This window comes from Azospirillum sp. NS33, from assembly GCF_059703765.1.
In genome coordinates this window covers 110,840-166,243 of sequence record NZ_BAAKJB010000005.1, presented here as the reverse complement: position 1 = coordinate 166,243, position 55,404 = coordinate 110,840, and the positions used below count along the sequence as shown (strand labels likewise).

The window sequence follows — 55,404 nt, the reverse complement described above, 5'->3', positions numbered from 1 at the left end:
GACGTGGGCGACTGCCTGATCCAGGTCGCGCGTCCGGTCGACGACGCGGTTTTCGCCGCGGCGTGAGCAGGGGGAAGCGAGTGGCATGAGCGGTCGAGACGTGATGCGGCGCCCGCCGAGCATCGACGAGGTCGTCCGCGTCACCGCGCCGGGGGCTCCCGGAGCCGCGCCGCCGCGCCCCGGTCGTCCGCCGCGCATCGACGAGGTGGCGCGTCTGGCCGGGGTGTCGCCCATCACCGTGTCGCGCGCCCTGCGCCAGCCGGAAAAGGTGGCGGAGGAGAAGCGCCGGCGCATCCTGGAGGTGGTGGAGCGGACCGGCTACGCCTCAAACCCCCACGCCCGCGCCCTGCGTTCCGGCCATTCGACCATCGTCGCGGCCTTCGTATCCAACATTCTCAGCCAGCCGTTCTGCCGTGCGGTCCAGGGCTGCGCGGAGATCCTGGAGCCGCAGGGCTACCAGCTCATGATCGGCCAGACCTCGTACTCCTACGCCAAGGAGACGAGCATGATCGACAGCCTGCGGGCGCTGCGCCCGGCCGCTGTGATGTTCACGGGCGTCATCGAGATCGAGGAGAACCGGCAGGCTCTGAAGGACCTCGGCATTCCGGTGATGGAGACCTGGGCTTATCCGCGGGACCCCATTGACCTGCTGGTGGGATTTTCGAACATGGACTGCGGACGTGGTGCCGCGGAGCATTTCGCCGCCCGGGGCCATCGGCGGGTCGCGTTCATCGGCCGCCGCAGCGGCCGCGGGGCACTGCGTCTCGCCGGCTTCCGGGAGGGCGCGCGGGCGGGCGGCCTGGAGGTCGTGGCGGAACGGTCGGTCGACCGGGTCGACGGCGTGGCCGACGGGCGCGCCGCCCTGGCCGACCTGCTGGGAGAGGCGCCGGACGTCGAGGCGGTGTTCTGCGCCAACGACCTTCTGGCCATCGGCGCGCTCGTGGAGGCGCGCCACCGCTGCCTACGCGTGCCCGAGGACCTGGCCATTCTGGGCTTTGGTGACGCCGACGTGGCCGAGGAGGTGGCTCCGGGGTTGTCCACCATCGGCATCGACAGCCGTGATCTCGGTCGTCGGGCCGGCGCCCTGCTGCTGGCACGTCTGCGGGGCGAGGCGCCGGCGGCCACCACCGACGTCCTCGACCTCACCCTGGTCGAGTGCGGCAGCGTGTGAGACTCACACGCGGTGGCCCACCTCAGTGGCTGATCATCCAGGGCCGCTTGGTGGGGAAGGCCTTGGAGCCGTCCTTGCCCGTCACCACGGCGGAGCGCAGGGCCGTGGTGCCGGAGCAGCAGGAGCAGCCGGCGCCGTGCGTGCGCGCCCGGCTCTCCTTGTACTCCGCGTGTCCCACCGGGGCGTGGGCGCTGCGTTCGTTGGTCTCCACCGCGCGGCGGGTGGCGCCGTCGAGCAGGCTGAACCGCGGCGCGGTCAGGATGACGCGCGGCGCCGCGTCGCCGCACTCCGGGCAGCACGCCGGCTCGGCCGAGCGGGCCATCGGCTGGAGATCGGTGAAGGGGCCGCACTGGTCGCACAGGTACTCGTACATCGGCATCGCCGGACTCCGGTGTGGCGGGGACTGCGGGAAAAGGCCCCCTCTCCCCGCAGGGGGAGAGGGGAAGGTCTGGCACTGGCAGGGCGGGGCGTTGGACCTCAGAGGTCCGGCGCCAGCGGCACGTCGACGCTGCCGTCGACGAACTTGGTCGGCCCGTCGGCGTTGGGGCGGATGTCGAAGTCGAAGATCTCGGTCGGCAGGAACAGGGTGGCGCAGGCGTTGGGGATGTCGACCACGCCGCTGATGTGCCCCTGCACCGGTGCCGTGCCGAGGATGGCGTAGGCCTGGGCCCCGCTGTAGCCGAACTTCTTCAGGTACTCGATGGCGTTGAGGCACGCCTGGCGGTAGGCGACGTGGACGTCCAGGTAGTGCTGGGTCCCGGCCTCGTCCACCGAGATGCCCTCGAAGATGAGATAGTCGTTGTAGGTCGGGGTGATCGGGCTGGGCTTGAAGATCGGGTTCTTGATGCCGTACTTGGCGACGCCGTCCTTGATCAGGCTCACCTTCATGTGCACCCAGCCGGCCATCTCGATGGCGCCGCAGAAGGTGATCTCGCCGTCGCCCTGGCTGAAGTGCAGGTCGCCCAGCGACAGCCCGCCACCGTCGACGTAGACCGGGAAATAGACCTTGGAGCCGCGCGACAGGTCCTTGATGTCGCAGTTGCCGCCGTGCTCGCGCGGCGGCACGGTGCGCGCACCGGCGGCGGCGGCGAGGTCGCGGGCGTCGCCCTTGAGCCGGCCCATGTGGGCGGTCGGCGCGTAGGGCGGGTTGGCCAGTGGCGGCACCCGGGTGGGCGCCGTCTCCATCAGCGCCATCTCGCGGGTGTTCCACTTGGCCAGCAGGTCGGCCGAGGGCAGGCAGCCGATCAGGCCGGGGTGGACCAACCCGGCGAAGCGGACACCCGGCACGTGGCGGGAGTGGGTGTAGACGCCGGAGATGTCCCAGATCGACTTCTGCGCCTGGGGGAAATGGTCGGTGAGGAAGCCGCCGCCGTTCTGCTTGGAGAAGAAGCCGTTGAAGCCCCAGGTCTGGCTGGGGAAGGCGCCGATGTCGAGCAGGTCGACCACCAGCAGGTCGCCCGGCTCCGCCCCCTTGACGCCGATCGGGCCGGAGAGGAAGTGGACCTGGCTCAGGTCGACGTCGCGCACGTCGGCGGCGTTGTCGTCGTTGCTGATCTGCCCGCCGGTCCAGTCGAAGCACTCGACGATGAAGTCGTCGCCGGGATTGACCCACGCCACCATCGGGATGTCGGGGTGCCAGCGGTTGTGGATCATGTCGTTGTCGTAGGGCGAGCTCGACAGATCGACCTTGATGAGCGTGTCGGCCATGGTTGTTGATCTCCCTGAATCGTCTCTGGTGTGGCGGCGCCCAGGTCCGGACCGGGGGCGCCCGCCGGGGGGTCAGACCGCCAGGTAGCCGGCGATCGTCGCTTCATCCACGCGGTCGCGGCGGTCGGCATGGACGATCCGGCCGTTCTCGATCACGAGGATGCGGTCGGCGACATCGAGCACGAAGCTCAGCACCTGCTCGCACACGACGATGCACAGGTTGCGGGAGTCGCGGATGTCGCGCAGCTTGCGGGCGATTTCCTTGATGATGGAGGGCTGGATGCCTTCGGTCGGCTCGTCCAGCAGCAGCACCGAGGGGTCGCTGGCCAGCGCCCGGGCGATCGCCAGCTGCTGCTGCTGGCCGCCCGACAGGTTGCCGCCGCGCCGCCCGGAGAACTCCTGGAGGATGGGGAACAGCTCGTAGAGCTCGCCGGGCACGGCGGAGCGGCCGGTCACCACCAGCCCGGTCTCGATGTTCTCCTTCACCGTCATGGTGCCGAAGATCTGGCGGCCCTGGGGCACGTAGCCCAGGCCACTCTTGACGCGCATGTGGCTGGGCTGGGCCGTCACGTCGGTGCCGCCGACGCGGATGGCGCCGCGGCCGGCGGGCAGCACGCCGATCAGCGACTTCATCAGCGTCGACTTGCCCATGCCGTTGCGGCCGACCACCGCGACGATCTCGCCCGGTGCCACCGTGAGGTCGATGCCGTGGAGCACCTCGCTCTGGCCGTAGCTGACGTGCAGGTCCTGGATGTCGAGCATGGAGGGTCTCCCCGAGGGCTTGGTGGCGATGGCTCAGTGGCCGAGATAGACTTCGCGGACCCGCGGATTCGCCTGCACCGTCTCCATGCTGCCTTCGGCCAGGGTCTTGCCCTGGTGCAGCACGGTCACGCGGTGGGCGATCTTCTCCACGAATCCCATGTCGTGCTCGATCACCACCACGGCGCGACCCGTCGTGATGCGGTTGAGCAGTTCCGCGGTGCGCGCGCGCTCCGCCACGCTCATGCCGGCGACCGGCTCGTCGAGCATCAGCAGTTCGGGGTCCTGGATCAGCAGCATGCCGATCTCCAGCCACTGCTTCTGGCCGTGGCTCAGGGTCTCCGCGCGCTGGTCGAGGTGGGACTCCAGGAAGATGGTCTCCGCCACCTCGCGCACCCGCGCCACCACCTCGGCGCTGCGGCGGAAGCCGAGCGCGCCGAACACGCCGCGGCCGCGGGGGTAGGAGATCTCCAGGTTCTCGAACACCGTCAGGTCCTCGTAGATCGACGGGGTCTGGAACTTCCGCCCGATGCCCAGGCGCACGATCTCGTGCTCGCGCAAGGTGGTGACCTCGGTGCCCTTGAAGCGGACGGAGCCGGAGGTCGCCTTGGTGCGCCCGCAGATGAGGTCGAGCACGGTGGTCTTGCCGGCCCCGTTGGGGCCGATGATGACGCGCAGCTCGCCGCGGTCGATGTAGAGGCTGAGGTCGTTGACCGCCTTGAAGCCGTCGAACGACACGGTGAGCCCCTCCACCGCCAGCAGGAAGTCGTTGGCGGTGGCGGTGGCCGGGGTGGTGACGGTGGTGCCGTCAGAGGCAGCGGCAGCGGCGGTGGCGGGGTGAGCCGACATGATGGTCCGTCCTCCCTATTCGGCGGGGTGGGTCTGGGCGGGGGGCAGCGGGGTGCGGGTGAGGCGCGCCCGGAGCACCGGCGTCCAGTCGTTGACCAGGCCGGCGACGCCGCGCGGGAAGAACAGCACCACGGCGATGAACAGGCCGCCCAGGCCGAACAGCCACAGCTCGGGGAACTGCTCGGAGAAGGTGGTCTTGGCGGCGTTGACCAGCAGCGCCCCGAACACCGCGCCGACGATGGAGAGCCGGCCGCCGACGGCGCAGAAGATGACCATCTCGATCGACGGCACGATGCCGATGATCGACGGCGACATGAAGCCGACCTGGAGGGTGAACATCGCCCCGCCCAGCGCCGAGATCACCGCCGCGGCGCAGAAGGCGAAGATCTTGAAGTTGGCCACGTCGTAGCCGGAGAAGCGCACCCGCTCCTCCTTGTCGCGGATGGCGACGAGGATGCGGCCGAGCTTGCTGGCCAGCATGGCCCGGGCCGCCAGCATGCAGGCGAACAGCAGCGCGCCGTTGACGAAGTAGAGGACCACGCGCGCGTCGTCGGTGCGGATGTCCCAGCCCATCAGCGTGCGCAGGTCGGTGATGCCGTTGACCCCGCCGGTGTAGCCCTGCTGGCCGATGATCAGGATGGTGGCGACCGCCGCCAGGGCCTGGGTGATGATGGCGAAGTAGACGCCGCCCACCCGCCGCTTGAACATGGCGGCGCCGATCAGGTACGCCGCCGCCGCCGGCACCACGAACAGCGCCACCACGGTCAGCGGGAAGGAATGGAACGGCTCCCAGAACCACGGCAACTCGGTGATCTGGTTCCAGTCCATGAAGTCGGGGATGCCGGGGGTCGACTGGATGGCCGTGTTCTCGGGGGTCGAGGCCTCCAGCTTCAGGAACATCGCCATGCCGTAGCCGCCGATGCCGAAGAACAGGCCCTGGCCCAGGCTCAGCACCCCGGTGTAGCCCCAGCACAGCACCAGCCCCACCGCGACGAAGGCGAAGGTCAGGTACTTGCCGATCAGGTTGAGGCGGAAGTTGTCGAACAGCAGGGGGAACAGCACGAGGATGACGGCGGCGGCGGCGGCGTAGGCCAGCAGCTCGCCGGTGCGGGCGCCGAGGAGGGATTTCGACATGGCTCTACCTCCGGACCTTGAGGACGAAGAGGCCTTGCGGGCGCACCATGAGGAGTCCGATGACGAACAGCAGGGTGATCACCTTGGCGGTCGAGCCGCTGAGGAAGAACTCGAGCGTCGACTGGGACTGGGAGATGGTCAGCGCCGAGGCGATCGTGCCGATCAGGCTCTGGGCGCCGCCGAACACGACCACCAGGAAGGTGTCGACGATGTAGAGCTGCCCGGCCGTCGGCCCGGTGGAGCCGATCATGGTGAAGGCGCTGCCGGCCACCCCGGCGACCCCGCAGCCCAGGCCGAAGGTCAGGCGGTCGATGCGCCGCGTGTCGATTCCGACGGCGCCGCTCATGGTGCGGTTGACGGTGACGGCGCGCACCTGCAGGCCCCAGCGCGAGCGGAACAGCAGCAGGAAGACGCCGACGGTGATGAGGGCCGTCAGCCCCATCACGAAGAGGCCGTTGATCTGGACCTCGATGATGTCGGTGACCGGCAGCGAGCCCATCAGCCACTCCGGCAGTTCCACGCCGACCTCGCGCGCCCCGAAGATCGAGCGGTAGAGCTGCTGCAGCACCAGGCTCAGCCCCCAGGTGGCCAGCAGGGTGTCGAGCGGCCGGGCGTAGAGGTGGCGGATCAGCAGCCATTCCACCAGCAGTCCCAGCGCCCCCGACGCCAGGAAGGCCAGCACGATGGCGACGAAGAAATAGGCGGGGTAGGCCCAGGGCAGGGCGGTCTGGAAAAGGTTGCCGCAGAGATAGGTGACGTAGGCCCCGAGGATCATGAACTCGCCGTGGGCCATGTTGATGACGCCCATCTGGCCGAAGATGATCGCCAGCCCGAGCGCCATGAGGACGAAGACGGAGAAGAGGATCAATCCGGCGAAGGCCTGCATCGCGAGGATGGAGCCGAATTCGCCGAGCGAGTATCCCATCATGGGCAGGACTCCCCCTGGAGGTGCGGCGGTGCCGCCCCCACCCGCCCGGGGGCGGGTGGGGACGAAGGGTCCGGCTTACTGGTAGCCCTTGGGGAAGGGATCCGGCTCCACCAGGTCGGCGGTCTCGTAGATGACGTCGAACTGGCCGTCGCCCTGCACCCGCCCGACCCGGGTCTTGCTCCACAGGTGATGGTTGTCGTGGATGCGCACGTAGCCTTCCGGCGCCCCGGTGAACTCGATCCCCGGCGAGGCCGCGGCGATCTTGTCGATGTCGAAGCTGCCCGCCTTCTCCACCGTCAGCTTCCACAGCCAGGGCCCGAGATAGGCCGCCTGGGTGACGTCGCCGATCACCATGTCCTGGCCCCACATGTCCTTGAAGGCCTTGACGAACGCCTTGTTGTTCTCGTTCTCCAGGGACTGGAAGTATTTCATGCAGGCGTAGGCGCCGACGATGTTCTCGCCGCCGATGCCGCGGATCTCGTCCTCGGTCACCGAGATGGTCAGCAGGGTTTGCCCCTTCTCCAGGTCGAAGCCGGCCGCCTTGAGCTGCTTGTAGAAGGCGACGTTCGAGCCGCCGACGATGATGGCGTAGATCACGTCGGGCTTGCGCAGCTTGATCTTGTTGATGGCGCTGTTGAACTGGGTGTGCCCGAGCGGGAAGTACTCCTCGCCGGCGACCTTCAGACCCAGCACGTTCTCGATGTGCTTGCGCGCGATCTTGTTGGAGGTGCGCGGCCAGATGTAGTCGGAACCGAGGAGGTAGAAGCTCTTGGCGCCCTTCTCCTTGACCACCCAGTCGAGCCCGGCGATGATCTGCTGCGTCGCCTCCTGCCCGGTGTAGATGACGTTCTTCGACTGCTCCAGGCCCTCGTAGAAGGTGGGATAGTAGAGCATGCCGTTGTACTGCTCGAACACCGGCAGCACCGCCTTGCGCGAGGCGGAGGTCCAGCAGCCGAACACCGACGCCACCTTGTCCTGGACCAGCAGCTTCTTGGCCTTCTCGGCGAAGGTCGGCCAGTCGCTGGCGCCATCCTCCTGGATGAACTCGATCTTGCGGCCGAGCACGCCGCCCATGGCGTTGATCTGCTCGATCGCCAGCTTCTCCGCCTGCACCGAACCTGTCTCGGAGATCGACATGGTGCCGGTGACCGAATGCAGGATGCCGACCTTCACCGTGCTGTCGGTGACGGCCAGGCCGGTGGTGTTGATGGCGGCGGTGGCCGGCGTCTGCGCCCGCGCCACCGCCGGCAGCATCGCGGCGGCCGGCAGGGCCGCCATGCCCATCAGGAGCTTGCGGCGCAGCGGCGACGCGAGACCCATCTTCATGCCGTTGTGAGACATGATCCCTCTCCTGTTCATTGTGTGCGGGTGTTCCGGGTGTGCGGGTGTTCCGGGCAGCGGACCGTCGAGGGTCCGTGCGGTGGTGCCAACGTTCCGCCCGATGCCGCAGCGCAGCAATACGTTAAATGACGTATGGTCGCGACGAGCCCCTTGCATTACCCTCCAATGTGAAATGGAAAATCCTGCCTATCGCTTGGGCTTTGTAGAAATAAGTGATATGTCCAAGTGAACCGTCAGACGTTCCCTCAATCGATGCGACGCAATATGCTTGAAGAGACTTGGTGAACGATCTATCGTTCGCGGGGGCGCCACCGGCATCTTTTGGTTCTGCTGCTTCAGTCCGGCGCCGCAGGGGGGCAGGTTGATAGCGCGTCAGAAAATCGTCCGGGTGCGCAGGCGCTACAATCAGTGGGTGGCGAACCAGACGCTCGAGGACTACGCGCTGCGCTTCACGGCGGAGAGCGCGCGGCGATGGTCGCCGATGCGGGTGGCCAACACCGCGCTGGGGGCCATCTCCTTCCTGGCGCTGGAGGCGATCGGCGGCACGGTGACGCTGGCCTACGGGTTCGACAACGCGGTGCCGGCGATCCTGGTGGCCGGTCTGGTGATCTTCCTCACCAGCGTCCCGATCGCCCACCACGCCGTCCGCTACGGCGTCGACATCGACCTGCTGACGCGCGGCGCGGGCTTCGGCTACATCGGCTCGACCATCACCTCGCTGATCTACGCCTCCTTCACCTTCCTGTTCTTCGCCCTGGAGGGGGTGATCCTGGCCCAGGCGCTGGAGCTCTGCTTCGGCATCCCGCGGCTGCTGGGCTATCTGCTCGGGGCGGCGGTGGTGATCCCGCTGGTGACCCACGGCATCACCTTCATCAGCCGCTTCCAGGTGTGGACCCAGCCGCTGTGGGTGGCGCTGCAGGTCCTGCCCTTCGGCTGGCTGATGGTCGAGCGGCCGGAGCTGGTGGCGCAATGGACCGGCTTCGACGCGCCGGCCCCGGACGGCTTCGACCTACTCAAGTTCGGCGCCGCGACCACCATCCTCTGCTCCCTGGTGGCGCAGATCGGCGAGCAGGTGGACTTCCTGCGCTTCCTGCCGCGGCGCGAGGGCAAGCCCATGTGGTGGGTGGCGCTGCTGGCGGCCGGGCCGGGCTGGGCCGTCGTCGGCACCCTGAAGCTGCTGGCCGGCTCCTTCCTGGTGGTGCTGACCCTGGGCAACGGCCTCGAACCGGAGCTGGCGGCCGAGCCGACGCAGATGTACCTCGCCGCCTTCGGCGCCATGCTGGGTCCCGGCGGCACCGCGGCGGTGGCGGTGACCGGCGTGTTCGTCATCGTCTGCCAGCTCAAGATCAACGTCACCAACGCCTATGCGGGGTCGCTGGCGTGGTCGAACTTCTTTTCCCGGCTGACCCACAGCCATCCCGGCCGGGTCGTCTGGCTGGTGTTCAACGTGGTCATCGCCACGCTGCTGATGGTGTTCGGCGTCTACTCCTCGCTGGAGCAGATCCTCGCCCTCTACTCCGTGGTCGCCATCGCCTGGGTCGGCGCCATGGTGGCCGACCTGACGGTGAGCAAGCCGCTGGGGCTGAGCCCGCGCCACATCGAGTTCAAGCGCGCCCACCTCTACGACATCAACCCCGTGGGCCCGGGCGCCATGGCGCTGGCGGTGCTGGTGGCGGGGTGCGCCCACAGCGGGCTGTTCGGGGCCGTGCCCCAGGCCTTCACCGCGTTCGTGGCGCTGGGCACCGCCTTCGTCGCCGCGCCGGCGCTGGCCGCCCTCACGGGGGGGCGCTACTACCTCGCCCGCCCCTCCACGGAACCGCCGGCGGGGGTGGGGGCCATGGTGCGCTGCTGCATCTGCCGCCACCGCTTCGAGCCGGCCGACATGGCCTTCTGCCCGGCGTACGACGGGGCGATCTGCTCGCTCTGCTGCACCCTCGACGCGCGCTGCCAGGACGGCTGCAAGCCGCGGGCGCGGCTGTCGGACCAGATCCAGGACCTGGTGCGGGCGGTCCTGCCGGCGCGCCTGGCGGCCCGCCTCAACTCCCGCTTCGGCCACTACCTGGCGCTGCTGGCCGTCTCCTACACCGTGCTGGGCGCGGTGCTGCTGCTGATCCACGCCAATCTGGCGCTGACGGGGGGCGACGCCGATCTCTCCATGCTGCGCCGCGGCTTCTGGATGGTCTTCGTCATCCTCGCCATCGTCGCCGGGGTGGCGGCCTGGCTGTTCGTCCTGGCCCAGGAGAGCCGCAGCGTCGCCGAGGAGGAATCGCGCCGCCAGACCGGGCTGCTGCTGCAGGAGATCGCCGCCCACGAGCGCACCGACGCGGCGTTGCAGAAGGCCAAGGAGGCGGCGGAATCGGCCAACCTCGCCAAGACCCGCTACGTCGTCGGCATCAGCCACGAGCTGCGCGCGCCGCTGAACGCCATCCTCGGCTACGCCCAGCTCCTCGACGCCGACGACAGCATCCCGCCGCACCGCCGTGACGCGGTGCGGGTGATGCGGCGGTCGTCGGAGCACCTGTCCGGCCTCATCGAGGGGCTGCTGGACATCTCGCGCATCGAGGCGGGCCACGTGAAGCTGTACCGCGACGAGGTGCGCATCGGCGAGTTCCTGGAGCAGTTCGCCGGGATGTTCCGCATGCAGGCGGAAGCCAAGGGCCTGCAGTTCCGCTACGAGCGTCCCGACAGCCTGCCGGTCGCCGTGCGCACCGACGAGCGGCGGCTGCGCCAGATCCTGTTCAACCTGCTGTCCAACGCGGTGAAGTTCACCCGCGGCGGCCACGTGGCGCTGCGCCTGCGCTACCGCAGCCAGGTGGCGGAATTCGAGGTCGCGGACAGCGGCCCCGGCATTCCGCCCGAGGACAGCGAGCGCATCTTCGAGCCGTTCGAGCGGGGCAGCGACGCCGGCGTGCGGCGGCTGCCCGGCATCGGCCTGGGGCTGACCATCACCAAGCTGCTGGCCGAGGTGCTGGGCGGCCAGATCTCGGTGTCCAGCACGGTGGGGCAGGGCAGCGTCTTCCGCGTCAAGCTGCACCTGCCGGAGGTGACCGAGCCGCGCCGCGACGGGCGGCCGACCCGCGCGGTGGGCTACCACGGGCGGCGCATCGTCGTGCTGGTGGCCGACGACGACGTCGACCACCGCGACCTGCTGCGCGACCTGCTGGTGCCGCTGGGGTTCCTGGTGCAGACCGCGCCCGACGGGGCGACCTGCCTGGACATGGCCGAGTCGGGGCGGCCCGACCTGGTGCTGCTGGACATCTCCATGCCCGACATCGACGGCTGGGAGGTGGCCCGGGCGCTGCGCGAGCGCGGGCCGCAGCGCACCGCCATCGTCATGATCTCGGCCAACGGCCACGAATACCGCCGCGGCGACGGCGACCCCCACGACGACTTCCTGCTGAAGCCGGTCGACCTCGACCTGCTGGTCGACACCATCGGCACCCTGCTGGGCGTGGAGTGGGTGCGCCGCGACGCGCCGGAGCCCGGCGGGCCGGAGCGGCGGCCGGCGGTGCCGCTGCCGCCGCGCCACCTCGACGAGCTGCAGAGCCTGGGCGCCATCGGCTACGTCCGCGGCATCCTCGCCAAGCTGGACGCCATCGACGCCGAGGAGGCGGAGCACGCCGAGGCGACGGCGTCCTTGCGCGCCCTGGTGCGCGACTTCGATCTCAAACGCTTCATGGCAACGCTGGAGGGTATGCGTGTCCGGGTCGAATGACGTCGCCTCGCGCGACATCGTCCTCGTCGTCGACGACGCTCCGGATTCCCTGAGCCTGCTGACCGACGCGCTGGAGGAGGCGGGGCTGACCGTGCTGGTCGCCCTCGACGGGCCGGCGGCGCTGGAGCTCCTCGACCGCATCACGCCGGACATCGTGCTGCTCGACGCGGTGATGCCGGGCATGGACGGCTTCGAGACCTGCCGGCGGCTGAAGAGCCGGGGCCACCTCGCCGACCTGCCCGTCATCTTCATGACCGGGCTGAGCGAGACCGAGCATGTGGTGCGCGGCTTCGAGGCCGGCGGCACCGACTACGTCACCAAGCCGATCATCCCGCGCGAGCTGATCGCCCGCACCCGCGTCCACCTGGCCAACGCGCGGATGACGCGCAGCGCCCGCGTCGCCCTGGACGCCACCGGGCGGTTCCTGTTCGCCGCCGACACCGCGGGCCGCGTGCGCTGGTGCACGCCCCAGGCGGCCCAGCTGCTGGCCGAGGTGCTGGGCGCCCCGGACGCGGCCCTGCCGCCCGATGTCGGCGTCTGGCTGGCGGCCAGCGCCGCCCACGGCCCCGCCGACGGCCCGCTGCTGGCCGGCGACGGCAGCCGCGCCGTGCGCGTCGCCTATGTCGGCCGGATCGGGCCGGACGAGCACCTGCTGCGACTCGCCGAGGCGACGGCGGGCGGTCCCGAGGGCATGCTGAAGGAGCGGCTGGCGCTGACCGCGCGCGAGGCGGAGGTGCTGCTGTGGCTGGCCCGCGGCAAGCCGAACCGGGACATCGCCGAGATCCTCGGGCTCAGCCCGCGCACGGTCAACAAGCACCTCGAGACGATCTTCGCCAAGCTCGGCGTCGAGAACCGCACCGCCGCCGCCACCCTGGCGATCCGCACCATGGGCGAGGCGGCGTAGGGGCCCGGGCGCGGCGGCGGCTCCGACCGCGGGTCAGAGTCCCAGGCGCAGGCGCTGCAGCAGGTCGACCAGCCCCTCCTCCGACACCAGCAGGGCGGCCTGGGACGGCCGCATCCAGCGTCGCTCGCGCTGCGCCTTTTCCGGCCAGTCGTCGAGTTCCTCGTCGACGTGCAGGGGGTAGACGTCGACGACGCACGGCACCGAGCGTCGGGACGTCAGGCGCTTGTCGTAGCGGTAGGTGCCGATCGGCTGCTCGCCCACCGTGCCGCGCAGCCCGGCCTCCTCGAACGCCTCCTGCGCCGCCATGTCGTGGGGATCGACGCCCTTTTCCAGCCAGCCCTTCGGGATGATCCAGCGACGGGTCTCGCGCGAGGTGATCAGCATGACCCGCAACCCGTCGTCGACCGTGTACGGCAGCGCGGCGCACTGCCGGTGCGTTTTCTGTCGTGCCATGGAACACCGAACGTGCGGGCCGGCCGATGGATCCCCCCGGACCCCCGGATCGGCCGGAAGACATAGGGTGCCGACCCGGATCCGTTGTGTGGGACGGAACCCGAAAAGACCAGAAAAAAGACCGCCGGGGAATCCCCGGCGGCCCGAGTCTTGGGAGGAAACGCAGGAATGCGTCTGAACCAACACTATTGCAGTGCAGCACCGTTGGACAACCAACCTCTTCTTATGGGAGCCATGCACATTCCGCATGCACATTGGCGAACGCGCAAAACTTAGGCAGATCGACCGCGCCCGTGGCGCCGTCCCGGAGGCGCGGGGGTGCGGCACGATTTCAATTGTGCAAAATAGAATTGTGCGTCATATGTATCCCCGTGAACGCAACCGGGCGGGCGGGACCCGCACCGCCCCCGTGTCAGGAAGGGATTGCCATGAAGATCGTCTACACGACCAAGGCGACCGCGGCCGGTGGCCGCGACGGCCGGGCCGAGACCGACGACGGCCTGCTGTCGGTCAACCTCGCCGTGCCCAAGGAGATGGGCGGCAAGGGCGGGGCCACCAACCCCGAGCAGCTGTTCGCCGCGGGCTATTCCGCCTGCTTCCTCGGCGCCATGAAGTTCGTCGGCCAGCGCGACAAGCTCGCGGTGCCGGCGGACGTGGCGGTCACCGCCCAGGTGGGCATCGGCCCGCGCGACGACGGGCAGGGCTTCGGCATCGCCGTCGACCTCACGGTGTCCCTGCCGGGCCTGGACCGTGCCGCGGCGGAGGACCTGGTCGCCCGCGCCCATGTGGTCTGCCCCTACAGCCACGCGACCAAGGGCAACATCGCCGTGACCACCGCGATTGCCTGATCGGGGTTGCCTGATCGGGGTCGCCTGATCGGTGGCGCGGGGGGCCGACCGGTTCCCCGCCCACGCCGTTCCCTGGTAGAAGGGGAACGGCGCGCGCCGCCTTCCCTCCGGACGGGTCCATGAACGCGAACGACGGCCTGCTTCTGTCCAACCAGCTCTGCTTCGCGCTCTACGCGGCGCAGCACGCGATGATGCGGGTCTACCGTCCCATCCTGGACGCGCTGGGCCTGACCTATCCCCAGTATCTGGTCCTGCTCCTGCTGTGGGAGCGCGACGGCCCAGCGGTGAAGGAGCTGGGCGAACGGCTGGGTCTCGACAGCGGCACCCTCACCCCCTTGCTCAAGCGCCTCGAGGGGCAGGCGATGGTGCGGCGCGTGCGGGACACCGCCGACGAGCGGATCGTGCGCATCCACCTCACCGACGCCGGCCGCGCCCTGCGGGAGCGGGCCGCCTGCGTTCCCGGCGCGATCGCCGCCGCCAGCGGCCTTTCGCTGGACCAGGTCACCGCGTTGCGCCGCGACCTCGAGGGGCTGCGCGCCGCCCTCGCCGAGAGCGGGGCGTTCGGCGACCGGTAGCCCAGCGGTCGCCCGCCGGTCGCCCGGCGATCGCCCCGGCCGCCGGTCCCCGTCAGCCGGTGCCGCGCCCCGCCGGATGGAGGCGCGCCCGGGCGACCCGCAGCACCGCCGCGGTGAGACGGCCCAGGGTGGCGCTGGCGATCCGGCTCGCCTGCCAGACCAGCGGGACGTCGAGGGGCCGTCCCGGGAGCAGCGCCACCAGGCGGCCGTCGCGCAGGTGACCGGCCACCAGCGGCTCCGGGTTCATGCCCCACCCCAGCCCGGCCAGGGCGGCGTCGACGAAGGCGTGGGTCGAGGGCAGCCAATGGCTGGGCGGCGACGCGGTGGTTCCCGCAACCCGTTGCAGCCACTGCGCCTGCAGCCGGTCCTTGCGGTTGAAGGTGAGGCACGGCGCCATTGCCAGGGCGGGTTCCGTCACGCCGTCCGCGAAATGGCGGGCGACGAAGGCCGGGCTGGCGGTGGCCACGTAGCGCAGGGCGCCCAGGGCATGGGTGTCGCAGCCGGCAACCGTGCGGTCGCTGGCGGTCACCGCGGCCAGCACCTCGCCCTGGCGCAACCAGTCGGCGCTGTGGTCCTGGTCGTCCAGCACCAGGTCGAAGAGGCCGTCGCCGGCCGCCGCCATGGCGGGGACGAACCAGGTGGCCAGGCTGTCGGCGTTGACCGCGACCCGCAGCGTCACCGGCCCGCCGCCGGTGAGGCCGTCGACCCCGGGCAGGGACTCGCCCAGCTCCGCCTCCAGCAGCGCCACCCGCTCCACGTGCTGGCACAGGCGCCGCCCCGCCGGCGTGGCGGTGCAGGGCTGGCCGCGCACGACCAGCACCCCGCCCACCCGCTCCTCCAGCAGCTTGACCCGTTGCGACACCGCCGACGGCGTGACGTGGAGCTGCCGCGCCGCCCGCTCGAAGCTGCCGGTGCGCACCACCGCGGCGACCGCGGCGAGGAGGGCGTAGTCCAGCATGGATTAGACCTGCTAAGTCCGCGACAGGAGCATTAACGTTCCTAATGACCTGGGGGGTGATACCACGGTCCCGCATCGCACGCGAAGGGGAACCGTCATGCTCATCGCCGCCACGTCGGGGTTCGGCCTCGGGCTCAGCCTGATCGTCGCCATCGGCGCCCAGAACGCCTTCGTCCTGCGCCAGGGCCTGCGCGGCCACCACGTGACGGCCGTCTGCCTCGTCTGCGCGCTGTCCGACGCCGTCCTGATCCTGGCCGGCGTCTCCGGATTCGCCGGGGCCGCGGCGTGGCTGCCCTGGCTCGACCCGGCCGCACGCTGGGGCGGTGCGGCCTTCCTGGTCGCCTACGGGCTGCGCAGCGCCTGGGCGGCGGTGCGCGGGGACGGTGCCCTGAACGCCGCCGGCGGCGATGCCGGCCCGCTGGCGCCGACCCTGGCGACCGCCCTCGCCCTGACCTGGCTCAACCCGCACGTCTACCTCGACACGGTGGTTCTGGTCGGCGGTGTCTCGACCCGGTTCGCCGAGGCGCGGTGGGCCTTCGCGGCCGGTGCCGTGGCCGCCTCCTTCGCGTTCTTCTTCGCGCTGGGCCACGGCGCCCGCCGGCTGCGCCCGCTGTTCGCGCGGCCCGCCGCGTGGCGCGCGCTGGAAGGGGGCGTCGCCCTGGTCATGTGGACGATCGCCGCCGGGCTGCTGGCGTGAGGGAGCCGCGGCGTTGCGCCGCGGGGCTTGCCTTTCGTTGCGGTTGAAACAATCTGTCCTCCCAACCCCTGCGGGGCCAAGGGAGGGCCGCGATGAAGCACTACATCTCGTTCCCGCGGATCGAGGGCACGGCGTCGCGCCAGGCCCACGCCGACCTGCCGCCGGGCACCTACGAGCGCGAGCTGGGGAAGGAGGGGTTCTTCGGCCCGGCCACCCACATGTACCACCGCCATCCGCCCACGGGGTGGACCGCCTGGGAAGGGCCGCTGCGGCCCCGCGCCTTCGACCTCGCCCGGCTGGAGGGGCCGCAGCCCTCGCCGTGGGACGCCGCCCCGGTGCTGCACAACGCCGCCGTCAGCATCCGCCTGTGGCGGGCACCCGGCGCCATGGACCACCTCGCCCGCAACGCCGACGGCGACGAGCTGCTGTTCGTCCACGCCGGGCGCGGCGACCTCTACTGCGACTTCGGCCACCTGGCGATCCGGGCCGGCGACTACGTGGTGCTGCCGCGCTCCACCATGTGGCGGCTGGACTGCGCCGAGCCGGTGACGGCGCTGCTGGTGGAGGCCACCGGCGCCACCTACCGTCTGCCCGACAAGGGCATGCTGGGGCCGCACGCCCTCTTCGATCCGGCGCTGCTGGACGTGCCGGCGCTGGACGAGGCCTTCCGGGCGCAGCAGGACGAGCGGGAGTGGCGGGTGCGCGTCAAGCGGCGCGGCGCGGTCACCACCGTCACCTTCCCCTTCAACCCGCTCGACGCGGTGGGCTGGAAGGGCGATCTCGCGGCCGTGCGCATCAACATCGCCGACATCCGGCCGCTGATGAGCCACCGCTACCACCTGCCGCCCAGCGCCCACACCACCTTCGTCGCCGACCGCTTCGTCGTCTGCACCTTCGCGCCGCGCCCCTTCGAGAGCGATCCCGGCGCCCTGAAGGTGCCGTTCTTCCACAACAACGACGACTACGACGAGGTGCTGTTCTACCACGCCGGAACCTTCTTCTCGCGCGACAACATCCACCCGGGGATGATGACCTTCCACCCCTGCGGCTTCACCCACGGGCCGCACCCCAAGGCGCTGGGCAACGCCTTCACGCCGAAGGCACCGGCGACCGACGAATACGCCGTGATGATCGACAGCCGCGACGCGCTGGAGGTGGGCAACGCCGCCCGCACGGTGGAATGGGATGGGTACGTGGACAGCTGGAAGACGCCGGCGCCGCCCCGGGCGGCCGAGTGACCGGCGCGCGACCGAGGGAGGACCGGCCATGAAGCTCGCGACCCTGAAGGAGGGCGGCCGGGACGGCACGCTGGTGGTCGTCGCGCGCGACCTGACCCGCGCCGTGGCGGTGCCCCAGGTGGCGCCGACCCTGCAGGCGGCGCTCGATTCCTGGGCGGCCAGCGAGCCGCACCTGCGCGCCGTCGCCATCGCCTTGGAGAGCGGCGAGGTCGGCGAGACCATGCCCTTCGACCCGCGGGCGTGCGCCGCGCCGCTGCCGCGCGCCTACCAGTGGTGCGACGGCTCGGCCTACGTGAACCACGTGGAGCTGGTGCGCCGGGCCCGCGGCGCCGAGATGCCGCCCGCCTTCTGGACCGACCCGCTGATGTACCAGGGCGGCTCCGATCGCCTCCTCGGCCCCTGCGACCCCATCGAGGCGCTGTCGGAGGCCCACGGCGTCGACCTGGAGGCGGAGATCGCGGTGATCACCGACGACGTGCCGATGGCGGTGACCCCGGCGGCGGCGGCGGCGCACATCAAGCTGCTGGCCCTGGTCAACGACGTGTCCCTGCGGGCCTTGATCCCGGCGGAGCTGGGCAAGGGATTCGGGTTCTTCCACGCCAAGCCGGCATCCGCCTTCTCCCCGGTGGCGGTGACGCCGGACGAGCTGGGCGACGCGTGGCACGACGGCCGGGTGCACCTGCCGCTCCTGTCCTTCATCAACGGCGTGCCGTTCGGCCGGCCCGACGCCGGGGTCGACATGACCTTCGCCTTCCCGCGCCTGGTGAGCCATGCCGCGGCGACCCGGCACCTGGCGGCCGGGACCATCGTCGGCTCCGGCACCGTGTCCAACCGGCGGGACGGGGGACCCGGCCAACCGATCGCCGACGGCGGGGTGGGCTATTCCTGCATCGCCGAGCAGCGGACCGTGGAAACCATCCTTTCCGGCGCGCCGGCGACCGGCTTCCTGCGCTTCGGCGACCGCGTGCGCATCGAGATGCGCGATGCCGCCGGGCGCAGCGTCTTCGGCGCCATCGACCAGGAGGTCGTCCGGTACCTCGACCAGGAGGCCGTCCGGCACCGCGACCAGGAGATCGGCCGGTACCTCGACCAGGAGGTCGCCCGGTACCGCGACCAGGAGGTCGGCCGGCACCGCGACCAGGAGGTCGGCGGTCGCGCCGGGGCGTGAGCGCCCGGGCTCACGCCGCCAGCGGCTCCTCGTCCAGCACCAGCACCGGGTAGCCGTCGCGCTGCTCGGCCAGGGAGCCCAGCATCTCCAGCAGGCTGTCGCGGGTGAAGGCGTCGGTGGTCGCCCCCAGGCGGGTGCGGACGCGGTCCATGAAGCGGTCCAGCAGCTCGTGGTGGACCGCGGCGGCGGCCTGGACGGAGCGGGCGGCGGCGAACGGGGCGGCGGCGAACGGGATGGCGGAACCGGTGGCGACGATGCGGGTGGCGGTCATGGCGGCGGTCTCCGGGTGGCGGTGGGCGGTGCGGGCGGACGGGGTCAGGCGCGGCGCGGCGCGTCGGGGGCGGTGATGTAGCCGTCGTGCTGCTCGGTCAGGGTGACGAGCAGATCGCGAAGGCTCTCCTCGATGAACGGGTCGTGGTTGTCGTCCATGCGGGCCTTGACGATGCCGATGAACTCCTCCAGCAGTTCGCGGTGGGCCTGCGAGGCGGTGCCGACCGACGGCGACGGGGCGGCGGCGGCGGCGATGGCGGCGGCGAGGGTGGTCATGGCGTCCAGATCTCCTGTCCGGGGGTGGTCTTCGTTGCCCCCATGAAGCCATCCCGCCGGTTAACGAGAGATTAACATACCCGTCCGGGACTTGGTGGCGTGCAGGCTAATACTTCCATTCATGACAGCATCGGCGGGGTTCTCTTTTGGAAAACTCGCGCCGACGAACTAATACCAAGGGGGTAAGCGGACGTGTCGAGCCTGCGTCGCTATCTGCTGTTGCTGCTGGTCGCGGTCGGCGCGGCCTTCCTGGTGTTCGGGGACGACCCGCCGGACGGGGCGGCGGCGCCCGACGCCGGCGCGTTCGTGGCCGCCTGCGAGGCCGGCCCCTTCGCGGCCGCCCACGCGCCGCAGCCGGTGGAGGCGGCGCGGCTGTGCTCGTGCCTGCTGGCACGCCACCTGCGCAGCGGCGGGCGGTTGCCGGTCGACGCCTACCGCGATGCCGCGGCCCCGGCCGGCCCGGCCGATGCGGCGGCGCGCGCCGCCTGCCGCACCCGCCCGGCGGGCGGCTGACGGGGCCGCGGCGGCCGCCGAAGCGTCGGCAACGCAGACATTATGCCGCACCGGGGGTGGCGATCGGCGGCGTCGGGCGTACCGGCGATTGGGGTATCATGGCGCGTGACAACCGGGTCCGCCGCGCAACCCGAGGCGGCGGATCCGCAGTCGCGCCCGCCCGGGGCCGCCCGCCCCGGCGATCCCCATCGTCTCAACCGTGTGCTGGATGTGGTCGCCCGGTGTCGGAACCGGTTGATCCGGAGCCCGCATCGGGATATGTTCGAGGGGCTAACTAAATAGTCCGCCGCCCGCACCGGGCAGGCGGCGGGCACCCCTCGGGACCGTCCGGTGGTGCAGGGAGGAAAAACATCATGAAGACTCTGTCCGTGGCCCTTTCCGGGGCCGTGCTTTCCGCGGCACTGCTGGCCGGCACCGCGCCGGCGGCGGCCCAGGCGTGCGTCGTCGGCGTCAGCTGGTCGAACTTCCAGGAGGAGCGCTGGAAGACCGACGAGGCGGCGATCAAGGCGCGCCTCGACGAGGCCGGCTGCCAGTACGTCAGCGCCGACGCCCAGAGCTCCGCGGCCAAGCAGCTCTCCGACGTCGAGGCCCTGATGGCGCGCGGCGCCACCGCGCTGATCATCCTCGCCCAGGACGCCGAGGCGATCCGCCCGGCGGTCGAGCAGGCCAAGGCCGCCGGCGTGCCGGTGGTCGGCTACGACCGGCTGATCGAGGTGCCGGGCGTGTTCTACCTGACCTTCGACAACAAGGAGGTCGGGCGCCTGCAGGCCCGCGAGGTGCAGAAGGCGCAGCCCAAGGGCGCCTACGTCTTCATCAAGGGCTCGCCCCAGGACCCCAACGCCGACTTCCTGTTCTCCGGCCAGATGGAAGTGCTGGAGCCGGCCATCAAGGCGGGTGACATCACGGTGGCGGGCGAGCAGTACACCGACGGCTGGCTGCCCGCCAACGCCCAGCGCAACATGGAGCAGATCCTGACCGCGACCAACAACAAGGTCGACGCGGTGGTGGCCTCCAACGACGGCACCGCCGGCGGCGCGGTCGCCGCCCTGTCGGCCCAGGGCATGGCCGGCATCCCGGTGTCGGGCCAGGACGCCGACCACGCGGCGCTCAACCGCATCGCCCGCGGCCTGCAGACGGTCAGCGTCTGGAAGGACTCCCGCGACCTCGGCCGCAACGCCGCGGACATCGCCATCCAGCTCGCCAAGGGCACGGAGATGTCGAAGATCGAGGGGGCGGGCACCTTCGCCAACGGCCCCAACAAGGTGGAGCTGGACGCCATCCTGCTGAAGCCGGTGCCGATCACCCGCGACAACCTGGGCGTCATCATCGACGCGGGCTGGGTGGCCAAGGACGTGGTCTGCCAGGGCGTCGACGCCGCCAAGGCGCCGCCGGCCTGCAAGTAAGGTGCGTCCGGCCCGGCGCCCGCGGCGGCGCCGGGCCGGTTCCCTTCTCCGGTCAAGCGCAAGGGAGCGGCCATGGCCGTCGTCACCAACCGGGCGGAGGCCAGCGGCCCCTCCCGCAACCTTTTCGGCACGCTGGAACTCGACACCCGGATGCTGGCGATGGTGGGGGCCCTCGCCGCCATCTGGGTGGTCTTCGACATCGTCACCGGCGGCCTGTTCCTGACCCCGCGCAACCTGTGGAACCTGGCGGTGCAGACCTCCTCGGTCGCCACCATGGCGACGGGCATGGTGCTGGTCATCGTCACCCGCAACATCGACCTGTCGGTGGGCTCGCTGCTGGGCCTGATCGGCATGGTCATGGCGGTGATGCAGGCCCGCGTGCTGGGCATCGACACCCAGATGGGGTGGATCCTGGCGGTGCTGCTGGCGGCGGCGCTGGCCGCCGCCCTCGGCGCCTTCCAGGGCTGGTGGGTGGCCTACCGCGGCGTGCCCGCCTTCATCGTCACCCTGGCCGGGCTGCTGATCTACCGCGGGCTGGCGTGGTGGATGACCAGCGGCCAGACCGTCGCCCCCCTGAACCCCACCTTCGAGCTGATCGGCGGCGGCTTCCAGGGCTCGATCGGCGCCCTCTGGTCGTGGGCGCTGGGCGCGATCGCGGTGGTGTTGCTGTGCTGGCGCACGCTGCACATGCGCGGGCGCCGTCACCGCTTCGGCTTCGCCGTGCGCCCGGTGTGGGCCGAGGCGCTGGTGCTGCTGGCCCAGGTGGGACCGGTGCTGGGCTTCGTGCTGGTGATGAACGCCTATCTGCAGCCGCGCACCGGCCTGCCGATGGGCATTCCCGTGCCGGTGCTGATCGTCATCGCCGTCACCGTGCTGATGACCTTCGTCGCCAACCGCACCCGCTTCGGGCGCTACGTCTTCGCCATCGGCGGCAACCCCGAGGCGGCGGCACTCTCGGGCATCGACGTGCGGCGCACCACGGTGTGGGTGTTCGTGGTGATGGGCGTGCTGGTGGCGGTCGGCGCCGCCATCGCCACCGCCCGCCTCAAGGCCGGCCTCAACGCCACCGGCGAGCTGGACGAGCTGCGGGTCATCGCCGCGGCGGTGATCGGCGGGACCTCCCTGGCCGGCGGCGTCGGCACGGTGTTCGGGGCGGTGCTGGGCGCGCTGACGATGCAGAGCCTGCAGTCGGGCATGGTCCTGCTGGGCCTGCCCAGCCCCATGCAGAACGTGGTCATCGGCGCGGTGCTGATCCTCGCCGTGTGGCTCGACCAGTCCTACCGCCGCAAGAGGTTCTGACATGAGCGCCGCCACCCAAACCGCCGAGGCCGGCACCGAGGACCGCGGCACGCCGCTCGTCGCCATGCGCCACATGTCGATCCGCTTCGGCGGGGTGCGCGCCGTCGACGATGTCTCGGTCGACCTCTACCCCGGCGAGGTCGTCGGTCTGCTGGGCCACAACGGGGCCGGCAAGTCGACGCTGATCAAGATGCTGTCGGGCGCCTACCAGGGGGAATCCGGCGAGATCTTCATCGCCGGCGAGCGGGTCACCATCGACAACCCGCGCGACGCCAAGCGCCACGGCATCGAGACCATCTACCAGACCCTGGCCCTGGCCGAGAACATCGACGCCGCGGGCAACCTGTTCCTCGGCCGCGAGCTGATGACCTCGTGGGGCACCCTGGACGACGAGCGCATGGCGGCGGAGACCCGCCAGGTCATGCAGCGCCTCAATCCCAATTTCCGCAACCTGACGACGCCGGTTCAGTCCCTGTCGGGCGGGCAGCGCCAGTCCGTGGCGATCGCCCGCGCCATCCACTTCAACGCCCGCATCCTCATAATGGACGAACCGACGGCGGCGCTCGGCCCGGCCGAGACGCGCATGGTGGCCGACCTGATCAAGCAGCTGAAGGCCGAGGGCATCGGCATCTTCCTGATCAGCCACGACCTCCACGACGTCTACGACCTGGCCGACCGCTGCGCGGTGATGAAGAACGGCAAGCTGGTGGGGGTGGTGCGCACCCAGGACGTCACCAAGGACGACCTGCTGGGGATGATCATCCTCGGCCGCCATCCCATCACCGGGGAGACGGTGGTGTGAGCGTCGCGGTCGCCGCCGACGGCCGGGTGCGCCTGGAGGCCGGCGGCCGCACCGCGGTCCTGCTTCCCTTCGGCGCCCGGCTGGCGGAGTTCCATGTTCCCGACGCCGCCGGCCGCATGGCCGACGTGGTGCTCGGCTTCGACGGTCCGGACGGCTACGCCCGCTCCGGCGCCTACATGGGCGCCACCTGCGGGCGCTGCGCGAACCGCATCGCCGGCGGCGCCTTCACCCTGGACGGCCGGCGCCACGCGCTGGCCCGCAACGACCCGCCCAACCACCTGCACGGCGGCACCGTCGGATTCGACCGGGCGACCTGGACGGTGGAGCCGGAGCCGGACGGGCAGGCCGACGCGGTGCGCTTCCGCCACCGCTCCCCCGATGGCGACGAAGGCTACCCCGGCACGGTCGCGGTCGCGGTGACCTACGCGCTGGACGGCGACGGCACCCTGCGCATCGCCATGTCCGGCACCACCGACCGGCCGACGGTGCTGAACCTGGCCCATCATTCTTACTGGAATCTCGCCGGCCACGGCTGCGGCGACGTGCTGGGGCACGTGGTGTGGGTGGACGCCGACCGTTACACGCCGGTCGACGCCACGCAGATCCCCACGGGCGCGATGGCCGCGGTGGCGGGGACGGCGTTCGATCTGCGCACCCCGGTCGCCCTGGGTGCGGCGATGGCCGGGGTGCCCGGCGGGTTCGATCACAACTGGGTGCTGAACGGCGGGGCGGCGGACGGAGCCGCCCTGGCCCGGCCGCGGGTCCGGGTGGTCGACCCGGTGTCGGGGCGCGGGCTGGAGATCGCCACCTCGGCGCCGGGGCTCCAGCTCTACGCCGGCGGCAAGCTCGACGCCACGGTGCCGGGCAAGGGCGGCGCCCGCTACCGCCCCTTCGCCGGGCTGGCGCTGGAGACCCAGGGCTTTCCGGACAGTCCCAACCACCCCGGCTTCCCGTCGGTGCGGCTGGCCCCCGGGGAGGTCTACCGCCATCACATGGTGGTCCGCACCTTCGCTGTGGCGCCGGCGGCACCGGCCTGAGCCGGACCCCGGCGCCGGGCCGGTCAGGCCGTTTCGGCGGCCGCCTTGGCGGTCTTGGCGGCTTTGGCGGTCTTGGTGGCGGCGGTCTTGGCAGCGGCGGTCTTGGTGGCGGGGGCTTTGGCGGCCTTGGTCGCCTTGCTGGCGGGAACGCGGCGCGGCGGCGCGGCCGCGGCCTTGCGGGCCTGGCGGACGGCGAGCTCGGCCTCGATCGCCGGCAGCGCCTCCTGCGCCTCCTTCATCCGCTTGGGTGGGCCCGACGCGGCGAGGCGGGCGGCGTTGGCACCCAGCGTCTGGAGGGCGTCGTCGTCCATCTCGGGGAGCTTGTCCAACAGCCTCATCTCGGCCTCCGTCGTTTGGCGGGTGGGGATCGGTGGCGCCGGCCTGCGGGCGGGCGCCGGCGTGCGGGCGCGCCATCCGGCGGTCCAGCTCCGCGCCGGCGGCGTGCCGGCGGGGTGCGGGTTGGCCGAGCGCGGGGAGCCGCCCAGGGCGGCCAGTTCGCCGCTGCGGAAGGCGACCTGCATCCAGCGGTCGGTGGTGGCGGGCGGTGTCGTCACCGGCGGCGCCTCACCCGAGAATGTCGAGGACGATGCGGCGCAGTTCGCTGCGGCTGAGGCGCGGCCATTCCGGCGCGCCGGGGGTGGTTGCCGGGGTGGCGAGCGACGGGTGGCGGTGCGCCGGGCCGGACGGCCCGGCGGCCGGGTGCTTGGAGTCGGTCATGGGAATCCCGTTCCTGGTCGCGGCAGCAGGCAGAAAGACAAAGGGGCGGCCGAGGCCGCCCCTTTGCCCACCGAATTGTGCAGCGCTCAGACGGCGCGCAGGTTTTCGGCGGCCACCTTGCCCTTGCGCGGATCGCGCACGGGCTCATAGGAGAGCTTCTGGCCCTCGCTGAGGGTGCCGATGCCGGCGCGGTCAACCGCGGAGATGTGCACGAACACGTCGGCCGTGCCATCCTCCGGCTGGATGAAACCGAAGCCCTTGGTGCTGTTGAACCACTTGACGGTACCGATGGCCATGGGTCGTTCCCCCTGTCTGGCGTGGCCCCTCACGATATGTGGGGGGCATCAAATTCACTTGGGGAAGGACGACCGGACCATGGGTATGGACACCGGAAATCGAATGGCCCAGAGCAACTTCGACCCCCCATAAATGGGGCCTGGCCGATCCGGATGCAAGCCGTTCGACGGTTCGCGGGGCCGGCCGCCGCAGTCGGGGCTTGCGCGGCGGCCCCGGGCCGGTCAGAAATTCGCCATGCCTGCTGACACTCCGGACCCCGTTCGGGCCCACCAGCCGCTGGGTGCCCTGCGCCTCGCCGCGTTCCGCGTCGCCTTCGTGGCGGCTTCGAGTCTCGTGTGCCTGGCCTGCGCGCCGGCCCTGCTGCTGCCCCGCGTCTGGGCGGCGCGCGCGGTGCGTGTGTTCTGCCGGATGACGGTGTGGCTGGAGGCGGCCATCCTCGGCCTGCGCGCCGAGGTGCGCGGGCTGGAGAACCTGCCGCCCGGCGCCTGCGTCATCGCCTCGCGCCACGAGGCGGCGTGGGAAACCTTCCGCTTTCCCCTGCTGCTCGACGACCCGGCCATCGTCGTCAAGCGCGAGCTGCTCAAGGTGCCGCTGTGGGGCCGTTTCCTGGTGCACTCCGGAATGATCCCGGTGGACCGCGGCAACGGCGCCAGCGCGCTCAAGGGCCTGCTGCGCGGCGCCAAGGCGGCGGCGGCCGAGAACCGGCCCATCCTGATCTTCCCCGAGGGCACGCGGGTGGCCCCCGGCTCGTCGGCACCGCACCGGCCGGGCGCGGCGGCGCTGTACAAGTCGCTGAAGCTGCCGGTCGTGCCGGTCGCCCTGAACTCCGGGAGCCACTGGCCGCGCCGGGCGCGGGCGGTCCGGCCGGGCGCCGTGCTGATCCAGTTCCTGCCGCCGATCCCGCCCGGCCTGTCCGGCGACGACTTCGCGGCGCTCCTGCAGCAGCGCCTCGACGAGGGATCGATGGCGCTGCGACGCGAGAGCGAGGCGCAGCCCTGAACTGCGCCCCGCGCAGGCTCGGCCGGTTTTGGCAATTTACAATCTTACGTTTCCGGAGTAGATGCCATTCCATCTATTGGGGATGGTGTCTGTCCGCGGTGCCGCCAGAAGGCCGATCCGCGATCCAAGTTCCTCGGATTTCGGCAGAATGCCAGAGATCGATGACGCCGCCGTCCTGGATGTGGAAGGGGCATGGGCATGGCGTCGGCAACATCGGTTTCTGTGGACCTTTCCGGCAACTCCACCGTCGATGCGATCCTCTACGGCACGAAGTGGAACACGACGGCGGTCAGCTACGGTTTTCCGGCGTCGGTGGACGATGTCTCGGATTACACCAGCGGAGCGTTGGAGCCGGCGCACTTCACGGCGCTCACGACGGCGCAGCAGGCCGCCGTCGAGACCATTCTCGCCCAATGGAGCGCGGTGTCCGGCCTCACCTTCACCCAGGCGTCGGCCGCCGCGGACGGTGACCTGCGGGTCTACTGGTACCTCGACGGCGGCAACCTGTCGGCACGCGTCGTCGATTTTCCCTCCGACCGGCCCGAAGGCGGCGACGTCCAGCTCGGCAGCGCCCTCGGGTCGGACGACTGGTCCGTCGGCTCCTACGCCCACCTGACCCTCGTCCACGAACTCGGGCACGCCCTCGGGTTGAAGCACCCGCACGAATCCATCAACGGGTTTCCCGCGGCCGATGCCGCCGCCGATTCGATCGAAGTGTCGGTGATGAGCTATCGCAGCCACTTCGGCGGGCCGCTCAGCGGCTATTCGGTCCAGAGCGGCAGCTACCCGCCCGGCCCGATGCTCAACGACATCGCCGCCATCCAGCACCTGTACGGACCGAACTGGACGACCAACGCCGGTGACACGACCTACACCTTCGATCCGGGCGCCGGCGTCGTCCTGAGGGCCATCTGGGACGGCGGCGGCAACGACACGTACACCTTCGCGAGCTACGCCACCGACCTGGCCATCAGCCTGGAGCCGGGGAGCTGGAGCGACTTCGGAACCCAGCACGCGATGCTCGATCCGGAGTTCAACATCACCGCCGGCGCCAACCTCGCCAACCCCCACCTGTACGCGGGTGACCTGCGGTCGCTGATCGAGAACGCCCTGGGCGGGACGGGCAACGACACGCTGCGCGGAAACGTCGCCGCCAACCGCCTCGACGGCGACGCCGGCAGCGACAGCCTGGTCGGCGCAAGCGGCGACGACACGCTGGTCGGCGGCAGCGGCGACGACAGCCTGGTCGGCGGCGACGGGAACGACGTGCTGAGCGGCGGCGGCGGCAGCGACGTCCTGGACGGTGGCGCCGGCATCGACACCGCCGACTACGGGGCGGCCACCGCCGGGGTGGCGGGGGGCCTGGCCGCCGGCACCGCGGGCGATGCCGGTGGCGACACGCTGACGGCGGTCGAGAACCTGACCGGGTCGGCGTACGCCGACACCCTCGCCGGCGACGACGGCGCCAACGCGATCGCCGGCGGCGGCGGCGGCGACCTGCTCTCCGGCGGCGGCGGCGCCGACACCCTCGACGGCGGGGCCGGCGACGACACGCTGTCCGGGGGTGCGGACGGCGACCTGCTGGTCGGCGGGGACGGCGCCGACGTGATCCTCGGCGGGGACGGCGCCGACACGCTGTCGGGTGGAAGCGGTGCCGACACGCTCACCGGCGGCGCCGGGGACGACCTCTTCGTTTACGCGGCTGGCGGCGCCGGCGCCGGCACGATCGGCGATTTCGCGGACGGCGACCGCATCGCCGTGAGCGGGTGGTCCCTCTCCGGTGCGGTGACCGAGGGCGACGGCACGCTCGTCGCCGCCAACGCCGTGCAGGTGAGCGTCGCGGGCGGCGTCGCCACGCTCCACATCGACACCGACGGCGTGGCCGGCGCGGCCGAACTGACCGTGGTTCTGGACGGCACCCACGCCGTCACCGCGTTCCAGACCGTGGACGGCGGCGTCGCGATTGCCGGCGCCGCCCCGCCGGCCGGCGGCGATGGCGGCGGCGGCGGCGGGGACGACGGCGCGGGTGGCGGCGGGAACGGCGGCACGCAGACGCAGACCATCGGCGGGGCCACCGTGCAGACGACGGTCACGGTGGTCGCCGGCACGCCGACCCTCACGGTGTCGGTGACGCCACCGACGGCGCAAACGCCGATCCCGGTCAGCCTGGGCGGTCCGGCCGGGGGCGGGCTGAGCGCCGGCGTGCCGGCCGGCGTCGGCCTCACGGCGTCCGGGCCCCAGAACCCACAGGCCCCCGGTGCTGCGTCGCAGACCCTGGCGGCCGCGGCGACGACCCTGGTGACGGACGCGGGCGAGCGCGCGGGGCTGCTGTCCGGCCTGTCGGAGTTCGCCCGGACGCTGCCGGCCACGGCGGCGCTGACGGTCCGCACCGTGACCCTGACGTCCGCCGGGTCGGCGGCGCCGGCGGCGCCGGCGGCGCCGATCGCCGTCACCGGCAGCGCCAGCGGCACGGAGGCGGTCGTGCTGGACGCCCGCGCCCTGCCGCCCGGCACGACCCTCACCCTCGACGACGTCGAGTTCGCGCTGATTCTCGGCAGCGTCCAGGTCGCCGGTGGCACCGGCTCGCAGCACGTGATCGGTGACTCCGCGGCCCAGGTCATCCTCCTCGGGGCCGCCGACGACACGCTCCACGGCGGCGGCGGCGACGACCGCGTCGGCTCGGCCGAGGGCGACGACGCGCTGTACGGCGACGCCGGTTCCGACACGGTGGAGGGCGGCCTCGGCGACGACACGCTTTACGGCAACCTGCAGGACGACCAGCTCTACGGCAATCAGGGGGCGGACACCCTGTTCGGCGGCCAGGGCCGCGACACGCTGTTCGGCGGGCAGGACGCCGACGCCCTGCACGGCAACCTCGGCGCGGACGTGGTGTACGGCAACCGCGGCGCCGATGCACTGTATGGCAACCTCGGGGCGGACACCCTGTTCGGCGGCCAGGGGGACGATCTTCTGTTCGGCGGCCAGGGCGGCGACGCGCTGGTCGGCGGTCTCGGCACCGACACCCTGTTCGGTTCCCTCGGCGCCGACCATTTCCGCCTCGGCGCGCCCGGCACGGGGGCCGACGTCATCGCCGACTTCGCCACCGGGGAGGATGTGCTGGTGGTGGATGGCCCCAATTTCGGGCTGGTGGAGGCGGGCGCCCTGGGCGCGGCGCATTTCGCGCTCGACCGGCCCGGCGATGCGGACGACTGGTTCGTGTTCGACACGGCGACCGGTGTGCTGTCGTTCGACGCCGACGGCGACGGGGCGGGCGCGGCCGTGGCGATCGCCAGCCTCACCGTGCGCACGCTGGCGGCCAGCGACATTCTCGTCCTCACCGCCACCGGCTGACCGGGACCCGCTCCCTCCCGGTCGCCCTAGGGCGGAAGCGTCGCCCGCAAGCGCGCCACCGCCAGATCGACGAAGGCGCGGATTTTGGCCGGGACGCGCCGCCCGCCGGCGTGGACGACCTGCACCGGCACGGGCGGCGGCTCGGCGTCGGCCAGCACCACGGCCAGACGCCCGTCGCGCAACGCCGCCGCGGCCTGGTAGGACAGCACCCGTGTCACGCCGTGGCCGGCGACCGCCGCGTCGATGGCGGCGTCGGCGGTGTTGACCAGAAGGCGTGCGTTGGGCGTGATGGTCTGCCCGCCGTCGGGTCCCGGGAACCGCCAGGGCCGCCACGCCCCGGCCGGGGCGAACTCCACCGCGTCGAACCGGGCGAGGTCGGCCGGCACCCGCGGCACGCCGTGGCGCTCCAGATACGCCGGGGCGGCGCACACCACCCGGCGCACCGATCCGACCCGCGCCGCCCGCAGGCTCGAATCCGGCAGGTGGCCGATCCGCACCGCCACGTCGATGCCCTCCTCCAGCAGCTCGGCGACCCGGTCGAGCAGCAGCAGGCGGGCGCTCATCCGGGGATGGCCCGCCACGAAGTCGAACACCACCGGCGCCACGTGCAGGCGCCCGAAGGCGACGGGCGCCGTCACCGTCAGTTCGCCCCCCGGCTCGGCGTGGGCGCCGGCCGCCGAGGCGTCGGCGTCGGCCAGGTCCTGCAGGATGCGCTTGCAGTCGCCGAGGTAGCGCTCCCCGGACTCGGTCAGGCGCACCCACCGGGTGGTGCGGTGCAGAAGGCGGGCGCCGACGCGTTCCTCCAGCAGGGCGACGGCGCGGGTGACGGTGGGGGTCGACAAGGACAGGCGCCGCCCGGCGGCGGCGAAGCCGCTCTCCTCGGCGACCGCAACGAACACGCGCATGGCGGAGAGCTGGTCCATGGCATCATTTCAATTTCTGAAACGCCCCGTTGTCAACGGGCACGATTATCATGGCACGTTGGCGGCATTAGCGTGGGTCCGGACCCCAGACCCCGCAGGAAGGCCGCCATGACCGCACCCGCCAGACCCATCCGCCTGCACCGCTTCGCCCGCTCCGGCCACGCCCACCGGGCGGAGCTGATGCTGTCCCTGCTCGGCCTGCCGGTCGAGCTGGTCGACGTCGACCTTGCCGCCGGCGCCCACCGCCGCCCGGAGTTCCTGGCCCGCAACGCCTTCGGCCAGGTGCCGGTGATCGAGGACGGCGACCTCGTACTCGCCGACAGCAACGCCATCCTGGTTTACCTGGCGCTGCGCTACGACCCCGCCCGGCGCTGGCTGCCGGCCGATTCGGCGGCGGCGGCGGAGGTGCAGCGCTGGCTGTCGGTGGCCGCCGGTCCGCTGGCCGCCGGCCCGGCGACGGCGCGCCTGGTCACCGTCTTCGGCGCCAACGCCGATCATGCCCGGGCCGTGGCCCTGGCCGCCCGGCTGTTCGCCGTGCTGGAGGAACATCTGACCGGCCGGGCGTTCCTGGTGGGCGACGGACCGACGCTGGCCGACGTCGCCCTCTACAGCTACACGGTGGTGGCGCCGGAGGGCGGCGTGGCCCTCGACGCCTTCCCGGCGATCCGCCGCTGGCTGGCCCGGGTGGAGGCGCTGCCCGGCTTCGTGGCGATGCCCCGCACCCCGGCGGCGGCGGCATGACGCGGGAGGACGCCATGAGCGACGCCGACGCCTCTCCCATCCACTCCCCGTTCCACGAGGGCGAACGCCGGGTGCAGGAGCGGGCCGGGGTGCGCGAGCGGGCGGAGCGGATCGGCCGCCACGCCATCCGCGACGCCATGCCCGACCAGCACCGCGCCCTGTTCGCCACCCTGCCCATGCTGGTGGCCGGGGCGCTGGACGGCGACGGGCGGCCGCGCGCCACGCTGCTGGCCGGGCCGCCCGGCTTCGTCGCCTCCCCGGACCCGCGGACCCTGACGGTGGCGGCCCTGCCGCCGCCCGGCGACCCACTTGCCGGGCGTCTCACCGCCGGAGCCCCCGTGGGGCTGCTGGGCATCGAGCTGGAGACGCGGCGGCGCAACCGGGCCAACGGCCGCATCGCCGCCGCCGGTCCCGGCAGCGTGACGGTGGCGGTGGAGCAGAGTTTCGGAAACTGCCCACAGCACATCCGTCCCCGCGCCCACGCCCTGGTTCCCACCCCCCCGCGGCCGGCCGGAGACCCGGAGGCGCGCCGGGAAGAGGCCCGCCTGTCGCCGCAGGCGCGGGCGCTGGTGGCCGGTGCGGACACCTTCTTCATCGCCACGGCCTCCAGCGAGTCGGCGGCGGCGGCCGGGGTGGACGTGTCCCACCGCGGCGGCCCGGCCGGGTTCGTCGCCGTGGCGGACGAGGCCGGGGCGAGCGTGCTCACCGTGCCCGACTACCGGGGAAACAACTACTTCAACACGCTGGGCAACCTCGCCCTCAACCCGGCGGCGGGGCTGCTGTTCGTCGATTTCGCGGGGGGCGGCCTGCTGTCCCTGACCGGCGAGGCCGGGCTGGTGTGGCAGGACCCGGAGACGGCGGCCCGCACCGGCGTGGAGCGGGTGCTGCGGGTGCGGCTCACCGGCGGGGTGTTCCTCCCCGCCGCCGTGCCGCTGCGCTGGACCGCGCTGTAGCCGCCCGCCGGGGCCGTCAGCCCTCCCCGGCGGGCGGCTCGCCGAAGCCGGCGAGGTGGCGGTAGAGGTCGTGGCGCAGCCGGTTGCTGGACTCCGCCGCGGCGACCAGGGCGCGGTAGCGCCGGGGGTCATCGCGCTCGACCATCGTGAAGCGCGCCTCGTTGGCCATGAAGCGGGCCAGCGGCACCGAGGGGGCGTCGCTGTCCAGCACCAGAGGCGCCTCGCCCCGGGCCAGCCGGCGCGGGTCGTAGCGGTAGAGCGGCCAATGCCCGCTGTCCACCGCCAGCTTCTGCTGCGACAGGCCGTGCGCGAGGTCGTAGCCGTGGGCGATGCAATGGCTGTAGGCCAGCACCAGCGACGGCCCGCGGTAGCTCTCCGCCTCGACCAGTGCGCTCAGCGTCTGGGAATCGCGCGCCCCGAAGGCGGTGCGGGCGACGTAGACGTGCTCGTAGGCCATGGCGATCAGGCCGAGGTCCTTCTTGGCCATGGTCCGGCCGGCGGTGGCGAACTTGGCCGAGGCGCCGATCGGCGTCGCCTTGGACTGCTGCCCGCCGGTGTTGGAGTAGACCTCGGTGTCCATCACCAGGACGTTGACGTCGCGCCCCGACGCCAGCACGTGGTCGAGCCCGCCATAGCCGATGTCGTAGGCCCAGCCGTCGCCGCCGACGATCCACACGGAGCGGCGCACCAGGTGCTCGGCCAGCAGGGCCAGGCGCTGCGCCTGGGGGTCGCGCAGGTCGGCGAGGTGGCCGCGCAACTCGCCCACCCGGGCCCGCTGGGCGGCGAGGCCGGCCTCGTCGTCCTGGTCGGCCGTCATCAGCGCATCGACCAGCCCGGCCTCCAGCCGGGCCGACAGGGCGCCCAGCAGCGCCTTGGCCTGGGCCTCGAGCTGGTCCAGCGCGACGCGCAGGCCCAGGCCGAACTCGGCGTTGTCCTCGAACAGGGAGTTGGCCCAGGCCGGGCCACGGCCGTCGGCGTTGGTGGTGTAGGGGGTGGTCGGCAGGTTGCCGCCGTAGATCGACGAGCACCCCGTGGCGTTGGCCATCACCATGCGGTCGCCGAAGAGCTGGGTCAGCAGCTTGATGTAGGGGGTCTCGCCGCAACCGGCGCAGGCCCCGGAGAATTCGAACAGGGGCTGCAGGAGCTGGGTGTGTTTGACCGTCGCCGGCACCCGCTCGCGCGGCGCCTCCGGCAGGGTGAGGAAATAATCGAAGGCCGCCTGCTGGCCTGGCATCTCGGCGACCGGCCGCATCTCCAGCCCACGGTGGTCGGGGTCGGCCTTGTCCTTGGCCGGGCAGACCGCGACGCAGAGCGTGCAGCCGGTGCAGTCGCCCGGCGAGACCTGGAGGGTGTACCGGGCGCCGGGGAACTCCCGGCCGCGGTAGGGCAGGGAGGCGAAGCCCGCGGGGGCGTCGGCCAGCGCCGCCTCCGGCACCGCCTTGGCGCGGATCACCGCCTGCGGGCAGACCAGGGTGCACTTGTTGCACTGGATGCACAGCGCGGCGTTCCACACCGGGACCTGGGTGGCGATGGCGCGCCGCTCGAACCGGGCGGTGCCGCTGGGCCAGGTGCCGTCGGGCGGGAAGGCCGAGACCGGCAGGCGGTCGCCGTGACCGGCGATGATGGCGGCGGTGACCCGCTGCACAAAGTCGGGCGCCCCCGCGGGCACCGCGGGGGGGCGGCCGTGGTCGGCCGCGGCGGTGAGCGGCAGGGGCACCGCCCGCAGATGGGCCAGCGCCGCGTCGACGGCGGCATGGTTGCGGCGCACCACCTCCTCGCTGCGCCGGCCGTAGGTCTTGGCGATCGCCGCCTTGATGGCGGCGATGGCGTCGGCCTGGGGCATCACCTTGGCGAGGGCGAAGAAGCAGGTCTGCATGATCGTGTTGATGCGCCGGCCGAGACCGGCCTCGCGCGCCACCGCGGTGGCGTCGACGGTGTAGAGGGCGACGCCCTTGTCGATGCAGGCCTGCTGCGCCTCGCGTGGCAGGGACGCCCACACCTCCTCCGGCGTGCCCGGGGCGTTCAGCAGGACGGTGGCACCCGGGGCGGCCATCTCCACCACCTCCATGCGCTCCAGCAGGGGGGCGTGGTGGCAGGCGACGAACTGGGCCCGGCCGATCAGGTAGGGGGCGTGGATCGGCCGCGGCGAGAATCGCAAGTGCGACACCGTGGTCGACCCGGACTTGCGGCTGTCGTAGACGAAATAGGCCTGGGCGTGGCCGCCCGTGTGCGTCTGGATGATCTTGATGGAGTTCTTGTTGGCGCCGACCGTGCCGTCGGCGCCCAGGCCGAAGAACACGGCGCGCGCGACATCGTCGCCCTCGATGTCGAAGGCGGGGTCCCAGGCCAGCGAGGTGTGGGTGACGTCGTCGTGGATGCCGACGGTGAAGCGGCGCTTCGGGCGCGCGCGCTGGAGCTCGTCGAACACCGCCTTGGCCATGGCCGGCGTGAACTCCTTCGACGACAGGCCGTAGCGGCCGCCGATCACCACCGGCTCCGCCGCCGTGCCGCCGGCGGCGCGGGCCTCGGCCAGCGCCGCGACCACGTCGAGGAACAGCGGCTCGCCCACCGACCCCGGCTCCTTGGTGCGGTCGAGCACGGCGATGCGCCGCACGGCCGCGGGCAGCGCCGTCACGAACTCGGCCACCGCGAAGGGCCGGTACAGCCGGACCACCAGGCAGCCCACGCGCTCGCCCCGCTCCGACAGGTGGCGCGCGGTTTCCGCGCAGGTCTCGGCGCCCGACCCCATCGCGACGACGACGCGCTCGGCTTCGGGGTGGCCGGCGTAGTCGTAGAGGCGGTAGGGGCGGCCGGTGCGGACGGCCAGCCGGTCCATCATCTCCTGCACCACCGCCGGGCAGGTCTCGTAAAAGGGGTTGGCCGCTTCGCGGGCCTGGAAGAAGACGTCAGCGTTCTGCGCCGTGCCGCGCACCACCGGGTGGTCGGGGCTCAGGCCGCGGCGGCGGTGGGCGGTCACCGCCTCCTCGTCGAGCAGGGCGCGGACGTCGGCGTCGGACAGCCGCTCCACCCGGTTGACCTCGTGGGAGGTGCGGAAGCCGTCGAAGAAGTGCAGGAACGGCACGCGCGCCCGCAAGGTGGCGGCGTGGGCCACCAGCGCCAGGTCGTGGGCCTCCTGGACGTTGGCCGAGGCCAGCATGGCGAAGCCGGTCTGGCGGCAGGCCATGACGTCGGAGTGGTCGCCGAAGATGGACAGCGCGTGGGTCGCCAGCGTGCGCGCCGCCACGTGCATGCAAAAGGGCGTCAGCTCCCCGGCGACTTTGTACATGTTGGGGATCATCAGCAGCAGGCCCTGGGACGCCGTGAAGGTCGTCGCCAGCGCGCCGGCCTGGAGGGCGCCGTGCACGGCGCCGGCCGCACCGCCCTCGGACTGCATCTCCACCACCTGGGGCACGTCCCCCCACACGTTGGCCCTGCCGTGGGCCGCCCACTCGTCGGCCAGCTCGCCCATGGTCGAGGACGGGGTGATGGGGTAGATCGCGATGACCTCGCTTGCGCGGTAGGCGACGGACGCGGCGGCCTCGTTGCCGTCGATGACGGCACTGTCCAGTCCTGTGCTCATTGGCAATGCACTTTCCCGTACGTGGTTCGCAGGATCGGTGGCCAAGCCGCCGATCCGCGCCGCACCGAAGTCACGCCTGCCCCGAAGAGAGCACGCGCGCAGGTCGCGGGGGCGCGGTTCGCCGGCCCCGGGCTTTTCCTCACGGATGATTATTTGCATCTTTGTTGAGCAACAGGCGGACGCCGCGCCTCGCCTCTTCGCCAGACCTTGACGATACGGCAGGGTTTTGCAGTGCGGAAAGCCTGGAGTCCGGTTCACCGCCCGCTTGCGGCAGCGTGTCGCACGCGGGGGCCCGCGTCAGGCGGTGATTTCCACCACGTTGCCGTCGGGATCGGCCACGGTGCTCTCGTAATAGCCGTCGCCGGTCGTCCGGGGCTGGGACAGCACGCGGTGGCCGTCGGCGGCGAGGCGCCGGGTCAGGGCGTCGACGGCGTCGCTGCCGCCCACCGAGAGCGCGATGTGGGCATAGCCCAGCAGCGGCCGCCCGGCCGCCTCGGTGACGTCGGGGGCCTGCATCAGCTCCAGCCGGGCGCCGTCGCCGAAGCTGAGGAAATAGGACGAGAAGGGGCGCCGCGCGCTCTCGTAGCGGTCGTTGGCGCGGGCCTCGAAATAGGTCTCGTAGAAGGCGCGGGCGCGCTCCAGGTCGGCGGTCCACAGGGCAACGTGCTCGATCCGCATCGCAAGGGGTCTCCGGGCTGGGGGGCTTGGGATCAGGCGTGCAGCAGCGGCCGCACTTCGTCATGGGCGTCGAGGAATCCGGCCATGGCCAGGGCGATGCCGCCGATCGGCACGGCGTCGGCGCCCAGCGGCGACACCATGAGCCGCAGGCCCTGGCGCGGTGGCCCCAGGGTGTGGCGGTCCATCGCGCGCTCCGCCGCCGGCAGCACCCAGTCGGCGACCAGCGACAGGCTGCCGCCGAACACCGCCAGCGACGGGTTCAGCAGGTTGGCGACATGGGACAGCGCCAGGCCGAGATGGCCGCCGACCTCCTCCAGCAGGGCGAGCACCGCGCCGTCGCCGGCCGCCGCCGCCGCCGCGACCTCGGCCAGGTCGGCGAAGGGCAGGCCGAGGTCGGCAAGGCGGCGCACGATGGCCGATTCCGAGACATAGGCCTCCAGGCAGCCGCGCTTGCCGCAGCCGCACGGCGCGCCGTCGGCCACCACGGTGACGTGCCCGAGTTCGCCGGCGAAACCCGAGGCCCCGCGGTAGAGCCGCCCGCCCAGGAACAGCCCGCCGCCGACCCCGGAGTGGCCGGTGACGTAGAGGTAGTCCTCGACGTCGCGGCAGGCGCCGAACAGCCGCTCGGCCAGGGCTGCCGCCTTGGTGTCGTTGTCGACGTAGACCGGCGCGTCGAGGGTGCCCTGCAGCAACGGCAGGATCGGCGCGTCGCGCCAGCCCAGATTGGGAGCGAGCATCAGGCGCCCGCTGCGGTCCATCAGCCCGGGCAGGCCGATGCCGATGCCGCGCACCGGACGCCCGCCGCCGCTGGCCGCGACCGCCCGGTCGATGCCCGCGTGCAGGCGCCGCAGCGCCTCGTCGATGTCGCGGCTGCCGGCGATCTGCACCTGGCCCAGCACCGTCCCGGCCAGGGTGGCGGTGAGGATGCGGATGGTCACCGGCTCCAGCCGCGCCCCCACCAGCAGGCCGGCCGCCGGATCGATCGCCAGCGCGGTTTCGGGGCGGCCGACGCGGCGCGCCCGGCGCACCGTGGCCGGGCGCTGCTCGCTGCGCATCACCAGCCCTTCATCCATGAGCTGGGCGACGATGGCCGAGGTGGTCGCCTTGTCCAGCCCGGTCCACTGCACCAGGTCGCGCTGCGAGCAGTTGGGGTGCTCGCGCAGCGCATGGAAGATGCGGATCAGGTTCAGCCGGCGGATCGCCGCCGAGTTGACGCTCGGGCGCATGCGCGTTCTCTCCTCGGGGTGCCGCCTCCGGCCGGACCGACCGGGGCGGGTGGCGTCGCACCGCCCGCCCTGGGTCCGTCCGGCCGCCGAAGCGGGTTGACGTCGCCCGGAAGGAAGCGTAGCGTCAAATTAGTTCGACCGTCTATCCAATTCGCAGCACGAACCAATGACTGCGGTCCGGCCGAACACCCGTGGGAGGGAGGAGCCCATGAACGACACGGAATCACCCGGTCCGGCCATGCCCGACGCGGTCCTGGCGGCGCACGGCGTCTCGAAGTCCTTCGGGCCGGTGTCCGTCCTGTTCGGCGTCGACTTCGACGTCAGGCCGGGCGAGGTGCACGCGCTGGTCGGCGAGAACGGCGCCGGCAAGTCGACCCTCATGAAGATCCTCGCCGGCTACCTGCCGGCGACGGCGGGGCGGGTGACGGTGGACGGCGCCACCGCGCCGGCCGACGGGCCGGGCGCGCGCGAGGCGCTGGGCATCGTCCTCATCCACCAGGAATTCAACCTGGCCGAGCATCTGGGCGTCGAGGAGAACATCTTTCTCGGCCGCGAGCTGCGGCGTGGCCTCTTCCTGGACCGCCGCGCCATGGAGGCGACGGCGCGCGCGGTGCTGGACAGCCTGGAATGCCGGGTCGATCCGCGGACCCGGGTGCGCGACCTCTCCGTCTCCGAAAAGCAGATGGTGGAGATCGCCAAGGCGGTGTCGCGCGAGGTGCGCGTGCTGATCATGGACGAGCCGACGGCGGTGCTGACCGGGGCCGAGACCGAGGTGCTGTTCCGCCTGATCCGCCGCCTGACCGCCCAGGGCGTCGGGATCGTCTACATCTCCCACAAGCTGGCCGAGGTGAAGGCGATCGCCGACCGCGTCACCGTGCTGCGCGACGGCCGCCATGTCGCCACCCGCCCGGCCGCCGCGCTGACCCAGGACGGCATCGCCCAGCTCATGGTCGGGCGCTCCATCGCCGACCTCTACCCGGCCAAGGAGGCGCCGCCCGACGACGCCCCGGCGGTTCTGGAGGTCCGGCACCTCGACGTGCCGGGCTGGGCGCGCGACGCCTCGTTCACCCTGCGGCGCGGCGAGATCCTGGGCGTCTTCGGGCTCGTCGGCGCCGGCCGCAGCGAGCTGATGGAGGGGTTGCTGGGCCTGCGCCCGCGCGGCCATGGCCGCGGCCGCGGGAGCGTGCTGCGCAACGGGGCGCCGCTGGTCATCGGCTGCCTGGAGGACGCGGTGGAGGCCGGCATCGCCTATCTGACCGAGGACCGCAAGGGCAAGGGGCTGCTGCTGCGCCAGGGCCTGCGCCCCAACCTCACCCTGCTGGCCCTGCGCCGCTTCGGCCGGGTCTTCGTCGACGAGGCGCGCGAGCGCGCCGCGCTGGAGCGCGCCACGGCGGACTTCGACATCCGGGTGCGCGATCCCGACGTGCCGGTCTCGGCGTTGAGCGGCGGCAACCAGCAGAAGCTCCTGCTCGCCAAGACCATGCAGGTGGAACCGGAGATCCTGATCGCCGACGAGCCGACCCGCGGCATCGACGTCGGCACCAAGCAGCAGATCTACCGCTTCCTGCACGATTTCGCCCGGCGCGGTGGCGCGGTGGTCCTGATCTCCTCGGAGATGCCGGAGATCATCGGGCTGGCCCACCGGGTGGTGGTGATGCGCTCGGGCACCATCACCGGCACGCTGGCCGGGGCGGCGCTGGAGGAGACGGAGATCGTGCGCTACGCCACCGGACTGAAGGGACGCAAGGAGACCGCCCATGACGCCGTCGTCGCCTGACCTCGCGGCCCGGCGCGCGGCGCCGGGCCTGGACCTGAAGCTGTGGGGGCCGTTCCTGGCGCTGGCCGCCCTGATCCTGCTGGGCTACCTGGTGAACCCGGTGTTCCTCAGCCCCGGCAACATCGCCAACGTGCTGACCCGCACCGCCTTCATCGGCATCATCGCGGTCGGCATGACCTTCGTCATCACCGCCGGCGGCATCGACCTGTCGGTGGGCTCCATGGCGGCCTTCGCCGCCGGGGTGGTGATCGTCACCATGAACGCGCTGGTGCCGGCGCTGGGGCCCGGCCCCGCCACCGTGCTGGTGGGCGTCATGGTGGCGCTGGGGCTGGGGCTGACGGCGGGGATCGTCAACGGCCTGCTGGTGACCCGGGGGCGCATCGACGCCTTCATCGTCACCCTCGGCACCATGGGCATCTTCCGCTCGCTCGTCACCTATCTGGCCGATGGTGGCACCCTCTCGCTCAACTCCGCGGTGCGCTCCACCTACCGGCCGGTCTACTACGGCGACGTGCTGGGCGTGCCGGTGCCGGTGGTGGTGTTCGTGCTGGTCGCCGCGGCGGGGGCGTTGATCCTCACCCGCACCCGCTTCGGGCGGTACTGCGCCGCCATCGGTTCCAGCGAGGACGTGGCGCGCTACTCCTCCATCCACGTCGACCGGGTGAAGACGACGGCCTTCGCGCTGCTCGGCCTGTGCGTCGGCATCGCCGTGACGGTGTACGTGCCCCGCCTGGGGTCGGCGTCGGCCACCACCGGCCTGTTGTGGGAGCTGGAGGCGATCGCCGCCGTGATCATCGGCGGCACCATGCTGAAGGGCGGCTACGGCCGGATCTGGGGCACGGTGGCCGGGGCGGTGATCCTGACCCTGATCGACAACATCCTCAACCTGACCGGCGCCATCAGCGTCTACCTCAACGGCGCCATCCAGGGGACCATCATCATCGTCGCGGTGCTGCTCCAGCGCGGGGCGGCGGGGCGGCGGTGAGACGCCGACCGGGCCCGACAAGACCCGGCCTCGAAGGACCGACACCGGACCAACAACGGACCAATGGGAGGTTCGACCATGATCGCACGTTACGCCACCGCCGCGGCCGTCGCCGCCGGCCTGGCCCTCGCCGGCGCCGGCGGAGCCTGGGCCCAGAACACCGTCAAGATGGGCGTCTCCATCCCCGCCGCGACCCACGGTTGGGCGGGCGGCCTGAACTGGCACGCCCAGCAGGCGGAGAAACGCCTGGAGGCGCAGTACCCCACCCTGGACATCCAGATCGCCACGGCCCGCGACGCCGCGTCCCAGGCCAACGACCTTGAGGACCTGGTGTCGATCCACGCCATCGACGCCCTGGTCATCCTGCCCTTCGAATCCGACCCGCTGACCGATCCGGTCCGCGAGGTCAAGGCGCAGGGCAAGTTCGTCACCATCGTCGACCGAGGCCTGACCGACCCGTCGATCCAGGACCTCTATGTCGCCGGCAACAACCCGGCGATGGGCAAGGTGTCGGCCGAATACGTCAAGAGCCGGCTGGGCCAGGGCGCCAAGATCGTCGTGCTGCGCGGCATCCCCACCGTGATCGACAACCAGCGGGTCGACGCCTTCGAGACGGAGCTGGCAGGCTCGGGCATCGAGATCCTGGCCAAGGAATACGCCAACTGGAACCGCGACGACGGTTTCAAGGTGATGCAGGACTTCCTCTCCCGCTTCCCGAAGATCGACGCGGTGTGGGCCCAGGACGACGACATCGCGCTGGGCGTCATCGAGGCGGTCAAGCAGGCCGGCCGCGAGGACGAGATGTTCATCGTCGGCGGTGCCGGCATGAAGGACATCGTCAAGCGCGTCATGGAGAACGACCGGCTGGTGCCGGTCGACGTGCTGTACCCGCCGTCGATGATCGCCGACGCCATGGAGATCACGGCGAAGCACCTGGTGGAGGGGGCCGCGATCAAGAAGGAGTACATCCTCGACGCCACCCTGGTGACGCCGGAAAACGCGAAGGATTACTACTACCCGGACTCGCCGTTCTGACCCGTCGCCCGCTCCCCCCCGGGGGGGGAGCGGGTCGGGCGTGGGGCGCGCTGCGGGACCGTCCGCCGGTTCCACGCGGCCCCCGTCGCCCGGCCCTTAGGGCCGACCGCTTTCCCCCGGGGGGAGAGTTGAGACATGGGAGACACGCCATGAAGACCATCAAGGGGCCGGCCATCTTCCTGGCCCAGTTCGCCAGCGACACGGCCCCCTTCGACAGCCTGCCCGCCATCGCCCGCTGGGCCGCCGGCCTCGGCTTCAAGGGGGTGCAGATCCCGACCTGGGACGCCCGCCTGTTCGACCTGGACCGCGCGGCCGAGAGCAAGGGCTACTGCGACGAGGTCAAGGGGATCTGCGCCGAGGCCGGCGTGGCGGTGACCGAGCTGTCGACCCACCTGCAGGGCCAGCTGGTCGCCGCGCACCCCGCCTACGACGAGGCGTTCGACGGCTTCGCCGCCCCGGCGGTGCGCGGCAACCCCAAGGCGCGCCAGGCCTGGGCGGTGGACCAGCTCCTCAAGGCGGCCAAGGCCTCGGCCAACCTGGGGCTGAGCGCGCACGTCACCTTTTCCGGCGCGCTGGCCTGGCCCTTCCTCTACCCCTGGCCGCAGCGGCCGGCGGGGCTGATCGAGACCGCCTTCGATGAGCTGGCGCGGCGCTGGCGCCCCATCCTCGACGCCTTCGACGCCGCCGGCGTCGACCTCTGCTACGAGATCCACCCCGGCGAAGACCTGTTCGACGGTGCGACCTTCGAGATGTTCCTGGAGCGGGTGGACAACCACCCCCGCTGCAACATCCTCTACGACCCCAGCCACTTCGTGCTGCAGCAGCTCGACTACCTCGGCTACATCGACGTCTATCACCCGCGCATCAAGATGTTCCACGTCAAGGACGCGGAGTTCAACCCGACGGCGCGCCAGGGGGTCTATTCCGGCTACCAGCCGTGGATCGACCGGGCCGGCCGCTTCCGCTCGCTGGGCGACGGGCAGGTCGACTTCTCCGGCATCTTCTCCAAGCTGACCCAGTACGGCTTCGACGGCTGGGCGGTGCTGGAGTGGGAGTGCTGCATGAAGCACCCCGAGCAGGGGGCGGCCGAGGGGGCTGCGTTCATCGACAGCCACATCATCCGGGTGACGGAGAAGGCCTTCGACGACTTCGCCGGCACCGGCACCGACCAGGCCGCCAACCGGCGCATCCTGGGCATCGCATGAGGAGGGCACCATGACCATCGAAGGCAAGGAAGGGGCCGGCGTCACGCGGCGCCTGCGCCTCGGCATGGTCGGCGGCGGGCGCGGCGCTTTCATCGGCGGCGTCCACCGCATCGCCGCGCGCCTCGACGACCGCTACGAACTGGTGGCCGGGGCGCTGGCGTCGGACCCGCAGCGGGCCCGCGACAGCGGCGCCGACCTGATGCTGGACCCGGCACGCTGCTACGCCGACTTCCACGCGATGGCGCAGGCCGAGGCGGCGCGCCCCGACGGCATCGACGTGGTCGCCATCGTCACCCCGAACCACCTCCACCACGCCGCCGCCCGCGCCTTCCTCGACGCCGGTGTCCACGTCATCTGCGACAAGCCGATGACCACCACGGTGGAGGACGCCGAGGACCTGGCGGCGGCGGTGGAGGCCAGCGGCCTGGTCTTCGCGCTGACCCACAACTACACGGCCTATCCCATGGTCCGCCAGGCGCGCGCCATGGTTGCCGCCGGGGCGATCGGCGCGGTCCGCGTGGTCCAGGTGGAATACCCCCAGGACTGGCTGACGGAGCGCCTGGAGGACAGCGGCCAGAAGCAGGCGGCGTGGCGCACCGACCCGGCGCGCAGCGGGGTCGGCGGCTGCATCGGCGACATCGGCACCCACGCCTTCAACCTCGCCGAGTTCGTCGCCGGCCAGCCGGTCGCCGAGCTGGCGGCCGAGCTGACCACCTTCGTCGCCGGCCGGCCGGTGGACGACAACGCGCAGATGATGCTGCGCTTCGCCAACGGCGCGCGCGGGCTTCTCTGGGCCAGCCAGGTGGCGCCCGGCAACGAGAACGGGCTGCGCCTCAGGGTCTACGGCGAGACCGGTGGCCTGGAGTGGTTCCAGGAGCAGCCCAACCACCTGCGCGTCGCGCCCTTCGGCGAGCCGCCGCGCACCGTCACCCGCGGCGGCCCCGGCGCCGACGCCGCGGCCGGCCATGCCACCCGCATCCCCTCGGGCCACCCCGAGGGCTATCTGGAGGGGTTCGCGGTGCTCTACCGCGACGTCGCCGACCTCATCGCCGCCCGCAGCGCCGGCCGCGCGCCCGACCCCCAGGCCCTGCTGGTGCCGGGCGTGCGCGACGGTGTGCGCGGCGTGCGCTTCATCCACGCCGCGGTGGCCAGCAGCCGTGCCGGCGCCGCCTGGACCGCCTTGTGACCGCCCCCGCACCAGAGGACACCTTCAACATGACCGACTCCTTCTTCGGCATCGGCGCCGTCCCCTACGAGGGGCCGGACAGCGCCAACCCGCTGGCCTACCGCTGGTACCAGCCCGAGCGACTGGTGCTCGGCAAGCCCATGGCCGAGCACCTGCGCATGGCGGTGTGCTACTGGCACAGCTTCTGCTGGCCGGGCGGTGACCCGTTCGGCCCCGGCACCTTCGACCGGCCGTGGATGCAGCCCGGCGACCCCATGGCCCTGGCGGAGCTCAAGCTCGACGTGGCGTTCGAGCTGTTCGAGACGCTGGGCGTGCCCTTCTTCACCTTCCACGACCGCGACGTCGCCCCCGACCTCGGCTCCATGGCCGAGACCCAGGACGCGTTCGCGCGCATGCTCGACAAGATCGAGGCGCGCATGGCGGCCAGCCCGGTGAAGCTGCTGTGGGGCACCGCCAACCTGTTCTCCCACCCCCGCTACATGAGCGGGGCGGCCACCAACCCGGATCCGGAGCTGTTCGCCTGCGCCGCCGCCCAGGTGCGCGACGCCCTGGAGGCGACCCACCGGCTGGGCGGTGTCAACTACGTGCTGTGGGGCGGGCGCGAGGGCTACGAGACGCTGCTCAACACCGACATGGGGCGCGAGCTCGACCAGCTCGGCCGCTTCCTGTCGCTGGTGGTGGAGCACAAGCACAAGATCGGCTTCCCGGGCACCATCCTGATCGAGCCCAAGCCGATGGAGCCGACCAAGCACCAGTACGACCACGACGTCGCCACCGTCTACGGTTTCCTCAAGCGTTACGGGCTGGAGGACGAGGTCCGCGTCAACATCGAGGTGAACCACGCCACCCTGGCCGGCCACAGCTTCGAGCACGAGGTGGCGACGGCCCTGGCCCTGGGCATCTTCGGCTCCATCGACATCAACCGGGGCGACGCGCAGAACGGCTGGGACACCGACCAGTTCCCCAACGACCACGTCGACCTCACCACCGCCATGGCGCGCATCCTGGAGGGTGGCGGCTTCACCACCGGCGGCTTCAACTTCGACGCCAAGATCCGCCGCCAGAGCATTGACCCGCTCGACCTGGTGCACGCCCATGTCGGCGGCATCGACACGCTGGCGCGGGCGCTGCTGGCGGCGGCGCGGCTGGTGGAGGATGGCAAGCTCAAGACCCACGTCGCCGAGCGCTACGCCGGCTGGGACGGCGATCTCGGGCGGCGCATCCAGGGCGGCGCCTCGCTCGCCGAGCTGGCCGACACCGGCCGCGGCCTCGACCCGAAGCCGCGCTCCGGCCGCCAGGAGATGCTGGAGAACCTGGTGAACCGGTACGTTTGACGCTCTCCGCGCCGGGGCGCGGCAGGGAGGGAGGACAGCATGTTTCTCGGCATCGATCTCGGCACCTCCGGGGTCAAGGCGGTGCTGGTCGACGAGGACCAGCGCGTCGTCGCCCAGGCCACCGGCGCGCTGGCGGTCAGCCGGCCCCACCCCCTGTGGTCGGAGCAGGACCCGGAGGCCTGGTGGCGGGCGACCTGCGAGGCCATGGCCACCCTGCGCCGCGACCACGCGGTGGCGCTGGCCGCGGTGCGCGGCGTCGGCCTGTCCGGGCAGATGCACGGGGCGACCCTGCTGGACGCCGCGGGCCGCGTCCTGCGCCCGGCCATCCTGTGGAACGACGGCCGCTGCGAGGCGGAGTGCGTCGAGCTGGAGCGGCGCGTGCCGGACCTGCGCGCCATCACCGGCAACCGCGCCATGCCGGGCTTCACCGCACCCAAGCTGCTGTGGGTCGCCGCCCATGAGCCCGAGGTGTTCGCCGCCACCGCCACGGTGCTGCTGCCCAAGGACTGGCTGCGCCTGCGGATGACCGGCGAACGGGCGTCGGACCTGTCGGACAGCGCCGGCACCCTGTGGCTGGACGTCGCCCGGCGCGCCTGGTCGGCGGAGATCCTGGCGGCGACCGGCCTCGGCGAGGGTCACATGCCGCGCCTCTACGAGGGGTCGGCGGTGACCGGCACGCTGCGGCCGGAGGTGGCGGCGCCGTGGGGCCTGCCGCCGGGCATCCCGGTGGCCGGCGGCGGCGGTGACAACGCCGCCGGGGCGGTCGGCGTCGGCGTCGTCGAGGATGGCCAGGCGTTCCTGTCGCTGGGCACCTCGGGGGTGCTGTTCGTCAGCACCGGCCGCTTCGCCCCCAACCCGGAGCGGGCGGTGCACGCCTTCTGCCACGCCCTGCCCGGGCAGTGGCACCAGATGTCGGTGATGCTGAACGCGGCGAGCTGCCTCAGCTTCGCCGCCCGGCTCACCGGCGCCACCGACGAGGCGGCGCTGCTGGCGGAGGCCGAGCGGGCCGGGCCGGGCATCGGGCCGCTGGTCTTCCTGCCCTATCTGTCGGGCGAGCGCACCCCCCACAACGACCCCCACGCCATGGGGGTGCTGTTCGGCCTGACGCCGACCACCGACCGCGGTGCGCTGGCCCGCGCCGTCCTGGAAGGGGTGGCCTTCGCCTTCGCCGACGGGCTCCAGGTGCTGGAGGAGGCGGGCACCGAAGTGGGGGCCATGCAGTTCATCGGCGGCGGCGCGCGCAGCCCGCTGTGGGGCCGCATCATCGCCAGCGCGCTCGGCCGGCCGCTGGTCTACCCGGTGGGCGGCGAGGTCGGCCCGGCCTTCGGCGCGGCCCGGCTGGCCCGCCTGGCGGCCACCGGCGAGTCGCCGGCCGCGGTGTGCCGGCCGCTGCCGGCGGCCCGGGTCGACGAGCCGGACCCGGCGCTGGCCGAGGCGATGGCGCCCCGCCTGGCCCTGTTCCGCAGCCTCTACGCCACCCTGCACGACACCTTCCGCACCGCCACCGGGTGACGCCCCGGTCGACCTGGGCCTGCCTGGGCTTGAGACCTGGGCCGCGGTGGACTAAGTTCAATGAACCAAATCCACGGTATGGGTGTGCGAGCGTATGCGGACGGTCAATATGCATGAGGCCAAGACGCACCTGTCGCGACTGGTCGAGCAGGCCGCCGGGGGAGAACCATTCATCATCGCGCGGGCCGGCAAGCCTCTGGTCAAGGTCGTGGCGCTGGACGCGCCAGCCGACCCCCACACCCGGCGGCTGGGCTTCCTTGCCGGCGCCATGGCGGTGCCCGATGATTTCGATCGCATGGGCGGCGACGAGATTGAGCGCCTCTTCACCGGTGACCGGTGACGTTCCTCCTCGACACGCACTTGTTGTTGTGGGCGGCGGGATGGCCGGACCGCCTGCCGGCGGCCGCCCGGGATCTGATCGCGGACGACCGGAACCGGCTTCTCTTCAGCGCGGCCAGCGTCTGGGAGATCGCCATCAAACAGGGACTGGGCCGTGAGGATTTCCGCGTCGACGCACGGGTTTTGCGCCGCGGCCTGTTGGAGCACGGGTGGGAGGAACTGGCCGTCACCGGTGCCCATGCCGTCGCCGTCGCGTCGCTTCCGCCGCTGCACAAGGACCCTTTCGATCGCATCCTGGTGGCCCAGGCGGCCGTGGACGGCGTGACGTTGGTGAGCGCCGATCCAATCATCGGCCAGTATCCCGGCCCGGTGCGGCTGGTTTAGTTTTCCCTTCCCGGCCCCGGCCCCGGCCCGGCTCCCGGTCGCGCTTCGCCGACCGGCGCACCCCGAACGGGGTGCGTTTGCCGCGCCGACGTGGCAGGATCAGCGCCCCGGGGGTGGCCGTGCCGCCCGCGGGGGACGACAACAGGGGGGTCCACCATATGAGCATCCGGACGGGGGCGCTGGCCCTCGGGTTCGCCGCGGGCCTGCTGGCGCCGCTTTCCGCCCACGCCGCGCCGGCCAGCGAGGTCAAGGTCGGCATGATCACCACCCTGTCGGGGCCGGGCTCCAGCCTCGGCATCGACGCCCGCGACGGCTTTGCCCTGGCCCTGAAGGAGCTGGGCGGCACCCTGGGCGGCATCCCGGCGACGGTGATCGAAGGGGACGACCAGCAGAAGCCGGACGTTGCCAAGCAACTCGCCGACCGCATGGTCAAGCGCGACGGCATCGACTTCGCCACGGGGATCATCTGGTCGAACCTGGCGCTCGCCCTGATGCCCGGCTTCGAGCGCGCCGAGGTGCTGTTCGTCAGCCCCAACGCCGGGCCCTCCCAGCTCGCCGGCAAGCAGTGCAACCGGTTCTTCTTCAGCGCCTCCTACCAGAACGACAGCGCCCACGAGGCGGTCGGCCAGCTCGCCCAGGACAAGGGCGTCAAGCGCGTCTACCTGATGGCGCCGAACTACCCGGCTGGCAAGGACGCGCTGGCCGGCTTCAAGCGCATGTACAAGGGCGAGGTGGTCGGCGAGGTCTACACGCCGCTGGGCCAGCTCGACTACGCCGCCGAACTCGCCCAGCTCCGCGCCGCGGCGCCCGAGGCGGTGTACGTCTTCTACCCCGGCGGCATGGGCATCAACTTCGTCAAGCAGTTCGTCCAGGCCGGGCTGAAGGACAGCATCACCCTCTACGGCTCCGCCTTCACCTTGAGCGAGGACATCCTGCCGGCCATGGGCGACGCCGCCCTCGGGCTGGCCAGCGCGGCGCCCTGGAGCCCCGACCTCGACACCGCCGCCAACAAGGCCTTCGTCGAGGCGTTCGACGCCGCGTACGGCCGGCCGCCCTCGATCTACGCCGCCCAGGGCTACGACACCGCCCGCCTGATCGACGCCACCGTGCGCGCCGTCGGCGGCGATCTTTCCGACAAGACCGCCGTCTCCAAGGCCATGGAGACCGCGCCCTTCGACTCCGTCCGGCCGGTGTTCTCCTTCAACACCAACCATTTCCCGATCCAGAACTACTACGCCCGCGAGGTGGTCAAGGACGCCAAGGGACGGCTGGTCAACGCCCAGCGCGGCACGGTTCTGATCCGCCACGCCGACGCGTATGCCGGGGAGTGCGCGATGTAGCTCGGGCCGGTTTCGCGCGTACGGGACGCCCGATGGACCCGATCCTCCTGTTCGAGCAGACGCTGAACGGCGTCCAGCTCGGCCTCATGCTGTTCCTGATGGCGGCCGGGCTGACCCTGGTGTTCGGCATCATGGACCTGGTGAACCTCGCCCATGGCTCCTTCTACATGCTCGGCGCGTACCTCACCGCCACCCTGGCCCAGGCGTTCGACAGCTTCCTGCTGGGGCTGCTGGCGGCGCTGCCGCTGACCGCCCTGGTGGGGGTGGCGGTGGAGGTGGTGGCGCTGCGCACCCTCTACCGCCGCGACCACCTGGACCAGGTGCTGGGCACCTTCGGGCTGATCCTGTTCTTCAACGAGATGGTGCGCATCGTCTGGGGTCCGCAGCCCATCTTCCTCGACCCGCCGGGGTGGCTGGCGGGCACGGTTGAGGTGCTGCCGGGCGTGCCCTATCCGGCCTTCCGCCTCGCCATCATGGCGGTCGGGCTGGCGGTGGCGCTGGGGCTGTGGCTGCTGATTGCCCGCAGCCGGATCGGCATGCTGATCCGCGCCGGCGCCTCCAACCGCGAGATGGTGGGGGCGCTGGGCGTCGACATCGTCCTGCTCTACACCCTGATCTTCGCGCTCGGGGCGGGGCTGGCCGGGCTGGCCGGGGCCATGGCCGGGCCGATCCTGGCGGTCCAGGTCGGCATGGGCGAGAGCGTGCTGATCCTCACCTTCGTGGTCATCGTCATCGGCGGCATCGGCTCGGTCCGCGGCGCCCTGGCCGGGGCGCTGCTGGTCGGGCTGGTGGACACGCTGGGCCGCGTGTTCCTGCCCGTGGCCCTGCGCGCCCTGCTGCCGCCCGCCCAGGCCGACGGGGCGGGGGCGTCGCTCTCCTCCATGCTGATCTACGTCGTGATGGCCGCGGTGCTGGCCTGGCGTCCGAAGGGGTTGTTTCCCGCCCATGGCTGACCGCGATCCCGCCGTGGCCCCGGCCGTCCCGGCGCACCGGGCGCCGCGCATCGGCCGCGAGCGCGCCGCCCTGGCGCTCGGCCTGCTCGCCCTGCTCGCCCTGCCGCCGGTGGCGGAGGCGACCGGCAACGGCTTCTACGTCGATCTCGCCGCGCGCGTCCTGATCTTCGCGCTGGCGGCCGCCAGCCTCGACCTCATCCTCGGCTACGGCGGGATGGTCAGCTTCGGCTTCGCCGCCTTCGTCGGGGTCGGCGCGTACACCGTCGGCATCCTGGCCTGGCACGTCAGCGACGGCAGCCCGGTGGTGAGCTGGCCGCTGGAGCTGCACGGCACCAACAGCGCGCTGGTGGCGTGGCCGCTGGCCATGCTGTTCGGCGCCCTGTTCGCGCTGGCGATCGGCGTGGTGTGCCTGCGCACCGGCGGCATCCACTTCATCATGATCACCCTGGCCTTCGCCCAGATGCTGTATTTCCTGACCGTGTCGCTGCGCACATACGGCGGCCAGGACGGCATCACCCTCTACGACCGCAACACGCTGCCCGGGCTCGACCTGTTCGACACCAACACGTTCTACTACGTCTGCCTCGCCCTGCTGGCGGCCTTCCTGGCGTTCGCCCGGCGCCTCGTGCGCAGCCGCTTCGGCATGGCGCTGCAGGGCTGCCGGGACAACGAGCGGCGGATGCGGGCGCTGGGGTTCGCCACCACCCGCTACCGGCTCGCCGCCTTCGTCATCGCCGGCGCCTTCGGCGCGCTGGCCGGGGCGCTGCTGGCCAACGCCGCGACCTTCGCCGGCCCGGCCTACATCAACTGGCACCGCTCGGGCGAACTGATCGTGATGACCCTGCTGGGCGGCATGGGCAGCCTGGTCGGCCCGGTGGTGGGCGCCGCCGCCTACCTGCTGCTGGAGGAGGTGCTGGCGGAATGGACCGAACACTGGCAGGTCGTGCTCGGCCCGGCCCTTCTGCTGGTCGTGCTGTACGCCCGCGGCGGGCTGTGGGGCTGGATCGCCGGGCCACGGGCCGGCGATGGCGGGCAGGGCGGCCATGGCTGACCGGTCGGCGCCGGCGCCCGCCATGCTGGAGACCGTCGCCCTGCGCAAGGCGTATGGTGGTCTGATCGCCACCAACGCGGTGTCGCTGGCGGTGGCGCCGGGCGAGCTGCACGCCGTCATCGGCCCCAACGGGGCCGGCAAGACCACCCTGATCGGCCAGCTCGCCGGCGAGATCGCGCCCGACGCCGGGCGGGTGCGCTTCGCCGGGCGCGACGTCACCGGCTGGAGCGCCGACGCCCGGGCGCGCGCCGGGCTGGCCCGCTCCTTCCAGATCACCAGCGTGTTCGCCCGCTTCACCGCGCTGCAGAACGTGGCGCTGGCGGTGCAGGCCCACCAGGGGCACAGTTTCCGCTTCTGGCGCCCGGCCGACGGCGACCCGGCGCTGGCCGGGCCGGCGCGGGCGGCGCTGGCCGCGGTCGGCCTCGCGGCGCGCGCCGAGGTCCCGGTCGCCCGCCTGTCCCACGGCGAGCGCCGCCAGCTCGAGCTGGCGATGGCGCTGGCCGGCGCGCCGCGCCTGCTGCTGCTGGACGAGCCCATGGCCGGGATGGGGCCGGACGAGAGCCGGGCCATGGTCGCGCTGCTCCAGGGCCTCAAGGGCCGCTACGCCATCCTGCTGGTGGAGCACGACATGGACGCGGTGTTCGCGCTGGCCGACCGCGTCTCGGTGCTGGTCTACGGCCGCCTGATCGCCTCGGGCAGCCCCGAGGCGATCCGCAACGACGCCGCGGTGCGCGCGGCCTATCTGGGGGAGGAGGGGTGAACGCGCTTCTCGAGGTGGAGGGGCTGGAGACCCGTTACGGCACCAGCCAGGTGCTGTTCGGCATGGCGCTGCGGGTCGGCGAGGGCGAGGTGGTGACCCTGCTGGGCCGCAACGGCATGGGCAAGACCACCACCGTGCGCTCGATCTGCGGGCTGACCCCGCCGTGCGGCGGGGCCGTGCGCTTCGCCGGCCGGCCGGTGCGCGGCCTGCCCTCCTTCCGCATCGCCCGCGCCGGGCTGGGCCTGGTGCCGGAGGGGCGGCAGATCTTCCCCAACCTGACGGTGCGCGAGAACCTCGTGGCGACCGCCGCCGACCCGCGCAAGGCCCGCGATCCATGGACCCTGGAGCGGGTCTACGCCCTGTTCCCGCCGCTGCGGGAGCGGGCCGGCAACCTGGGCAACCAGCTCTCCGGTGGCGAGCAGCAGATGCTGGCCATCGGCCGCGCCCTGCTGACCAACCCGGTGCTGCTGATCCTCGACGAGGCGACGGAGGGGCTGGCGCCCCTGGTCCGCCAGGAGATCTGGGCCTGCCTGCGCGCGCTCAAGGGGGAGGGCCAGGCGATCCTGGTGATCGACAAGAACGTCGATGCCCTGCTCGGCCTCGCCGACCGTCACTACGTCGTCGAAAAGGGCCGCACGGTGTGGAACGGCGATTCCGCCGCCTTCCGTGCCGACCCCGCCCTGCGCGGCCGCTACCTGGGGGTGTGACCGGCACGATGTGCCGCCCCGGCGGCACATTCTGCCACCCCGCCGGCCCCGGATGCCCGGGGCCGGCGCCGGCGGGGGGCCGCCATCCTGGCCGCGGCACGGGCGATCCCTGGCCCATCGTTTGCACACGACTCCCGGTGCCGGGGCGGCCGCCGCCACCCCGGCTGATCACCGGAGCGTCGCCATGCTGTCCTTCACCAACATCGGCCTGGTTCACCTTCCGCCGTCGGACCACCGAAGCCTGACCGCGCTGTCGGGACTGCGCCCGGTCCCGACCGCGTCCGGGTCCGCCGCCGCCACCGCCTACGCCCATGCCCAGACCGCCTCGGCCGCGCCGCCGCGGGCGGCCGACACGGTGGCGGTCAAGCCGCTCCTCCTCGACCTCGACCGCGATCATCTCGCGGCCTTCTCGGCGTTGAGCGAGGACACCCGCACCAGCCTGCTCGACCTGCACGGGCAGGGGAAGATCACGACCCACACGGTGGAAAGCGCCCTCGATCTGGCGCTGGTCGATGTCCGCCAGCGCCGCTTCACCGAGGACCGGCAGGCCAGCCTGACCGAAGCCGAGACGGCGGAGCTGGCGGACATCGACGCCGCGCTCCACAAGCCGGGCATCCCCCAGCCCGGCGAGCAGGTCCGGCTGCTGGCGCGCCGCCAGGAGGTCTGGCTGGGGATCGAGCGCAGCGAGGCGGACCGGGCGCGCGGCGGCATCCCGATTCCGGTCGGCCACCCCGGCGTGCAGATCGCCACCGGCCGCGACATCATGGAGAATCAGAAGCTCCGCGACCTGGGCGTCCACATCGGCCGCGATCCCGGCTTCGAGGAGCGGCTGATGGCCAAGCTGCGGGCCGGCGAGATCGCCCAGGTCGGCACCGTCGACTGACGGCGCCCCCGGCCGGCCGGCCGGCGCCGCGGCGATCCGCTGACCCGGAGGGCCGGGCGCCCCGAGGCCGGCTCAGCGGAACAGGTCCGGCTCGCGCTCCAGCCGCGGGGTGGTGAGGTCGCCGCAGCCGATGCCGACCAGGCGGAACTCCCGGCCGTCGGCCTCCTTGTCCAGCAGCGGCAGCGCCGCCGCCGCCAGGGCCGCGGCGTCGCGGGTCGGCGGGTCGACGCGGCGCTGGCGGGTCAGCAGCTGGAAGTCGGCGGTCTTCAGCTTCAGCACGACGCTGCGCCCCAGCACCCCCTCCTTGGCCATGCGCCGCTCCACCGTGGCCGCCAGGCGGCGCAGGATCGTCGCCAGCGCCGCGGCGTCGGCGGTCGGCCAGTCCAGGGTGTCCTCCGCCGACACCGACTTGCTCGGCGCGTCCGGCTCGACCCGGCGGGTGTCGATGCCGTGGGCGAAGCGGTGGAGCTGGCGACCCATGGCACCGTAGCGGCGCACCAGGTGGACCTCGTCGCGGGTGCGCAGGTCGGCGACCGTGCGGATGCCCTCGTCGGCCAGCCTGCGCTCCAGGGCCGGGCCGACGCCCCACAGGATGTTCACCGGCTTGTCGGCCAGGAAGGCCGCCGCCTCGCCCCGGCCGATCGCCGACAGGCCGCGGGGCTTGTCCAGGTCCGAGGCGATCTTGGCGAACAGCTTGTTGTAGCTGAGCCCGATCGAGGCGGTGATGCCCAGCTCGCGTTCGAACCGGCGCACCACCTCCACCAGGGCCTGGGCCGGGCTGATGGCCAGGCGCTCCTCGACGCCGCCGAGGTCGAGATAGGCCTCGTCGATGGACAGCGGCTGCACCAGCGGGGTGAACGCCTCCATGATCTCCCGCGCGCGCAGCCCGACGGCGCGGTACTTCGCCATGTCCGGCGGCAGCACCACCGCGTCGGGGCAGCGCTCCAGGGCACGGCCGATGGGCATGGCGGAGCGCACGCCCGACAGCCGGGCGACGTAGCAGCAGGCGGCGACCACGCCGCGCCCCTCGCCGCCGACGATCACCGGCCGCGCCGCCAGCTCCGGCCGGTCGCGCTTCTCCACGGTGGCGTAGAAGGCGTCGCAGTCGATGTGGCCGATGGCCAGGCCGTGCAGCTCGGCGTGGCGGAACAGGCGGCGGCCGCCGCAGCGCGGACAGCGTGCGGGAGGGCTGTCGCGCGGGACGGCGGGCGCGTCGCCGAGCGCGGCAGCGCAATCGCGGCAGACGGTGCGGCTGTGCGGATGGAGCGCCATGCCCCGGCTGGCCCTATCCCAATGGGAACGTGTCGCGAACATGGTCCCCGCGGCGGGGCCTGTCAACGGCGGGCGGCGGTCCGGCCCCGGCCCGCGGGCACGCGCCTTCACGAAGGCGTTACAGACGGGGACGCATGGCCGGCACCCCTGTTGGTGGACCCGTAGCTTCGCGAACACACCATCATGAGGACCACGACCATGGCCACACACCTGACCCTTGCGGCCCTGCTGGCGCTGACCCTGGGTGCCTGCGGCACCGTCGACATGGCCAGCGATTCCGGGTACAGCGGCGCCAGCGATTCCGGCGGTTATGCCCGCGACGACGACGACTACGCCACCAGCGAGGACGGCCTCGGCGACACCTGCTCCATGCGCCGCGTCGGCTCGGAGAGCGCCGTCAATTCGCTGGTCTGCAACTGATCCCCCTCCGCCTTCCGGCGGCCTGCCGTTTGGTGGGCTGACGGGCGCCGATCCGCGTGGCAGAGTGAGCGTCACCCGCCGCACGTCGCGTGCCGACGTGCGGCGGGTTCCGTTCCGGTATCCCTCAGCCCCGCCCCGTCCGCCATGTCGCGATCCGCACCCCCTCTTGCGACCCTTGCCCTCGCCTGCGCATGCGGCGTGCTGTCCGGGTGCGACCGCCAGGAGGCGGCGGTCGCCAAGCCGCCGGTGCGGGTCGCCGCCCGCGCCGTCGAGCCGGTCGCCGACGCCCCGCGCATGCGCCTGACCGGCGAGATCCGGGCGCGGGTGGAGAGCGACCTGGCGTTCCGCGTCGCCGGGCGGGTGATCGAACGGACCGCCGACATCGGCGACCACGTGAGCGCCGGCACCGTGCTGGCCCGCCTCGACCCGCGCGAGCAGGACGCCTCCGTGACCGCCGCCGACGCCGCCGTCGCGGCGGCCGAGGCGCGGCTGCGCCAGGTTTCCGCCACCCTCGAGCGGCAGCGGACGCTGCTGGGCGACGGCTTCACGACGCGGCGCGACTACGACCAGGCGCAGGAGGCGGTGCGCACCGCCCGCGGCGCCCTGGAGGCGGCGCGGGCCGAGGCGGAGTCGGCGCGCGACCAGCGCGACCAGACGGTGTTGCGGGCCGCGGTCGACGGGGTGGTCACCGCCCGTGCGGCCGAGGTCGGGCAGGTGGTGCAGGCGGCCGACCCGGTCTTCACCCTGGCCC

54 protein-coding genes (2 of these 54 only partly in view) are annotated in these 55,404 nt (G+C 72.3%); 35 read left to right on the top strand and 19 right to left on the bottom strand.

The genetic code is table 11. The annotated features are described in order from the left end of the window. Both AC6H2I_RS07200 and AC6H2I_RS07195 read left to right on the top strand, forming a co-directional pair. Positions 1-66, top strand: partial view of a deacylase gene (locus tag AC6H2I_RS07200; protein WP_497499911.1) — the 3' portion only. It extends 963 nt beyond the left edge of the window; 66 of the gene's 1,029 nt are visible here — the last part of the coding sequence; its start codon lies beyond the left edge, outside the window; its stop codon occupies positions 64-66. A gap of 19 nt (positions 67-85) precedes the next feature. Further along, positions 86-1,171 carry a LacI family DNA-binding transcriptional regulator gene (locus AC6H2I_RS07195; protein ID WP_497499910.1) on the top strand — a complete coding sequence of 362 codons (1,086 nt, stop codon included), beginning with the start codon at positions 86-88 and terminating at the stop codon, positions 1,169-1,171. A gap of 22 nt (positions 1,172-1,193) precedes the next feature. Here AC6H2I_RS07195 and AC6H2I_RS07190 read toward each other — a convergent pair whose 3' ends face one another. The 7 genes from AC6H2I_RS07190 to urtA all read right to left on the bottom strand — a co-directional run bounded on the left by AC6H2I_RS07190 (position 1,194) and on the right by urtA (position 7,889). Then, positions 1,194-1,550 carry an FmdB family zinc ribbon protein gene (locus AC6H2I_RS07190; protein WP_497499909.1) on the bottom strand — a complete coding sequence of 119 codons (357 nt, stop codon included), beginning with the start codon at positions 1,548-1,550 and terminating at the stop codon, positions 1,194-1,196. 98 nt (positions 1,551-1,648) lie between these two features. Then, positions 1,649-2,878: a formamidase gene (gene fmdA, locus AC6H2I_RS07185; protein WP_497499908.1), complete on the bottom strand. Its 1,230-nt coding sequence runs from the start codon at positions 2,876-2,878 to the stop codon at positions 1,649-1,651. Positions 2,879-2,950: 72 nt separating this feature from the next. Continuing rightward, positions 2,951-3,640, bottom strand: coding sequence for an urea ABC transporter ATP-binding subunit UrtE (gene urtE / locus AC6H2I_RS07180; protein ID WP_497499907.1), 690 nt, complete (start codon positions 3,638-3,640; stop codon positions 2,951-2,953). Positions 3,641-3,673: 33 nt separating this feature from the next. Continuing rightward, the gene (gene urtD / locus AC6H2I_RS07175; RefSeq protein ID WP_497499906.1) at positions 3,674-4,486 is read right to left on the bottom strand and encodes an urea ABC transporter ATP-binding protein UrtD; all 813 of its coding nucleotides are present in this window, start codon (positions 4,484-4,486) and stop codon (positions 3,674-3,676) included. 15 nt (positions 4,487-4,501) lie between these two features. Beyond that, complete coding sequence (urtC, locus tag AC6H2I_RS07170) at positions 4,502-5,620, bottom strand: urea ABC transporter permease subunit UrtC (RefSeq protein ID WP_497499905.1); 1,119 nt, start codon at positions 5,618-5,620, stop codon at positions 4,502-4,504. Positions 5,621-5,624: 4 nt separating this feature from the next. Further along, positions 5,625-6,548, bottom strand: a complete 924-nt coding sequence (gene urtB, locus AC6H2I_RS07165) for an urea ABC transporter permease subunit UrtB (protein ID WP_497499904.1) — start codon at positions 6,546-6,548, stop codon at positions 5,625-5,627. 75 nt (positions 6,549-6,623) lie between these two features. Beyond that, on the bottom strand, positions 6,624-7,889 hold the full coding sequence (gene urtA / locus AC6H2I_RS07160) for an urea ABC transporter substrate-binding protein (protein ID WP_497499903.1): 1,266 nt from the start codon (positions 7,887-7,889) through the stop codon (positions 6,624-6,626). A 388-nt stretch (positions 7,890-8,277) separates the two neighbouring features. Between urtA and AC6H2I_RS07155 the strand changes: the two genes are divergently transcribed. Together AC6H2I_RS07155 and AC6H2I_RS07150 are read left to right on the top strand one after the other, a co-directional pair. After that, positions 8,278-11,604, top strand: coding sequence for an ATP-binding protein (locus AC6H2I_RS07155; protein WP_497499902.1), 3,327 nt, complete (start codon positions 8,278-8,280; stop codon positions 11,602-11,604). Further along, the gene (locus tag AC6H2I_RS07150; protein WP_497499901.1) at positions 11,588-12,508 is read left to right on the top strand and encodes a response regulator transcription factor; all 921 of its coding nucleotides are present in this window, start codon (positions 11,588-11,590) and stop codon (positions 12,506-12,508) included. Before AC6H2I_RS07155 ends, AC6H2I_RS07150 begins: the two co-directional genes overlap by 17 nt. 33 nt (positions 12,509-12,541) lie before the next feature. On the opposite strand, the gene AC6H2I_RS07145 is transcribed toward AC6H2I_RS07150, so the two are convergent. Then, complete coding sequence (locus tag AC6H2I_RS07145) at positions 12,542-12,961, bottom strand: NUDIX hydrolase (RefSeq protein WP_497499900.1); 420 nt, start codon at positions 12,959-12,961, stop codon at positions 12,542-12,544. Positions 12,962-13,389: 428 nt separating this feature from the next. On the opposite strand from AC6H2I_RS07145, the gene AC6H2I_RS07140 reads away from it, so the two are divergent. After that, entirely contained in the window at positions 13,390-13,809 is a 420-nt protein-coding gene (locus tag AC6H2I_RS07140) for an organic hydroperoxide resistance protein (RefSeq protein ID WP_497499899.1), read from the top strand. A gap of 119 nt (positions 13,810-13,928) precedes the next feature. Continuing rightward, entirely contained in the window at positions 13,929-14,384 is a 456-nt protein-coding gene (locus AC6H2I_RS07135) for a MarR family winged helix-turn-helix transcriptional regulator (RefSeq protein ID WP_497499898.1), read from the top strand. A 52-nt stretch (positions 14,385-14,436) separates the two neighbouring features. Here the strand turns inward: AC6H2I_RS07135 and AC6H2I_RS07130 are convergent, their stop codons facing one another. Further along, positions 14,437-15,342, bottom strand: a complete 906-nt coding sequence (locus tag AC6H2I_RS07130) for a LysR family transcriptional regulator ArgP (RefSeq protein ID WP_497499897.1) — start codon at positions 15,340-15,342, stop codon at positions 14,437-14,439. Between the two features lie 97 nt (positions 15,343-15,439). Between AC6H2I_RS07130 and AC6H2I_RS07125 the strand changes: the two genes are divergently transcribed. From AC6H2I_RS07125 to AC6H2I_RS07115, 3 genes are all read left to right on the top strand, one after another. After that, complete coding sequence (locus tag AC6H2I_RS07125) at positions 15,440-16,039, top strand: LysE/ArgO family amino acid transporter (protein WP_497499896.1); 600 nt, start codon at positions 15,440-15,442, stop codon at positions 16,037-16,039. Between the two features lie 92 nt (positions 16,040-16,131). After that, positions 16,132-17,277 (top strand): homogentisate 1,2-dioxygenase, encoded by a 1,146-nt coding sequence (locus AC6H2I_RS07120; RefSeq protein ID WP_497499895.1) that lies wholly within the window; start codon positions 16,132-16,134, stop codon positions 17,275-17,277. A gap of 28 nt (positions 17,278-17,305) precedes the next feature. Then, positions 17,306-18,445 carry a fumarylacetoacetate hydrolase family protein gene (locus tag AC6H2I_RS07115; RefSeq protein WP_497499894.1) on the top strand — a complete coding sequence of 380 codons (1,140 nt, stop codon included), beginning with the start codon at positions 17,306-17,308 and terminating at the stop codon, positions 18,443-18,445. 10 nt (positions 18,446-18,455) lie between these two features. Here the strand turns inward: AC6H2I_RS07115 and AC6H2I_RS07110 are convergent, their stop codons facing one another. Both AC6H2I_RS07110 and AC6H2I_RS07105 read right to left on the bottom strand, forming a co-directional pair. Then, on the bottom strand, positions 18,456-18,716 hold the full coding sequence (locus AC6H2I_RS07110; RefSeq protein WP_497499893.1) for a hypothetical protein: 261 nt from the start codon (positions 18,714-18,716) through the stop codon (positions 18,456-18,458). Positions 18,717-18,760: 44 nt separating this feature from the next. After that, positions 18,761-18,991, bottom strand: coding sequence for a hypothetical protein (locus tag AC6H2I_RS07105; RefSeq protein WP_497499892.1), 231 nt, complete (start codon positions 18,989-18,991; stop codon positions 18,761-18,763). A gap of 192 nt (positions 18,992-19,183) precedes the next feature. Here AC6H2I_RS07105 and AC6H2I_RS07100 point away from each other — a divergent pair, with 192 nt between their 5' ends. From AC6H2I_RS07100 to AC6H2I_RS07080, 5 genes are all read left to right on the top strand, one after another. Beyond that, positions 19,184-19,504: a hypothetical protein gene (locus AC6H2I_RS07100; protein ID WP_497499891.1), complete on the top strand. Its 321-nt coding sequence runs from the start codon at positions 19,184-19,186 to the stop codon at positions 19,502-19,504. A 353-nt stretch (positions 19,505-19,857) separates the two neighbouring features. Then, positions 19,858-20,907, top strand: coding sequence for a D-xylose ABC transporter substrate-binding protein (xylF, locus tag AC6H2I_RS07095; RefSeq protein WP_497499890.1), 1,050 nt, complete (start codon positions 19,858-19,860; stop codon positions 20,905-20,907). A 72-nt stretch (positions 20,908-20,979) separates the two neighbouring features. Further along, positions 20,980-22,206, top strand: coding sequence for a sugar ABC transporter permease (locus AC6H2I_RS07090; RefSeq protein ID WP_497499889.1), 1,227 nt, complete (start codon positions 20,980-20,982; stop codon positions 22,204-22,206). A gap of 1 nt (position 22,207) precedes the next feature. Beyond that, complete coding sequence (locus AC6H2I_RS07085) at positions 22,208-23,008, top strand: ATP-binding cassette domain-containing protein (protein WP_497499888.1); 801 nt, start codon at positions 22,208-22,210, stop codon at positions 23,006-23,008. Continuing rightward, entirely contained in the window at positions 23,005-24,045 is a 1,041-nt protein-coding gene (locus tag AC6H2I_RS07080) for an aldose epimerase family protein (protein ID WP_497499887.1), read from the top strand. The genes AC6H2I_RS07085 and AC6H2I_RS07080 overlap by 4 nt, the downstream gene beginning before the upstream one ends. A 23-nt stretch (positions 24,046-24,068) precedes the next feature. On the opposite strand, the gene AC6H2I_RS07075 is transcribed toward AC6H2I_RS07080, so the two are convergent. The 3 genes from AC6H2I_RS07075 to AC6H2I_RS07065 all read right to left on the bottom strand — a co-directional run bounded on the left by AC6H2I_RS07075 (position 24,069) and on the right by AC6H2I_RS07065 (position 25,058). Then, positions 24,069-24,599, bottom strand: a complete 531-nt coding sequence (locus tag AC6H2I_RS07075) for a hypothetical protein (RefSeq protein ID WP_497499886.1) — start codon at positions 24,597-24,599, stop codon at positions 24,069-24,071. Between the two features lie 10 nt (positions 24,600-24,609). Continuing rightward, positions 24,610-24,762, bottom strand: a complete 153-nt coding sequence (locus AC6H2I_RS07070) for a hypothetical protein (protein WP_497499885.1) — start codon at positions 24,760-24,762, stop codon at positions 24,610-24,612. An 86-nt stretch (positions 24,763-24,848) separates the two neighbouring features. Beyond that, a complete protein-coding gene (locus AC6H2I_RS07065) occupies positions 24,849-25,058 on the bottom strand; it encodes a cold-shock protein (protein ID WP_497499884.1) in 210 nt (69 codons plus the stop codon). A gap of 235 nt (positions 25,059-25,293) precedes the next feature. On the opposite strand from AC6H2I_RS07065, the gene AC6H2I_RS07060 reads away from it, so the two are divergent. Continuing rightward, positions 25,294-26,058, top strand: a complete 765-nt coding sequence (locus AC6H2I_RS07060) for a lysophospholipid acyltransferase family protein (protein ID WP_497499883.1) — start codon at positions 25,294-25,296, stop codon at positions 26,056-26,058. 198 nt (positions 26,059-26,256) lie between these two features. Next, positions 26,257-29,409 (top strand): M10 family metallopeptidase, encoded by a 3,153-nt coding sequence (locus AC6H2I_RS07055; protein ID WP_497499882.1) that lies wholly within the window; start codon positions 26,257-26,259, stop codon positions 29,407-29,409. Positions 29,410-29,435: 26 nt separating this feature from the next. On the opposite strand, the gene AC6H2I_RS07050 is transcribed toward AC6H2I_RS07055, so the two are convergent. Then, positions 29,436-30,332 (bottom strand): LysR family transcriptional regulator, encoded by an 897-nt coding sequence (locus AC6H2I_RS07050; RefSeq protein WP_497499881.1) that lies wholly within the window; start codon positions 30,330-30,332, stop codon positions 29,436-29,438. 108 nt (positions 30,333-30,440) lie between these two features. Between AC6H2I_RS07050 and AC6H2I_RS07045 the strand changes: the two genes are divergently transcribed. Next, positions 30,441-31,073, top strand: a complete 633-nt coding sequence (locus AC6H2I_RS07045; protein WP_497499880.1) for a glutathione S-transferase family protein — start codon at positions 30,441-30,443, stop codon at positions 31,071-31,073. 14 nt (positions 31,074-31,087) lie between these two features. Beyond that, positions 31,088-32,026 carry a hypothetical protein gene (locus AC6H2I_RS07040; RefSeq protein ID WP_497499879.1) on the top strand — a complete coding sequence of 313 codons (939 nt, stop codon included), beginning with the start codon at positions 31,088-31,090 and terminating at the stop codon, positions 32,024-32,026. Positions 32,027-32,042: 16 nt separating this feature from the next. On the opposite strand, the gene nifJ is transcribed toward AC6H2I_RS07040, so the two are convergent. From nifJ to AC6H2I_RS07025, 3 genes are all read right to left on the bottom strand, one after another. Continuing rightward, positions 32,043-35,606, bottom strand: coding sequence for a pyruvate:ferredoxin (flavodoxin) oxidoreductase (gene nifJ, locus AC6H2I_RS07035; RefSeq protein ID WP_497499878.1), 3,564 nt, complete (start codon positions 35,604-35,606; stop codon positions 32,043-32,045). A 297-nt stretch (positions 35,607-35,903) separates the two neighbouring features. Then, positions 35,904-36,284: a VOC family protein gene (locus tag AC6H2I_RS07030; RefSeq protein WP_497499877.1), complete on the bottom strand. Its 381-nt coding sequence runs from the start codon at positions 36,282-36,284 to the stop codon at positions 35,904-35,906. Between the two features lie 32 nt (positions 36,285-36,316). Continuing rightward, positions 36,317-37,510 (bottom strand): ROK family protein, encoded by a 1,194-nt coding sequence (locus AC6H2I_RS07025; RefSeq protein WP_497499876.1) that lies wholly within the window; start codon positions 37,508-37,510, stop codon positions 36,317-36,319. A gap of 208 nt (positions 37,511-37,718) precedes the next feature. On the opposite strand from AC6H2I_RS07025, the gene AC6H2I_RS07020 reads away from it, so the two are divergent. The 15 genes from AC6H2I_RS07020 (at position 37,719) to AC6H2I_RS06950 (ending at position 52,961) form a co-directional block, all read left to right on the top strand. Further along, positions 37,719-39,287 (top strand): sugar ABC transporter ATP-binding protein, encoded by a 1,569-nt coding sequence (locus AC6H2I_RS07020; protein WP_497499875.1) that lies wholly within the window; start codon positions 37,719-37,721, stop codon positions 39,285-39,287. Further along, positions 39,268-40,272 carry an ABC transporter permease gene (locus AC6H2I_RS07015; RefSeq protein WP_497499874.1) on the top strand — a complete coding sequence of 335 codons (1,005 nt, stop codon included), beginning with the start codon at positions 39,268-39,270 and terminating at the stop codon, positions 40,270-40,272. The genes AC6H2I_RS07020 and AC6H2I_RS07015 overlap by 20 nt, the downstream gene beginning before the upstream one ends. A 78-nt stretch (positions 40,273-40,350) precedes the next feature. Then, positions 40,351-41,307, top strand: a complete 957-nt coding sequence (locus AC6H2I_RS07010; RefSeq protein WP_497499873.1) for a substrate-binding domain-containing protein — start codon at positions 40,351-40,353, stop codon at positions 41,305-41,307. 149 nt (positions 41,308-41,456) lie between these two features. Next, on the top strand, positions 41,457-42,512 hold the full coding sequence (locus AC6H2I_RS07005; RefSeq protein ID WP_497499872.1) for a sugar phosphate isomerase/epimerase family protein: 1,056 nt from the start codon (positions 41,457-41,459) through the stop codon (positions 42,510-42,512). A gap of 10 nt (positions 42,513-42,522) precedes the next feature. Continuing rightward, complete coding sequence (locus AC6H2I_RS07000; protein WP_497499871.1) at positions 42,523-43,698, top strand: Gfo/Idh/MocA family protein; 1,176 nt, start codon at positions 42,523-42,525, stop codon at positions 43,696-43,698. 29 nt (positions 43,699-43,727) lie between these two features. After that, entirely contained in the window at positions 43,728-45,032 is a 1,305-nt protein-coding gene (gene xylA / locus AC6H2I_RS06995) for a xylose isomerase (protein WP_497499870.1), read from the top strand. A 39-nt stretch (positions 45,033-45,071) separates the two neighbouring features. Then, on the top strand, positions 45,072-46,544 hold the full coding sequence (gene xylB, locus AC6H2I_RS06990; protein WP_497499869.1) for a xylulokinase: 1,473 nt from the start codon (positions 45,072-45,074) through the stop codon (positions 46,542-46,544). Positions 46,545-46,638: 94 nt separating this feature from the next. Then, positions 46,639-46,884, top strand: a complete 246-nt coding sequence (locus tag AC6H2I_RS06985; RefSeq protein WP_497499868.1) for a type II toxin-antitoxin system Phd/YefM family antitoxin — start codon at positions 46,639-46,641, stop codon at positions 46,882-46,884. Continuing rightward, entirely contained in the window at positions 46,881-47,267 is a 387-nt protein-coding gene (locus AC6H2I_RS06980; protein ID WP_497499867.1) for a type II toxin-antitoxin system VapC family toxin, read from the top strand. Before AC6H2I_RS06985 ends, AC6H2I_RS06980 begins: the two co-directional genes overlap by 4 nt. Before the next feature lie 158 nt (positions 47,268-47,425). After that, positions 47,426-48,607 (top strand): ABC transporter substrate-binding protein, encoded by a 1,182-nt coding sequence (locus AC6H2I_RS06975; RefSeq protein WP_497499866.1) that lies wholly within the window; start codon positions 47,426-47,428, stop codon positions 48,605-48,607. Positions 48,608-48,639: 32 nt separating this feature from the next. Next, positions 48,640-49,560: a branched-chain amino acid ABC transporter permease gene (locus tag AC6H2I_RS06970; protein WP_497499865.1), complete on the top strand. Its 921-nt coding sequence runs from the start codon at positions 48,640-48,642 to the stop codon at positions 49,558-49,560. After that, the gene (locus AC6H2I_RS06965; protein WP_497499864.1) at positions 49,553-50,611 is read left to right on the top strand and encodes a branched-chain amino acid ABC transporter permease; all 1,059 of its coding nucleotides are present in this window, start codon (positions 49,553-49,555) and stop codon (positions 50,609-50,611) included. Before AC6H2I_RS06970 ends, AC6H2I_RS06965 begins: the two co-directional genes overlap by 8 nt. After that, positions 50,604-51,371: an ABC transporter ATP-binding protein gene (locus AC6H2I_RS06960; RefSeq protein ID WP_497499863.1), complete on the top strand. Its 768-nt coding sequence runs from the start codon at positions 50,604-50,606 to the stop codon at positions 51,369-51,371. The genes AC6H2I_RS06965 and AC6H2I_RS06960 overlap by 8 nt, the downstream gene beginning before the upstream one ends. After that, the gene (locus tag AC6H2I_RS06955) at positions 51,368-52,078 is read left to right on the top strand and encodes an ABC transporter ATP-binding protein (RefSeq protein WP_497499862.1); all 711 of its coding nucleotides are present in this window, start codon (positions 51,368-51,370) and stop codon (positions 52,076-52,078) included. The genes AC6H2I_RS06960 and AC6H2I_RS06955 overlap by 4 nt, the downstream gene beginning before the upstream one ends. A 184-nt stretch (positions 52,079-52,262) precedes the next feature. Next, positions 52,263-52,961 (top strand): hypothetical protein, encoded by a 699-nt coding sequence (locus AC6H2I_RS06950; RefSeq protein WP_497499861.1) that lies wholly within the window; start codon positions 52,263-52,265, stop codon positions 52,959-52,961. A 72-nt stretch (positions 52,962-53,033) separates the two neighbouring features. On the opposite strand, the gene AC6H2I_RS06945 is transcribed toward AC6H2I_RS06950, so the two are convergent. After that, positions 53,034-54,233 (bottom strand): DNA polymerase IV, encoded by a 1,200-nt coding sequence (locus AC6H2I_RS06945; protein ID WP_497499860.1) that lies wholly within the window; start codon positions 54,231-54,233, stop codon positions 53,034-53,036. Between the two features lie 198 nt (positions 54,234-54,431). Between AC6H2I_RS06945 and AC6H2I_RS06940 the strand changes: the two genes are divergently transcribed. Then, a complete protein-coding gene (locus AC6H2I_RS06940; protein WP_497499859.1) occupies positions 54,432-54,653 on the top strand; it encodes a hypothetical protein in 222 nt (73 codons plus the stop codon). A 198-nt stretch (positions 54,654-54,851) separates the two neighbouring features. After that, positions 54,852-55,404, top strand: partial view of an efflux RND transporter periplasmic adaptor subunit gene (locus tag AC6H2I_RS06935; RefSeq protein WP_497499858.1) — the 5' portion only. The gene runs 509 nt beyond the window's last position; only the first 553 of its 1,062 coding nucleotides appear in the window; the start codon lies at positions 54,852-54,854; the stop codon falls past the right edge of the window.

Bases quoted from the DNA above. Each gene is read 5' to 3' on its own strand.
- AC6H2I_RS06965 (WP_497499864.1), top strand. From the start codon at position 49,553: ATGGCTGACCGCGATCCCGCCGTGGCCCCGGCCGTCCCGGCGCACCGG.
- AC6H2I_RS07125 (WP_497499896.1), top strand. From the start codon at position 15,440: ATGCTCATCGCCGCCACGTCGGGGTTCGGCCTCGGGCTCAGCCTGATC.
- AC6H2I_RS07015 (WP_497499874.1), top strand. From the start codon at position 39,268: ATGACGCCGTCGTCGCCTGACCTCGCGGCCCGGCGCGCGGCGCCGGGC.
- nifJ (WP_497499878.1), bottom strand. From the start codon at position 35,606: ATGAGCACAGGACTGGACAGTGCCGTCATCGACGGCAACGAGGCCGCC.
- AC6H2I_RS07115 (WP_497499894.1), top strand. From the start codon at position 17,306: ATGAAGCTCGCGACCCTGAAGGAGGGCGGCCGGGACGGCACGCTGGTG.
- xylF (WP_497499890.1), top strand. From the start codon at position 19,858: ATGAAGACTCTGTCCGTGGCCCTTTCCGGGGCCGTGCTTTCCGCGGCA.
- AC6H2I_RS07195 (WP_497499910.1), top strand. From the start codon at position 86: ATGAGCGGTCGAGACGTGATGCGGCGCCCGCCGAGCATCGACGAGGTC.
- AC6H2I_RS07025 (WP_497499876.1), bottom strand. From the start codon at position 37,510: ATGCGCCCGAGCGTCAACTCGGCGGCGATCCGCCGGCTGAACCTGATC.
- AC6H2I_RS06985 (WP_497499868.1), top strand. From the start codon at position 46,639: ATGCGGACGGTCAATATGCATGAGGCCAAGACGCACCTGTCGCGACTG.
- AC6H2I_RS07010 (WP_497499873.1), top strand. From the start codon at position 40,351: ATGATCGCACGTTACGCCACCGCCGCGGCCGTCGCCGCCGGCCTGGCC.
- AC6H2I_RS06950 (WP_497499861.1), top strand. From the start codon at position 52,263: ATGCTGTCCTTCACCAACATCGGCCTGGTTCACCTTCCGCCGTCGGAC.
- AC6H2I_RS07020 (WP_497499875.1), top strand. From the start codon at position 37,719: ATGAACGACACGGAATCACCCGGTCCGGCCATGCCCGACGCGGTCCTG.
- AC6H2I_RS07040 (WP_497499879.1), top strand. From the start codon at position 31,088: ATGAGCGACGCCGACGCCTCTCCCATCCACTCCCCGTTCCACGAGGGC.
- AC6H2I_RS07105 (WP_497499892.1), bottom strand. From the start codon at position 18,991: ATGACCACCCTCGCCGCCGCCATCGCCGCCGCCGCCGCCCCGTCGCCG.
- AC6H2I_RS06940 (WP_497499859.1), top strand. From the start codon at position 54,432: ATGGCCACACACCTGACCCTTGCGGCCCTGCTGGCGCTGACCCTGGGT.
- xylA (WP_497499870.1), top strand. From the start codon at position 43,728: ATGACCGACTCCTTCTTCGGCATCGGCGCCGTCCCCTACGAGGGGCCG.
- AC6H2I_RS07140 (WP_497499899.1), top strand. From the start codon at position 13,390: ATGAAGATCGTCTACACGACCAAGGCGACCGCGGCCGGTGGCCGCGAC.
- AC6H2I_RS07120 (WP_497499895.1), top strand. From the start codon at position 16,132: ATGAAGCACTACATCTCGTTCCCGCGGATCGAGGGCACGGCGTCGCGC.
- AC6H2I_RS07055 (WP_497499882.1), top strand. From the start codon at position 26,257: ATGGCGTCGGCAACATCGGTTTCTGTGGACCTTTCCGGCAACTCCACC.
- AC6H2I_RS07090 (WP_497499889.1), top strand. From the start codon at position 20,980: ATGGCCGTCGTCACCAACCGGGCGGAGGCCAGCGGCCCCTCCCGCAAC.
- AC6H2I_RS07085 (WP_497499888.1), top strand. From the start codon at position 22,208: ATGAGCGCCGCCACCCAAACCGCCGAGGCCGGCACCGAGGACCGCGGC.
- AC6H2I_RS07130 (WP_497499897.1), bottom strand. From the start codon at position 15,342: ATGCTGGACTACGCCCTCCTCGCCGCGGTCGCCGCGGTGGTGCGCACC.
- AC6H2I_RS07005 (WP_497499872.1), top strand. From the start codon at position 41,457: ATGAAGACCATCAAGGGGCCGGCCATCTTCCTGGCCCAGTTCGCCAGC.
- urtC (WP_497499905.1), bottom strand. From the start codon at position 5,620: ATGTCGAAATCCCTCCTCGGCGCCCGCACCGGCGAGCTGCTGGCCTAC.
- AC6H2I_RS07045 (WP_497499880.1), top strand. From the start codon at position 30,441: ATGACCGCACCCGCCAGACCCATCCGCCTGCACCGCTTCGCCCGCTCC.
- xylB (WP_497499869.1), top strand. From the start codon at position 45,072: ATGTTTCTCGGCATCGATCTCGGCACCTCCGGGGTCAAGGCGGTGCTG.
- AC6H2I_RS07000 (WP_497499871.1), top strand. From the start codon at position 42,523: ATGACCATCGAAGGCAAGGAAGGGGCCGGCGTCACGCGGCGCCTGCGC.
- urtD (WP_497499906.1), bottom strand. From the start codon at position 4,486: ATGTCGGCTCACCCCGCCACCGCCGCTGCCGCTGCCTCTGACGGCACC.
- AC6H2I_RS07110 (WP_497499893.1), bottom strand. From the start codon at position 18,716: ATGACCGCCACCCGCATCGTCGCCACCGGTTCCGCCATCCCGTTCGCC.
- AC6H2I_RS07060 (WP_497499883.1), top strand. From the start codon at position 25,294: ATGCCTGCTGACACTCCGGACCCCGTTCGGGCCCACCAGCCGCTGGGT.
- AC6H2I_RS06945 (WP_497499860.1), bottom strand. From the start codon at position 54,233: ATGGCGCTCCATCCGCACAGCCGCACCGTCTGCCGCGATTGCGCTGCC.
- AC6H2I_RS07030 (WP_497499877.1), bottom strand. From the start codon at position 36,284: ATGCGGATCGAGCACGTTGCCCTGTGGACCGCCGACCTGGAGCGCGCC.
- AC6H2I_RS07135 (WP_497499898.1), top strand. From the start codon at position 13,929: ATGAACGCGAACGACGGCCTGCTTCTGTCCAACCAGCTCTGCTTCGCG.
- AC6H2I_RS07070 (WP_497499885.1), bottom strand. From the start codon at position 24,762: ATGACCGACTCCAAGCACCCGGCCGCCGGGCCGTCCGGCCCGGCGCAC.
- AC6H2I_RS07050 (WP_497499881.1), bottom strand. From the start codon at position 30,332: ATGGACCAGCTCTCCGCCATGCGCGTGTTCGTTGCGGTCGCCGAGGAG.
- AC6H2I_RS07190 (WP_497499909.1), bottom strand. From the start codon at position 1,550: ATGCCGATGTACGAGTACCTGTGCGACCAGTGCGGCCCCTTCACCGAT.
- AC6H2I_RS07145 (WP_497499900.1), bottom strand. From the start codon at position 12,961: ATGGCACGACAGAAAACGCACCGGCAGTGCGCCGCGCTGCCGTACACG.
- fmdA (WP_497499908.1), bottom strand. From the start codon at position 2,878: ATGGCCGACACGCTCATCAAGGTCGATCTGTCGAGCTCGCCCTACGAC.
- urtE (WP_497499907.1), bottom strand. From the start codon at position 3,640: ATGCTCGACATCCAGGACCTGCACGTCAGCTACGGCCAGAGCGAGGTG.
- urtB (WP_497499904.1), bottom strand. From the start codon at position 6,548: ATGATGGGATACTCGCTCGGCGAATTCGGCTCCATCCTCGCGATGCAG.
- AC6H2I_RS07065 (WP_497499884.1), bottom strand. From the start codon at position 25,058: ATGGCCATCGGTACCGTCAAGTGGTTCAACAGCACCAAGGGCTTCGGT.
- AC6H2I_RS06975 (WP_497499866.1), top strand. From the start codon at position 47,426: ATGAGCATCCGGACGGGGGCGCTGGCCCTCGGGTTCGCCGCGGGCCTG.
- AC6H2I_RS06970 (WP_497499865.1), top strand. From the start codon at position 48,640: ATGGACCCGATCCTCCTGTTCGAGCAGACGCTGAACGGCGTCCAGCTC.
- AC6H2I_RS06960 (WP_497499863.1), top strand. From the start codon at position 50,604: ATGGCTGACCGGTCGGCGCCGGCGCCCGCCATGCTGGAGACCGTCGCC.
- urtA (WP_497499903.1), bottom strand. From the start codon at position 7,889: ATGTCTCACAACGGCATGAAGATGGGTCTCGCGTCGCCGCTGCGCCGC.